This is a genomic window from Armatimonadota bacterium (genome assembly GCA_031432545.1).
In the GTDB taxonomy this organism is placed as follows: Bacteria; Sysuimicrobiota; Sysuimicrobiia; order Sysuimicrobiales; family Sysuimicrobiaceae; genus Caldifonticola; species Caldifonticola tengchongensis.
The window spans coordinates 1-56,007 of sequence record JAVKGX010000009.1 but is presented as its reverse complement, the minus strand read 5'-3'; the positions used below and the strand labels follow the sequence as shown (position 1 = coordinate 56,007).

Sequence of the window (56,007 nt, the reverse complement as noted above, 5' to 3'; positions counted from 1 at the left end):
TCGGACTGGTACTTCTTGGCGCTGTACCAGTACGTGAAGTACACCCCGCCGCTGTGGGCCGGACTGGGGCCGGGATTCCTCATCACCTACGGGATGCTCGTCCCGTTCCTCGACCGCAGCAAGGGCCGCCGACCGTCCGAACGCCCCTTCTTCACGGTGGTCGGCGTCATGGCCCTCACGTACTTCGTGGTGTTCACAACGCTGATCATGTTCAACATCGCAGTCATCGACCGGGATCCGCACATCGTCCTGGTGATGACCAGCGTGGTGCTCGTGATCGGATTGCTGCTCGAGTTGCGGTACCGGCGCCGCCGGCGGGCGGCAGAAGCGGCGGCGCCGAAGCCGCCGCCCCGCGTGGTGGGGGCGCGGCCGGCGCCGACGGCAGGGTAGGGCGGTGCGCGGCGTGATGTTCGTCATGGCGTTTGCAGCCGCGGTCGTGGCGTTCAAGCAGGTGTTCGGCGCCTACAGTGAGGCGGTGGCGGTGCAGACCGCGGTCGCGTGGGCCGCGGCAGTCGGGTGGACCGCGCTGCTCGTCGGGGCGTTCCTGTACGCGGGCTTCTTGATCTACGCAACGGATCGGGCTGCTGGGAAGTTGCGCCGCCGCCTGCGACTGTACGAGAGATTCCTGGGTAGAGGGTCATAGGCCGTGGAACGCTCACGCGCGGTCGTGTACATGGCGCTCATCGTCCTGCTGGCGATGGCGGCGCTGCTGTGCGTGGCACTGATCGTCTACGGCGAGTGGTTCGACCACCGCCGGGTCGGCGCCGGCGCGCTGGGCGTGCTGCTCATCATCTACTCGTTCGTCGTGCTGCTGTTCCGGAAGGCACACATCACGGCCGAGGAGTGACGGTGTACCGGCCGCTGCTGCAGAGGATCCAGAGCGCCACGCTCAAAGTGGACGTGGCGATCAACCGCGTATACCCGCAGGACTTCAACCCCCTGTACTATACGGGCGGGCTGAGCAACCTGTTCCTGACCGTCCTGGTCGTCTCCGGGATCCTGATTTGGCTGTACTACGAGCCCAGCCTGGAAGGCGCGTACGCCTCGGTGCAGTTCCTCTCGGACCAGGTGCCCTACGGGGTAATTTTCCGCGGCATCCACCGGTACGCAGCCGACGCGTACATCGTGGCCGTGTTGTTGCACCTGTTCCGGAACTGGTTTACGGACCGCTACCGCGAAGCGCGCGACAGCCAGTGGTTGTCGGGGATGGTGCTGCTGGTGTTCTCGGGCATCGCGGGCGTTACCGGATATCTGCTGGTGTGGGATCAGCGCTCCCAGTTGCTGACGAGCATGACGGTGCAGGCACTGCAGAGCGTACCGCTGATCGGCGGCTGGCTGGCGCACGCGTTTTTGGGTGGACCGGGGCTGAGCGATGCGACGATCGTGCGGTTCCTCTTCCTGCACATCGCGCCGGCGATGACGCTGTACATCCTCCTGTGGTGGCACTACGTGCGGCTGCGCCACCCGAAGGTCTGGCCGCCGGCGCTGTGGGTCTTGTTCGGGATCGGGTTGATCTTCGTGCTGGCCGCAGCGATTCCCGCGGCGAGCGGGCCGCCGGCGCAGCCGGGGGCGACGCCCGAAGGCTTCGAGGTCGACTGGTTCTACCTGTGGCCCTACGTGCTGGCGCGATGGATCGCGCCGGGGTGGGCGCTCGCGCTGGTCGCCGCGCTCGTGGCGTACGGAATGTACATCCCGTATTCCCTGCGCGAGACGCCCCAAGAGCGCGGGCTGCGCGGGTTGGGACAGGCGGTGGTCGTCGACGAGAACTGCACCGGCTGCGAGCTGTGCTACTTCGACTGTCCGTACAACGCGATCTACATGGTGCCCAGCCCGTACCCGGGCAAGAGCAAGGCCGCGGCGAACCGCAAGCTGCTGGCCGTGGTCGTGGATCCGCGCTGCGTGGAGTGCGGGATCTGCATCGGCGCTTGTCCCTTCGAGGCGCTGGAGCTGCCGCGCCTGCTCGAACGGGACGTGCAGGCACAGATCCGTGCCGGCGCCGGGGCGGCGGTCACGGCGTGAGGTGAGGATGGACAGCGTCGAGCCTGTGGTGCAGGACAAGTCCAAGAGCCAACCGGCCGGCCGCGTGGTCGGGTTCCTGTGCGACTGGGCGGTCAGCAGCGAAGGCCTGCTGAACCCGGACGGCACCATGGTCACCCTCCCGGACGTCGTGCTCATCCGCGTGCCTTGCTCGGGCTTCGTCAAGCCGGCGTGGCTGGAGCTGGCACTTCGCAGCGGCGCTGCCGGTACGTTCGTGTGCGGGTGCCCGATGGGCGACTGTCTGAACCGCGAGGGCAACTGGATCATCGAGGATCGCATCGAGGCGCTGCGCAAGCGGTTGCAGCGGCAGAAGGTGAACCCCGCGCGCATCGGGTTCTTGGCCTACGGACTGCACGACCGCAGGGAGTTCATCGACGCGGTGCGGTCGTTCCGGGAGGAGGTCCTGCGGATCTGGGCGGAGGAGAAGAAGTGATCGGGCGGTTCGGGCCCCGGAAGCTGAAGTCCTATATCTGGTACGCAGTCTTCTACCTGCTGTTCTTCGCGCTGCTGCTGTTCGTGGCCGCCTTCGGTCTGGTCGCGGAGGCATGAGCGACGGCGGCGCGCGGTCGTAGGGGCGGTGCAGGCTGGCCGTCCCGCGGAGGGGTCGCTTGCTCGCGTGGATGTTGAGCGACGAACAGTGGAGCGCCGCCCGCCGGTTCGCCTACCTCGGCACGGCCTGGGCGTTGGTGGGCGCAATCTACGAACTGTTGATCGCCGCGCAGCTGGCCTGGCCGGGCTTTTTGGCGGGCAGTGCCTGGTCGTCCCACGGTCGGCTGGTCGCGGTCAGCCGCGACGTGTGGATCTTCGGTGCCTGCTCGCACCTGCTGATCGCCGCGGTCCTGAGGCTGGCGCCCCAGTCCGCGCGCGGACACCTGTGGGGGGAGAGGACCGCCAACCTCGCTTTCTGGCTGTGGACCGTCGCGCAGGTGCTCGCGTGGTGGTACCTGACCGTGGGCTGGACCCGCGGGCGCGCGTTCGGCGAGGCGCCGTGGCCGGCCGACCTGCTGCGGGTGGTGGCCGGGTTGCTGCTGCTGTGGGTGGTGTGGCGGACGGTGAGCGCGGCGGCCGTGGAGCCGCCGGCCTGGTACTTCGCCAGCGCACTGGTGGCCTTCCCGCTGGTGCTGTTGCTCGGAAAGGGTCTGTTCTCGCCGTTTGCCAATCCGTACGCCGGTGTGCCGGACGCGCTGGCGCAGGCGTTCTTGCAGTCGGGTCTGAACTGGCTGTGGCTGGGCATATTGTCCGGCGGTGTCCTGGTGGCCTTGGTCCCCGTGGCCGCGGGCCGCGCGGTCTTCGCGGCCGCGCTGCCGGCCGCGGCGCTGCTGGGCATCCTCGCGTTCGCCCCGCTCGCCGGGCCCGCCGCGTTCGTGTGGGGGCCGGTTCCGTTCTGGACGCAGACCGTCGGGGCTGTCGCGTCGCTGCTGCTGGTCCTGCCCGCCGCGACGTTGCTCGTGGTGGTGTGGACGACGGTGGGGGGCAGGTGGACGGCCGCCTGCGCCAGCCCGACGCTGATGCTGTTCACCGTGGGGGCGTTCGCGCTGGCCGGCTCAGCGTCGGTCGGTGCGGTCCACGGCCTCTTGGGCCCCAGTCGGGTGGTGAACCTGACGCTGTGGGTCGAGGGTCAACGGTTGTTGTGGCTCGGCGGGATTCTCTCGATCGCCGTGGGGGCGGCGTACGCGATGCTGCCCTCCCTCGTCGGCCGGGCGCTGGCGAGTCGCACCCTGGCGTGGTGGCAGGTGGGATCGACGGTGGCGGGGTGGGCGGTCGGCGGGTTGACGCTGCTTTTCGCCGGACTGAGTCAGGGAGCGGTGTGGGCGACGGGCACCGTACCCTTCGCCCACGGAGCCGCGGCGGTCTCGCCGTTTCTCGTCGTGTACGCGGTCTCGGCCGGTCTGCTCCTCACCGGGCAGGCACTGTTCGCCTGGAACGTCTTTTTGACCGTGGATTCCGGCGAACCGGCGTCGGCTGCCGAGCGCGACCTGTCCCCGCCGGCGCAGGCGAGGCTGGTGGGGGAGGCGGGTACATGACGGTGCGCGCGGGGGAGCGCCTGTGCAGCTGAGCGTCCGCCCGATCGTGCTGTTCGCCGTGGTGGCCACGGTCAGCGGGTTTGTGGCCACGGTCGCCCTGCCCTCCGTCGGACCGGCCGCTCCGGGGCCCGCCCTGACTCGGGAGCAGGAAGCCGGCAGGGCCGTCTACGTGCGGGAGAACTGCATGGTCTGCCACACCCAGCAGGTGCGCACGATCGAGTCGAGGTTCGGGATGATCGCCGAACCCGGCGACATCGGACAGGCGGCGGACTTCGCCGCCTACGCCGGACAGACCCCCGCCCTGCTGGGCGGGCGGCGCGTGGGGCCGGACCTGCTGCGGGTGGGCGCGCGCATCGAGGGGGCCCAGGAGATCATCGCGCTGCTGCGCGCTCCCTCCGAGCGAACGCCTGGGTCGCGAATGCCGTCCTACGCGCACCTCTCGGACGAAGAACTGCGCGTGCTGGCGGCCTACCTGTTGAGTCTGAAGTGAACTGACATGGCAGAACCCACGCCTCCTACGCAACCTTCCGGCCACCGCCCACCGCGCGGTCTGCTGGTGCTGTACGTCCTGCTGCCGGTGTGGGCGGCGGCGTACCTGTTCGTGGCCGGCGGACTCGTGGCGCCGGAGGTCAGCCCCGTTGCCCGCCAGATTCCGGGCGTCTCGAGGGCGCCGGGTGTGGCGGAGGATCCGCACGCGGATCAGATGCGCGCGATCGTCGAGGTGGTGCCGGCGGACGCGCGCGACGATGAGCCGCCCACAGAGATCACCGAGGCGATGCTCGCAGACGCGGAGAGTCAGTACCGGGCGCTGTGCGCCGTCTGCCACGGTCCGACCGGACGCGGCGACGGCCCGGCCGGCGCGACGCTCAACCCGCCGCCGATGAGCTTCCACAGCCCCGCGTTCCTGGAAACCCCCCGCGGGGTCAGCCACTGGGTCATCCGGCACGGTCTGGGCACCACACCCCGCCGGAGCGGGATGCCGGCGTTCGCGGCACTTTCCGACGAGCAGGTGTGGGCGCTGGTCGAGTACCTGAAGCGCCTGGGCAGACAGAGTCCCTAGATGAGACGGGATGGATCCCCTGGTCGCCGCCTACGCGCCCATCCGCCGTGACCTAGACGATCTGCACGGACTGCTCCGGGACGAGTTGACGGCGGGCGAGCCCTTCCTGGCGGAGCTTGTGGCCCACGTGTTGCAGACGCGCGGCAAGATGGTGCGGCCGGCCCTGGTGTTTTTGTGCGCGCAGATCGTGGGTGGGGCCGGCGACGACCGCCGCCTGGTCGCCGGTGCGGTTGAGCTGATCCACGTCGCCTCACTGATCCACGACGACGTCATCGACGAAGCCGACCGTCGCCGCGGGCAGTCGACGCCCAACGCGCGGTGGGGCAACCACGTCGCGGTGCTGCTGGGCGACTACCTGTTCAGCAAGGCCTTCCACATGCTGGCCCGCGTGAGGCGCGCCGACGTCGCCCCGCGCATGGCGCTGGCTACGGTGCGCATGAGCCAGGCGGAACTGTTGCAGATCCGCTACGGCAACACGCCGCACACCGACGAGCAGGTCTACTTCACGATCGTCGAGGGCAAGACGGCGCAGCTGATCGCCTCCGCCTGCGCCGGCGGAGCGGCGGTCGCCGGTGCCGACGCGCACACGGCCGCCTGCCTGGAGACATTCGGGAGGCACTGGGGCGTGGCGTTCCAGATCACCGACGACACACTGGATCTCACCAGTAACCCCGAGGTGTTGGGCAAGCCGATCGGCAGCGACGTCCGGGGCGGAAAGGTCACCCTTCCGCTGATCCACGCCCTGCGCAGCGGGACGCCCGACGATCGGGCGCGCCTGGAGGCCCTGATCCGGGACGGTGCAGCCGCAGACGCTGTGCGCGAGATCCTGGGCCGCCACGGCTCGATCGCCTACGCCCTGGACGTCGCCCGCCAGCACGCCGAGCGCGCCCTCGACGTGCTGGCTCGCTTTCCGCCCAGCGCCGCCCGCGACAGCCTGGCCGCCCTCACCGAGTTCGTCGTCGCGCGCCGCCACTGACGGCGGGGGGCTGCCGTGGCCGTGCGCCGGGGGAAACCGGTACACTTGTGGACGTGGTGCGGCAACGGCGTTCGCGGGCATCCGTACCGGACGGGGTGGGTGTGTTCCGGCGCTTGCGGGCCGCGATGGTCGACTTCGCGGTCGCGACGACCTCCCGGCACCTGGCCGCGCACCGCGACGACATCCTGCGTCGGTGGCAGCAGAGCCTGCACCGCCGCGTCGCGCGGTACGCCGGGCAGCCCGACTGGGTCCGGGAGTGGGGGCGGCAGACGGTAGATCTCCTCGTCCAGGTGATGCGGGCAGACCAACCCCAGGAGAAGGCGGCGTCGCGCGATCGGGTGTTCGAGCACGCCCATCGGGTCGCGTCCCGCCAGTTGGATCTGGGGTTCACGCTCGAGGAGATCCTGCAGGCACTCAGTCTGTTGCGCGGGAGCGTGGGCGCCCAGGTGCAGGCGATGCTCAACCGGCGCCTGTGGGTGGCCTTCCCCCCCGACGTCATGCTCGCCACCGAGCGCGTACATGAGGCCATCGATCTACAGATGCTGGCGATCGGCCAGGCGTACCTGGAAGCCCGCGACCGCGTGATCCGAAAGAGCCAGCAGGACCTCGAGCAGAGCAACCGACAGCTGAGGACGCTGCTCCAGGAGATGCACCACCGCATCAAGAACAACCTGCAGACCCTGGCCGACCTGCTGTACCTGGAGACCATCGACGCCCCCGGGCCGGCGCAGAAGAGCCTGCGCGACAGCATCGGACGCGTCAAGAGCATCGCGGCGGTGCACCAGATGCTGTCGGCCGATCAGATCGAGGAGGTCGACGTCCGGCGGCTCGCAGAACGGATCGGCGAGACGATCGCCAAGGACCTGGCCGGCGCGGGCCGCAGTGTGCGCGTCGGAGTCGTGGGCGAGCCGCTGCGGTTGCCCAGCAAGCAGGCGACCTCGCTGGCGTTGGTGCTGAGCGAGCTGGTCACCAACGCGCTGGAGCACGCCTTCGTCGACGGCCGAGGGAACGTCGTCATCTCGCTGGGGGCGTCGGATCGGGACGTCGTCGTCTCCGTGCGCGACGACGGGCGCGGGTTGCCGACGGGGTTCGCCCTGGAGCGGGACGCGCACCTGGGCCTGCGGATCGTCGGCGACCTGGTGTCCCGCGACCTGCGGGGGACGTTTGCGCTGCGCAGCGAGAACGGAACCGTGGCCGAGATGCGGTTTCCGAGAAGCGGAGGGTAGGCGAACTGCCCATGGGCGAGCGGCTACGCATCCTCATCGCCGACGACGAGGCCATCCGCGTGATGACTCTGCGGACGCAGCTGCGCTCGCTGGGATTCGATGTCGTGGCCGAGGCGAGCACGGGTGCGGAGGCCGTTCGCCTGGCCGAACAACACGAGCCGGATCTTGCGATCCTCGACATCAAGATGCCCGAGATGGACGGGATTGCGGCGGCCCACGAGATCGTCCGGAGGCGGCCGATCCCCATCATCCTGCTCACGGCCTACAGCGAGCTGGACCTGGTGGAGCGGGCCAGCGAGGCGGGGGTCTTCGCCTACCTGGTGAAGCCGGTCAGCGAGGAGGAGTTGCTGCCGGCGATCTTGTTGGCGCGCGCGCGGTTCGAAGAGTTCCGCGTGCTGGAAGGGGAAGTGCGCGACCTGCGCGAGGCACTGGAGGCACGCAAGGTCATCGAGAGGGCGAAGGGCATCCTGATGAAGCGCCTGGGACTCAGCGAAGCCGAAGCCTTCCGCCGGATGCAGGTGCAGAGCCAGAAGGAGAACCGCAAACTCGTGGAGATCGCGCGGGCGATCGTGACCGCGCACGGTGTGATGTGACCGATGGCCGAAGAGATCTCCGTGTCCGAGGAATGGCGTGCCCTGGTGGCGGACCTGAGGGCGCTCGCGAGCAAGCACGCGGCGCTGGTGCGGGAGGAGGTACAGGAGGCGGCGGGTGACATCGTTCGGGCCGGCGCGTGGATCGCCGTGGGAGCGGTCGCAGCGCTGGCGGTGGTCTTGTTCGTGCCGGTCGTGGTCACGATCGTGCTGTCCGTGTGGTTGCCGACCTGGGCAGCAGCCCTGCTCGCCACGGCGGCGGCGGTGTCGGCGGCGGGCGCGTCTCTGGCCGTCGGGGTGCGGAGGCTGCGGCGGCCGAAGATGCGGCGAACGCGACTGGCGCTGCGCGAGGACCGGGTGTGGATACGGGACCTGATCGACTCGCTGCGGAGATTCCGCAGATCCGGGCGCGGATAGAGCGCCGCGTGCTGCGCATCCAGGAAGCGGTGCGGACCGCGATCCCGCGCGATCCGATCTTGCGCGGCCGGTGGGCGGCTGTCCTGGGGTTGCTGGTCTCCTGGGGTGTGGTGTCGCTGAGCACGCGGCGGCGCCCCTGAACCGGCCGGCGGTGGTACAATCACCGCGGAGGTAGCAGATGCCGTTCGGAATCGGCACGACCGAACTGATCATCATCCTGATCATCGCGCTGCTGATCTTCGGCCCCTCACGTTTGGCTGGCATCGGCAGTTCGTTGGGCAGGGCGATCCGCGACTTCCGCAAGTCCGTCAAGGACGAGGACAACGACGAAACGGGCAAGACCTGAACGCTCCTGATATCCCGTCGAAGGAGCGAGGGCTGTCCCTGCATCTGTCCACCCGCTGCCCGCACGGATGACGCGCCGTTCCCACCGGCCGTGGCTCGCGCTCGTCTTCGTCGTGCTGACGGGGGGACTGGTCGGCCATGTCCTCGCGCAGGCCGTGGGCACGCTGCCGGGGCTGGCGTTTCTGTCGCGTACGGTCGAGCCCGGTCTGGACCCGTCCCTTCACATCGACGCCGGCCTGGTGACCCTCACGTTCGGATTCACCGTCCGCCTGAACCTGGCGGTCCTGATCGGCGTGCTGATCGCCCTGTGGGTATGGCGCGCCGTACTGTAGGCCGCGCTCGGGCCGGTCTGCGGGCAGTGCTCCCTCCACGAATTCCCGCTCCGACCGCGTTGTCCAGGGAGGAGAAGCCCCATGGTGTACGACGAACGCGGTGGACCGGTCATCCGTGAGCTGCCGCCGGAGGCCCGGCCACGGGAGCGGCTCCTCGCCGACGGTCCGGAGAGCCTGAGCGCGCGCGATCTGCTTGCGCTCCTGCTGCGCAGCGGCGCGCGGGGACAGTCCGCCCTCCACCTAGCCGACCGCCTGCTCGTCCGCTTCGGTGGGCTGAGGGGTCTGAGCCGGGCCCGGCCGGAGGAACTGGCCTCTGCGCCTGGCGTCGGCGTCGCCAAGGCCGCCGTGGTGCAGGCCGCCTTCGAGCTGGGGCGCCGCGCGCACGGCCTCGATGCGGCCGAACGCCCGGTGATCCGCAACGCCCAGGACGCCGCTGCGGCCGTCCGGCCGCGTCTTGCCGACCGCGACCAAGAGCACTTCTGCGTGATCCTCCTCAACGCCCGCCACGAAGTGATCGGCATCGTCGAGACCTCGCGCGGAGGGCTCAACGCCGCATCGGTCGCCGCCCGGGAGGTCTTCCGGGAGGCTGTGCGGCGCAGCGCACACGCCGTCGTCCTGGCCCACAACCACCCTTCCGGGAACCCGGAGCCCAGCCCGGAGGACGGGCGGCTGACGGCGGCGCTGCGCGAGGCGGGCTCGATCTTGGGGATCGCGGTGCTCGACCACATCGTGGTCGGAGACGGCCGGTTTGTCAGCTTGCGCGAGCGCGGGGTAGGATTTTAGGAGCGCTTGGGGTACGGTGGGCGGCGCGGGAGGACGAGATGACGCGAAACGGGTTCTTGGGCCGGCTGTCCCGGGACATGGGCATCGATCTGGGAACCGCGAACACCTTGGTGTACGTGCGGCGCGAGGGCATCGTGCTCCGCGAGCCTTCGGTCGTGGCCAAGCGCAACGACGGGCACATCCTGGCGGTGGGCGATGAGGCCAAGAGGATGATCGGCCGTACGCCGGCCGACATCCAGGCGACCCGCCCGCTGCGGGACGGGGTCATCGCCGACTTCGACACGACGTCGACGATGCTCGGCTACTTCATCCGGCGGGGCCTGCGCGGCCGGTCGTTGTTCAAGCCTCGGGTCATCGTTGGCATCCCGTCCGGTGTCACCGAGGTCGAAAAGCGGGCGGTGATCGACGCGACGCTCCAGGCGGGTGCGCGGGAAGCCTACCTGATCGAGGAGCCCATGGCCGCGGCGATCGGCGCCGGACTGCCTGTGTCGGAGCCGGTTGGCAGCATGGTCGTGGACATCGGCGGCGGGACGACCGAGGTGGCTGTGATCGCGCTGGGCGGGATCGTGACCAGCAAGTCGGTCCGCATCGGCGGCGACGAGATGGACGAGGCGATCATCCAGTACGCGCGGAAGGTGTACAACCTGCTGATCGGCGAGCGGACCGCAGAAGAGATCAAGATCGCGATCGGTTCAGCCTACCCGCTGCGCGAAGAGCAGTCGGTGGACGTCCGCGGGCGGGACCTGGTCTCCGGACTGCCGCGGACGGTGCGCATGACCAGCGCGGAGATCCGCGAGGCGATGGCCGAACCGATCGCGACGATCGTGGATGCGGTCAAGCAGACGCTGGAGCGCACGCCGCCGGAACTGTCTGCCGACATCGTCGACCGCGGCATCGTGCTGGCCGGCGGGGGCGCCCTGCTGCGCGGGATCGACCGGTTGCTGGCCGAGGAGACCGGGATGCCTGTGACCCTCACCGACGACCCGCTGTCGGCAGTCGTACTCGGAACGGGGCGTGCGCTGGAGGAGATCGACGTCCTAAAGAAGGTGCTGGTGACAGCCAAGAAGCTGTAGGAAGCCCGCAGACGAGGGCGCTTCCATGATCGCGACCGGATCGCGCCGCACCGTCGGCGTACTGCTCGTCCTGCTGCTGGCGGTCATCGTCACCCTCACGGGGCAGGTGCGGTCCACCGACCGTCGGCAGGTCGGCCCCCTGGGACACCTCCTCCTGTCGTGGCTGACGCCGGTGCAGCTCGGCATGAATCACGCGGCCGACACCGTCATCGGCTGGTGGCGGGGGCTCAATGAGATCGGGCAGCTGCGGCTGGAGAACGCCCGGCTAAGGGCCGAGGTCGAGAGACTGACGCGCGACGTGGCGACGCTGCAGGAGGCCGCGGCGGAGAACGCCCGGCTTCGCCGCCTCGTGGAGTTCCGGGCGCAGACCGCGGTGAGCACCGTCGCTGCCCGCGTGGCGATGCGGGATCCCAGCCGCTGGTTCACGACGATGACCATCGATCGCGGGGCACGCGATGGCGTGCGCACGCGCGACGCCGTCGTGACGGCGGACGGGCTGGTCGGGCGCGTCATGGAAGTCTACCCGACGGCGGCGCGGGTGCTGCTGATCAGCGACCCGCGCAGCGCGGTCGGCGTCCTCGTCCAGAGCACCCGGGACGCCGGGGTGGTGGAAGGACAGGGCCGGGACGTGCTGCGGCTTCGGTACGTCTCGCGCGAGTCCTCCCTCCGTCCGGGCGATGTGCTGATCACGTCCGGGCTGGGCGGGGTGTTCCCTCGCGGGATTCGCGTGGGAACCGTCCGCGCCGTGCTGCGACCCCCCGGCGCCCTCTTCCAGGAAGCCGAGGTCGTGCCCGCGGCGACGGTGGGGCGGCTGGAAGAGGTGCTCGTGATCGTGGGGCGCCGCTGACGGCGCCCTCCCCGCAGATGGGGTCGTTTCGCCTGGGCCTGCTGCGGGTCGCCCTCTACGCGGCCGCCCTCGTGGTGGCGACACTGATCGAGAGCACCTGGACCGCGCGGCTGGCGCTGCTGGGTGGAAGGCCGGATCTGGTGCTGGTCCTGGTCGTCGCCCTCGCGCTGCACCGTGGCCCGGAGTTGGGTGCCGCAGTGGGGTTGGCCGGCGGTCTGCTCCAGGATCTGGTCGGCGGCCAGTCGCTGGGTCTGATGGCAGGTCCCAAACTCGTCGTCGGGTTCTTGTTAGGCCTGATGACACGGACCCTCTACGTGGAGAACGTCCTCACGCCGGTCGCCCTGCTCGCCGCGGCAACGTTCGCCAACGGCTTTCTGGAACTCGGCCTGGGCGCCCTCACGGGCTATGCACCGCCGCCGTGGGAGGACGCGGCGCCCACCGTCGCGGTCGCTGCGTGCTATAATGGCGTGGTCGCGCCGCTCGTGTTCGCTTGGGTCCGCCGCGCCGAACGATGGTTTCAGCGGGCGGCCGGCACCGGCTGACTCCCGTCCCCATGGATCGCGACAAGCCGTCCCACCTTCCGATGCGTCTGGCGTCCCTCGGCGTGGTGGTCTCGGTGATGTTGGGTCTGCTCGCTCTGCGACTGTGGCAGCTGCAGGTTCTCCAGGGCGAACACTACGCACAGCTCGCAGAGGGCAACCGGCTGCGCATTTACCGCACCGCCGCACCCCGGGGCCTCATCCTGGACCGGCGCGGCGTCCCGCTCGTCGCAAACCGCCCGTCGTTCTCGGTGTCGATCCTTCCGCTGGAACTGGGCGAGCCCGACCGGGTCCTGCCACACCTGGCGGCGCTGCTGGGGGTCCCCGAAGGCGAGATCCGCAGGCGGCTGGCCGGGTCGCGCACGCCGCCCTTCGAGCCCGTCCGGATCCGGCGCGACGTCGGCCTACGTGTGGTCACTGCGATCGAGGAGCGGCGGACCGAGATGCGCGGGGTGGTGGTCGAGGCCGAGCCGGTGCGCGTGTATCGGTACCGGCAGCTGGCGGCGCACGTGTTGGGCTATTTGGGCGAGATCAGCGCGCAGGAACTCGCCGTGCTGCGGCCGCGCGGATACCGGGCCGGCGACCTGATCGGCAAGGCAGGGATCGAGCGCCACTACGATGCCTTCCTGCGCGGCGACGACGGCGAGCAGGTCGTGGAAGTCGACGCTTCCGGACGGCCGCTGCGTGTGCTGCGCGAGCAGACGGCGCGGCCCGGCCGCAGCGTCGTCACGACGCTGGATCGCGAACTGCAGGCGCTGGCCGAGGCCGAGCTGGCCGGGCGGGCCGGCGCGATCGTCGCGATGGATCCCCGCAACGGCGAGATCCTCGCGATGGCCAGCAATCCGACCTACGACCCCAACCTGTTCGCAGCCGGGATCTCCGAGGCGACGTGGGCACGATTGAGCGAAGACCCCCGACACCCGCTCCTCAACCGGGCCGTCGCCAGCGCGTACGAGCCGGGATCCGTCTTCAAGGTCGTGACGGGCCTCGCGGCACTGGCCGATGGCAAGGCCACGGCCGGATCCCGCTTCTACTGCAGCGGGTCGCTGACGCTGGGGCGGTGGGTGTTCCGCGACCTGGCCGCGCACGGGAACATCGACTTCCTGACGGGAGTGGCGCAGTCGTGCAACGTCATGTTCTGGCAACTGGGCCGCGCCCTGGGCCCGGACCGCCTCCGCGCCCACGCGACGATGCTCGGGCTGGGCGAGCGGACCGGCGTGGACCTGCCGTCGGAGGCGGAGGGCATCATCCCGTCGCGCGAGTACAAACAGACGCGCTGGCGTGAGCCGTGGTATCCGGGGGACACGCTCAACATGGCGATTGGTCAGGGGTTCGTCCTGGCGACGCCGCTGCAGATCGCACGCATGGCCGCCGCGATCGCCAACGGCGGACAACTAGTCCAGCCGCGCCTGGTGCGCGCGGTCGTCGACGGCGAAGGGCGGGTCGTCCGGCGCATTGAAGCGCGCGTGCAGCGGAGGGTGGATCTGCCGCCGGCCGCGCTGCAGGCCATGCGCCGCGGTCTCGAGGCGGTCGTCGTGCGGGGCACGGGCCGTGCGGCGGCGGTTCCAGGCGTGGCCGTGGCGGGCAAGACCGGCAGCGCCGAGACGCCGCGCGGCCGGCCGCATGCGTGGTTCGTCGGGTACGCGCCCGCCGACCGGCCACAGATCGCCGTGGCCGTGCTGATCGAGCACGGCTACCGCGGAGGGCTCAGCGCGGCACCCATCGCGCGCCGGATCGTCGAGGCGTGGTACAGCGCGTCGGCCCAGCATAGGCGACCCGCCGCCGGCAGGCCATGACCCACGCCGCCATCCCCCTGCCCACCGCGGAGGAGAAGCCCCGGCGCCTGCGGTACGTCGACGGATGGCTGCTCGTCGTCACGCTGCTGCTGGTGGCCATCGGCACCGTCATGGTGTGGAGCGCGACGAGGACGCCCGAGGCACCCTGGGGTTTGGTGCGCGCGCGCACCGCCCACCTCCTCGTCGGTCTGGTCGCCATGGCGGTGTGTGCGGCCGTACCCTACCGGTCGTTGGGTGAGATCTGGAAGGTCGTGTACGCGGCGAACCTCGTTCTGCTGGCGCTGGTGGCCGTGGCGGGTCGCGCGGCCCTGGGTGCACAACGCTGGCTGGTCGCCGGACCCGTGAGCCTGCAGCCCTCGGAGTTCGCCAAGCTGGGGATCGTCGTCACGCTGGCCTGGGTGCTCAGCCAGCGCCGGGAACCGTTCCGGCGGCCGACCGACGTCGTGGCCTACCTGCTGCACGTAGCACCGGCGTTCGTGCTCGTCTTCGTCCAACCCGACCTGGGCACGTCGATGGTGTTCTTGGCCATCGTGTTCGCGATGCTGTTCGCCGCAGGCGTGCCGGCGCGCCACCTCGCGGGGCTCGCGGGGGTTGGGCTGGCCGCCCTTCCTCTGCTGTGGCAGATGCTCAAGCCCTACCAGCGTCTGCGCCTGATGGTCTTCGTGGATCCCCAACTCGACCCGCTGGGCGCCGGCTACAACCTGATCCAGTCGAAGATCGCAATCGGGTCGGGCCAGATGTGGGGCAAGGGGCTGTTTGAAGGAACGCAGAACGCGCTGCGGTTTCTGCCGATGCAGCACACCGACTTCCTGTTCTCGGTGATCGGAGAGGAACTCGGCTTCGTCGGCGCCGTTGCGGTCCTTTTGCTCTTGTGGGTGTGGCTGATGCGAGCGCTGCGCATCGCGCTCGTGGCCCGCGATCCCTTCGGCGCCTACCTCGCTGTGGGCATCGCCTCGATGGTCGGTTTTCACGTCTTCGTGAACGTGGGGATGACTGTGGGGATCATGCCCGCCACCGGAATCCCCCTGCCGTTCCTGTCGTACGGAGGGAGCTCCCTCGTGACGAACCTGGCGGCGGTGGGCCTGCTGCTCAGCGTCGCCATCCGCCGCCGGAAGATCGAGTTCTGAAAGCCGCTGCGCACAGAGGGCTGGGCATGAACAAGCAGATCGTCGCCAACGTCGAGCCGTTCGAGACCCGCGTTGCGCTGTTCGAGGAGGGCCGGGTGCAGAACATCCTCATCGAACGCGGGGACCCGCTGGCCGGAAACATCTACAAGGGCAAGGTCACCAACGTCCTGCGCGGCATGGATGCGGCGTTCGTGGACATCGGCCTGCCTCGCAACGCCTTTTTACACGTGGCCGACATCCGCTCCCACCGCATCGGGGGCGAGGACCTGGAGGACGCCATCGGCGAGGGGTCGATCCAGCAGCGGCTGCGGCCGGGTCAGGAGATCCTGGTGCAGGTGACCAGGGAGCCGATGCGGACGAAGGGGGCGCGGGTCACGACGTACGTGGCTCTGCCGGCCTACTACATGGTGCTGATGCCGACCGTCTCTTACGTGGGGGTGTCGCGGCGCATCGAAGGGGAGAGCGAGCGGCGGCGGCTGCGCGAGATCGCCGAGCGGATCCGGCCCCAGGGCATGGGTCTGATCGTCCGCACCGCGGCCGAGGGGGTCACCGAGAAGGACCTGCAGGACGATCTGCGCTACCTGCTCAGCGTGTGGGCGCGGGTGCTGGACCGGGCACGGGCGGCCCGCGCCCCGGCGCTGCTGTATCAGGACCTGCGCCTGATCCGCCGGGTGGTGCGGGACCTGTTCACCGCTGAGGTAGAGCGCTTCGTGGTCGACTCTCCCCGCGAGTACGAGCGCATCGTCGATCTCGTCGGGTCGTACGCGCCGCACCTGCGTACCCGGGTCGAGCTGTACAAAGACGCCGAACCGATCTTCGAGCGGTTCGGCGTCGAACGGGAGCTTCACAACGCGCTGCGCCGCAAGGTGTGGCTGCCCTCGGGCGGCTACATCGTCGTGGACCGCACCGAGGCGCTGACCGTGATCGACGTCAACACGGGCAGGTACGTGGGCAAGAGCGATCTGGCGGCGACGATTCTGCACACAAATCTCGAGGCGGTGGGGGAGGTGGTGCGACAGATCCGCCTGCGGGACATCGGTGGGATCATCCTGGTGGATTTCATCGACATGGAATCGGAGGCACACCGCAGGCAGGTGCTGGCGGCGCTGCACGAAGCGGTCAAGCGCGACCGATCCAAGATGCACATCATCGACCTGACGCAGCTGGGTCTGGTCGAGATCACGCGCAAGCGTGTCTACCAGGACCTCGAGGAGGTCATGCGGATGCCTTGCCCTTATTGCGACGGCAAGGGTCGCGTGCTGTCTGCGGAGACGATGGCCCACCGGGTCCGGCGGGAGCTTCGCCGGATGCTGGTCGCCCAAAAACCGGCGGCGCTTGCGGTCCACGTGCACCCGCTCGTGTACGCGGAGCTCACCGAGGACGGTGGAGCGTGGCTGCGCCAGCTGGAGACGCAGACCGGCGCGACCGTTCGGATCGCCGCGCGCGAAGGCATGCACCTGGAACAGATGGACGTCACGCCGGCGGCGACCGCCGCGGCGTTGGAGGTCGGCGCAACGGGGCGGCGCGGCGGGCGCATCCACTGGCTGGACACCGACGAGGACGTGGTGGACGTCGCGCTGGACAGCGACGAGGAGCAGGAACGCGCCCTGGCCATGCTGCGCCGCCAGGGGACATGGTGGGACCGCATGCGCCGCCTGCTCGCGCGGCGTCCGTAGGGCCGGGGATCGCACGCCGCGGGCGCTGAGTGGGCTGACGCCGCACCGCCCACCACGGTATCCTGAAGAGTGGTGCGATGATGCGATCGAACGAGATCCGTGAGACGTTCTTGCGTTTTTTTGAGCAGCGCGGGCACCTGCGCGTGCCGAGCATGTCGTTGGTGCCGCCCGATCCGACGCTGCTGTTCACCAACTCCGGCATGGTGCAGTTCAAGGACGTGTTCCTGGGCCGGGCACGCCCCGCGCACCCCCGTGTCGTAGACGTGCAGAAGTGTATGCGGGTGGCCGGCAAGCACAACGACCTGGACGACGTGGGCCGGGACGGGTACCACCACACCTTCTTCGAGATGCTCGGCAACTGGTCGTTTGGCGACTACTACAAGGAAGAGGCGATCGCGTGGGCGTGGGAACTGATGACGGAGGTCTGGGGTCTGCCCCGCGACCGTCTGTGGGCGACCTGTTTCGAGGACGAGCGCGGTGAGATCCCCCGCGACGACGAAGCCGCCGACATCTGGCGGGCACAGCCGGGATTCGACCCCTCCCACGTGTTGTTTTTCGGGCGCAAGGAGAACTTCTGGGAGATGGCCGATGTGGGACCGTGTGGGCCAGACAGCGAGATCCACATCGACCTGGGCCCGGATGCCTGCGACAAGCGGGGCGTGAGCGGACACGTCTGCCGCGTGAACGGCGACTGCGAGCGCTTTCTGGAACTGTGGAACCTGGTGTTCATCCAGTACAACCGCACCGGTCCCACGACGCTGGAGACGTTGCCCGCCAAGCACGTCGACACCGGCATGGGCTTCGAGCGGATCGTCCGCGTGCTGCAGGGCGTGCCGACGAACTACGACACCGACCTGTTCCAGCCGCTGATGCGGCGCGTCCAAGAGCTGAGCGGGCAGACCGAAGCCCAGCGGCGGGCTGACCCCGTGCCCTACCGGGTCATCGCGGACCACGCCCGTGCCGCCGCGTTTCTGGTGGCCGACGGGGTGGTGCCCGGCAACGAGGGACGCAACTATGTGTTGCGGATGGTCGTCCGGCGCGCGGCCCGGTTCGGGCGGCGCCTGGGACTGGACCATCCGTTCCTGGCCGACGTCGCCGACCAGGTCGTGCTCGTCATGGGGGACGCCTACCCGGAGCTGCGCCGTCACCAGGCGTTCATCCGTGAGGTGCTGACCGGCGAGGAGGAGCGCTTCGCCCAGACGCTGCACAGCGGGCTGGGCCGGCTGGATGTGGCGATCGCGTCCGCCCGGGCGCGTGGACAGACGCGCCTGTCGGGCGAGGAGGCCTTCCGCCTGTACGACACCTACGGCTTTCCGCGTGAGATGACCCAGGACATCGCGCGGGAAGCGGGGCTGGAGGTCGACTGGGAGGGCTTCGAGCGCGAGATGGAGCGGCAGCGGGAGCGCGCGCGGGCGCAGTCGGCCTTCCGATCGGAACACGCTCCGGCGGCGCTGCGGGCCCTGGTCGAATCCCATCGGACCGAGTTCGTAGGCTACCGCAGGCACGCCGCCCGAGCGACGGTCGTGGCGATCCTGCGCGGCACGGAGATGGCGGACGCCGCGCAGGACGGGGACGAAGTCGGCGTCGTGCTCGACCGCACGCCGTTCTACGCCGAGGCGGGTGGCCAAGTCGGGGACACCGGCACGCTCCGGTTCCCCAAGGGCAGGGTCGAGGTCCGGGACACGCAGAAGCCCGCCGGGGAGGTGGTGATCCACTTCGGCGTCGTGCGGGGCGGGATCCTGCGTGTGGGGGACCGTGTGACCGCTCGCGTGGACTCGGCGCGCCGGCGCGAGATCATGCGCCACCACACCGCGACGCACCTGCTTCACCGGGCCCTGCGGGAGGTGCTCGGAGAGCACGCCCGGCAGGCGGGGTCTCTGGTGGCGCCCGACCGGCTGCGTTTCGACTTCATTCACCTGAAGCCGCTGACGGCCGACGAGAAAAGGCGCATCGAACGCCGGGTGAACGAGAAAGTGTTAGAGGCGATTCCGGTGCGCGCTCAGATCCTGCCCTACCAGCAGGCGATCGAACGGGGCGCGATGGCTCTGTTTGGCGAGAAGTACGGCGAGCGGGTCCGGGTGGTCTCCATCGGGGAGTACAGCCGCGAGCTGTGCGGCGGCACCCACCTGCGGAACACCGCCGAGGTCGGCCTGTTTCGGATCACCCAGGACAGCGGGGTGGCTGCGGGGATCCGGCGCGTGGAAGCGGTCGCGGGGTGGGCGGCCTACGAGTGGGCGGCGCGGCAGGCGGTGTTGGTGGAGGAGGTCGCCGACCGGCTCAGGTCTTCTCCGGAGGAAGTGCCTGCGCGGTTGGAGCGGTTGCAGCGGCGCCTGCACGCGCTGGAGCGCGAACTCCAGACGCTGCAGCGGTCAGCTGCGGCGGCCGACATCGACCGCACGCTGTCAGGGGCCGCCGAGGTGGAGGGCGTCCGGGTTGTCACGGCACGGTTCGACGGTCTCAGCCGCGAGGCGTTGCGCGGTCTGGGCGACCGCTTGCGGTCGCGCCTGGGCAGCGGTGCCCTGGTGCTGGGGGGCGCACAGGATGGAAAGGTCGCTTTGGTCGCAATGGTGACGCGCGACCTGTGCGACCGCATCCGCGCCGGCGATCTGATCCGTCCGGTGGCGGAGATCGTCGGGGGCAGCGGAGGCGGCAGGGCGGAGGTGGCCGAAGCCGGAGGCCGCAACCCGGACAGACTCGACGAAGCGCTGGCCCGCGTCCCCCACGTCCTGCGCGAGATGCTGGCGCGCCCGGCCAACCGGTGACGGCGCATGGCCGAACGCGCGGACCCCAGATCGCCGACCACCTCCGGTGGCCTATGCATCCTGGGCGTCGACTGGGGCAGCAAGCGCATCGGGCTGGCGTTGAGTGACCCGACCGGTACGATCGCCCGGCCACTTCCGAACGTAGAGCGACGAAGCGACGCGCAGGCCGCCAAGGCCGTGGCACAGATTGCGCGCGCGCATGGGGTCGTGCGCATCGTCGTCGGACTGCCGAGGAACATGGACGGCTCGGAAGGCCCGGCTGCCGCAGCCGCGCGGCGTTTCGGGAGTCACTTGGCCGCCGCGACGGACCTGACGATCGAGTTCTGGGACGAGCGGTTGACCACCGCCGCGGCCGAGCGGGCGCTCGTCGGTGCGGACGTCTCCCGGTCGCGACGCCGGCGTGTCCGGGACGGTGTTGCGGCCGCGTGGATGTTGCAGGGATACCTGGCGGCCCGCACACCCGGCGGGCGGCCCAGCCCGGGGTCAGGACCGGTGAGCGAGGACGCATGAAGGAGAGCGGGAGGCTGCCGTGGGCAAGGAAAACGGCGACGGGCAGGACGTGATCACGGTCAGCGACGAGGAAGGCAACGAGCATCAGTTCACCGTACTCGGCTACGTGGAGGTGAACGAACGCCGGTACGTGGTGGTCATGCCCAGCGGCGCTTCCGAGGACGAGCCGGCCAGCGTATTGCGCCTGGAGGACGAGGACACCCTGGTCGGCGTGGACGACGACGACGAGTTCCAGCGGGTGGTCGACGAGTTCGTGCGACAGGGCGATGACTTCGAGATCGAGCTGGTCGATCCGGATAGGGCTCCCCCGTAGGTTCCGGTACGCCCGGCCGTCCGATGAGACGGCACCGGTCCGCCCGCGGGTCGGGAGGGCGAGGATCTGAGGCGGGCCCTGGGGGCGCTGCTGCTGGCGTTGGCGGCCGTGGGCGGCGGCGCCTGGACGTATGTGGGTTGGGCGCTCGGCCCGGTGGGGACCGGACCGGCTGTCCAGGTCACGATCCCCCAGGGGGCGTCGACTCCCCAGATCGCCCAGACCCTGCGGGAGCGGGGTCTGATTCGGGACGCGTGGGCGTTCCGGATGCTCGCGCGGTGGCAAGGGCTGGAAGCCAGGCTCCAGGCCGGGGAGTACCGGTTCGCGCCCGACGAGGGCGCCCGGCGCATCCTGTCGCGGCTCGCGGCGGGGGACGTGGTCCGCTACCCGGTCACCATTCCGGAAGGCTACACGGTCGCGCAGATCGGTGAGGCGCTCGCGCGCGCGGGTCTGGCGGACCGGGAGCGCTTCTTGCGCTTTGCCCACGAGGCCGACCGCTTCTGGATCCCGCAGATGCGCGGCAACGCCACGGGGTCGCTGGAGGGTTACCTGTTCCCCGATACCTACCTGTTGCCGCGGGGCCTGCCCGAGGAGAGGATTGTGCAGATGATGGTGAACCGCTTTCGCGAGGCCGCCGGCGCCCTACTCGCTGGCCCGCTGCCCTTGGGTCTTACCGCCCACGAGGTGGTCACGGTCGCTTCCCTCGTGGAGCGCGAAGCACGCCTGGCCCCCGAGCGCGCGCGGATCGCCGGTGTCATCTACAACCGTCTGCAGCGCGGCATGCGCCTGGAGGTGGACGCCACGGTTCTGTACGCGCTGGGTCGGCACAAGGATGTGGTGCTGTACCGCGACCTGGAGGTGGACTCGCCGTACAACACCTACCGGTTTGCGGGGTTGCCGCCCGGGCCGATCGCAAATCCCGGGCTCGCCGCGATCGAGGCCGCGGTGCGCCCGGAAGCCCACGACTTCCTGTACTACGTAGCACGAACCGACGGCTCCCACGTCTTCAGCCGGACCTTGGAGGAACACAACCGTGCGATCCGCGCCATCCACGGCGACCGTTGACGCGGACCGCGCGCCCGCAACTGGACAATGAAGCGGGGCAGGGGGCTCGTCCCCGACGCGGCAGTCGGCCGCATCAGCGAGATACCGCTTGAGGCTCTGCGGGCCCGTGGGATTGCGGGGGTCATCTTTGATCTAGACAACACGCTCGTGCCGTACCGCACGGACGAAGTCCCCTCCGACGTCCAAGCGTGGGTGGCGGCGTTTCGCCGGTCCGGCCTGCGCGGTGCGGTGGTCTCGAACGCGAACTTTCGGCGCGCCGCGACGCTGGCGCGGCACTTCGGATGGCCGGCGATCGGGGGACTGCCCAAACCCAACCCGTGCCGTCTGGTGCGTGCGATGCGGGCGATGCACACAACCCCGGCGACGACCGCCTTGGTGGGAGACCAGCTGTTCACCGACGTCCTTCCCGGAAACTGGTTGGGGCTGTACACGATCCTCGTGGAGCCGATGGATCGTCGTGAGTTCGTCACGACCCGACTGATGCGGTGGCTCGAGCGCGTCGTCGGGCGCGATCGGTTGGTGCGGTGCACCCGCGCCCCGGACTAGGACGGCAGGAGTATTGCTCTTGTAAGTGGAAGCCAGTCCGAGACGGTTGCGGCGCGCCGGGGGGCCGCGCGCGAGACGTCGCCACGGGAGCGCGATGGCCTTGAAAGAGGTGCTGCAGGAGATCGTGACCGGCGTTGAGGGGGCGCTGTGCGCAGCCGTGGTGCGCCTGGACGGTGCCCCGCTGGAGACGCACGTCGTGGACGGCGCGCTGAAGCTGGACAAGGTGGCCGCCGACTTGGGTGTACTGACCAAGGTGGCGGCGTACGCCGCGCGCAAGATGAACGGTGGCCCGCTCGAGTACTGCGTACTCGCTGCTGAGAAGTTCGTCGTGGTGCTGTCGTCCGTGGAGGTCGACTACGCGCTGGTGATCGGCCTGCGCCAGGGTGGGAATCTCGGTCGGGCGCGCCTGCAGATGAAAAAACACCTCGACCGGGTGGCCTCTCACCTCCGTCAATTCGTTCCATGATCGCAGGGGCCGGGCAGTGGCCTGCCCGCTGCGCATTCGCCCTCCGGGCCCTGGCGGCGTGGGTTCTGGGGGTTGTGCTGTCCTTGGCTTCGGCTGCGCCGTCTGAGGCCAGGCCGCGACCGGAGCAACTGGGCTTCGCTCACTACCACAACGGAGAGTACCGCCAGGCAGCTGCGGCCTTCCGGCGGGCGCTGGCGGGCGGGTTCGCGCATGGCGCGCTGTGGCTGTGGCTGGGTGCCGCCGAGTTCCGGGCGGGCAACGCCCTGGCTGCCGTGGGCGCCCTGGAGCGTGCGCGTGCGCGCCTGCCCCAGCAGCCGGACGTGTTGCTGTGGCTCGGATACGCCTACGAGGCCGTGGGGATGTCGCACGGGGCGACCTCGGTGTTCGACGGCCTCCTCGCCGTGGCCCCACGCAGCGCCGCGGCGGAACTCGTCCGGCGCCGACGGCGCGCGTCGGTGCCCGTGGGCGCCATCGGGATGGTGGCCACCGACCCGTGGACGTACGCGGCGCTGGCGCGGCGCTACAACCGCAGGCTCACGATCGCGGAAGCCGACCGTATCGGGCGATCGGTCGTCCACTTCGGCCGGCACCACAACCTCGATCCGCGCCTGGTGGCCGCGGTCATCGCGGTCGAGTCCGGCTTCGAGCCGCGCGCGGTCTCGGTGGCCGGTGCCCAGGGTTTGGGACAGCTGATGCCGGCGACCGCCAGGGCGGTCGGCGTGCACGACCCGTTCTCCATCGAGCAGAACGTCTACGGGACGGTGCGTGTGCTGCGGGGTCACCTGGACCGCTACGGCTACCACAACGTCGCCCTCGCACTGGCCGCTTACAACGCCGGGTCCGGCGCGGTGCGGGCATACGGCGGCGTGCCCCCCTACCCGGAGACCTCCTGGTACGTCTACAATGTGATGTCCCTGTACCGCCGGTTGGTGGACGGGCGCTGAAGCTTCCGGCGCAGCCCCGGGGGTGTACCGCTTCTCCGTGGTGGGTGCTCCCGTGGCCTGAAACTTGCTCTTCGCTATGCGCGCCCGGTGGAACGGCGCGGTTTGTCCGCGCTTTTGCCGGAGGATCGGGCGCGATTCCCCCGACGAGAGCAGGAGTTTGATGCGTACCCGCGAACGTTCAGAATCCGCCGGGCGAACGGTTGCAGGAGGACGTGGCGGGTTGACGCGGACGGCGCGCACGGTGGTGTTGCTGCTCGCGACGGTGCTCGCGGCCGCGTGCGGCGGGGGGCAGCGCACTCCGATGGAGGTCACGGTCGGAGTGATCCTGCCGCTGCAAAGCGGTGTGGGGGCGGCGGCGGCCAGCGCCCTGCGAGGTGCCGAGCTCGCCGCGGAGGAGGTCGGGGCCGAGGGGGCGGTCCGGCTCAACCTCCGGACCGCCGACGACGGGGGGTCTTTCGAGCGCGCAGCACAGATCTTCACACGCATCGCGGGCGAGACGGATGCGGTGGCGGTGATCGGCGCCTTCACGGATTCGGTCGCCGTGTCGCTGTCGCCGCTGGCGTCGCGCACGAAGTTGCTGCTCATCAGCCCCGGGGCGACGGGCGAGGTGCCGTATGCGGGGGACTTCTTCTTCCGCACTGCGCTGCCGGCCACGCTGCAGGGCCGCGCGCTGGCCGAGTACGCACTGGGGGCGGGGCTGCGGCGCGTCAGCGTGATGTACGACAGCAACGAGTACGGAACCGCGGTCGCTTTGGCCTTCGTGGAGGAGTTCGTCGCGGGCGGGGGGGAGGTCGTCGCGCAGCGCCTGTTCCGGGACGGCACGCGCGACTTCGAACGGTTCGTCCGGGCGGTGCGCTCGGAGCGTCCCCAGGCGCTCGTCTTCGCGGGTTACCCGGACGAGGGTGCTGCGTTCTTCGAACAGGCGGCCGAAGCGGAACTGGTGAACCTGCGCGTGCTGGCGCCCGATTCGTTCGCCAACGAGGAGGCGGTGCGCGAGATGGCCGGGCGGGCGCACGGGATGATCGTGGCGGCGGCGTTCTTCCGCGACAACCCCGTCCCCGCGGTCCGCGCGTTCGTGCGCGCGTACCGGGGGAAGTTCGGCCACGACCCGGATCCGTTCGCCGCGCAGGCCTACGACGCTGTCCGCGTGGTGGCGTTGGCGCTCAGGAAGGTCGGGGCGGCTGACCGGACGCGGCTGCGGGAGGCGGTAGCGACGATCCGGGACTATCCCGGTGTGACCGGCACCCTCACGTTCGACCGTTTCGGGAATCCGGCGCGGGAGGTACTGCTGTTGCGCGTCGACGGCTCGCGCCTGGTCGTGTTGCCGTAGGCGTCGCGCAGGGGACGGAACCAGAGTAAGCAGCACTGAGCAGGCGGGATGTCGGCAACACAAATTACAGGGGAGGGATGCAGGTGAGGATCACGCGATGGATGGCGGTTGTGCTGGTGGCCGCGCTCGCGCTGGGGGCGACCGGAGCCCTGGCGCAGCAACGGCGTTTTGTGAACGTGGCAACGGGCGGTACGGCGGGGGTGTACTTCCCGCTGGGTAGCGCGCTGGCCCGCATGTGGACGGAGCGGGTGCCGGGCGTGCAGGCCAGCGCGCAGTCCACCGGCGCGTCGGTCGCGAACATCCGACTCATCCAGCGCGGCGACGTCGACGTGGCGTTCGTGCAGAACGACATCGCGTACTATGCGTTCAACGGCATCGAGATGTTCCGGGGCGACCGGCAGGAGCGGCTGCGCGGAATGGCGATGCTGTATCCGGAGACGATCCAGATCGTCACGCTGCGTCAGAAGAACATCAACTCGGTCGCCGATCTGCGCGGCAAGCGCGTGGCCGTCGGTGCGCCGGGCAGCGGAACGGAAGTGAACGCACGGCAGATCCTGCAGGTCTACGACATCGGCTACTACGGGGGAGTCAACCCCGCCGTGCGTGCGCAGCGCGTCCAGCCGGATTTCTTGAACTTCGCCGAGGCTGCAGACCAGCTCAAGGACGGCGTGATCGACGCGGCGTTCATCACCGCGGGGACCCCGACCGCGGCGGTGCAGGACATCGCCGCGACGCGCGACCTCAAGATCGTACCGGTGCCGGCGGACGTGGTCGCGCGCCTGCGCGAGCGCTACCCCTACTACACGCCTGTCACCATCCCGGCGAACACGTACCGCGGCCAGACCGAGGCCGTGCCGACGGTGGCGGTGATGGCGATGCTGGTCACGCGGCAGGACTTGCCGGAAGACCTGATCTACGATCTGACGAAGGCGCTTTGGGAGAACGTCGCGGTGCTGCACGCGGCGCACGCCCGCGGCAGGGACATCCGGCCCGAGACCGCGCGGGCCGGAATGCCCATCACGATGCACGCCGGCGCGCTGCGCTACTATCGCGAACGGGGCATCCAGTAGCCGGGGGTGCGGGGGACGCGGCGGGTCCTGCGATGGCGAAGAGTCCCCAGCGTACGACGCCCATCTACCCGATGCGCACCGTCGCGCAGATGACCGAGCTGTCCCCTCAACGGATTCGGGCGTGGGAGGTGGATTACGGGCTGATCCGGCCGCACCGTACCAACGGGGGGCACCGTCTGTTTTCTCAGGCAGACGTCGAGCGCTTGCTGTGGATCAAGCACATGGTCCAAACGCGGGGGCTGAGTTTGCAGGGCGTCAAGCGGCTGCTGGAGGGCGGAGCCGCCCCCACGGCCGGAAGGGGGCTGTGAGCCTCTCCGGTGCGGCCCATGGGAGCGGCCGGGGGGTTTGTTGGACGACGTGAACATCTCCGACCGAGTCGACCATCTGGGCCCCGAGGCAGTCAGCTTGGTGTCGGAGGGTCTGGAAGCACCTCCGGTCTACCGCGGGCTGTCCACGGAGTATGCCGATCCGGTGAGGCTGCTGGGGTTCCTGGAGGGCCGGGCGTTCTCCGGGCTTGTGCGGATCGCCTTCGAAGGGGGCGAGGCCCGTGTGCTCCTGTTCCGTGGGCGACCGCACGCCGCAGAGTATCGAGTGGCCGGCGCCGAGCTGATCGGCGCCGAGGCGATCCGGCGGGCTCTGGCCGACAGCACCGCGGTCGAGGGGAGGATCTGGGTGCACGAGCTGCCCCACGAACTCTTCCCCGAGTCCTGGTGGGAAGGCGAGCCGATCGCCCTCGGTCTGGGCGGTGCGGCTGCCGCCGTGGAAGCGCCGGCAGGGGAGGTTGCAGCGCAGCCCCCGTCCGAACCGCCACCCCTCGATGCCCGGACGGAAGCGCCCGCGGGTCCCCTCGAGTCTGCGGGCGAACCCGAACTCCGGGCTGCCGCACCGACAGGGCCTTCCGGCACCGCAGCATTCCCTGTCGAGCCCCATGCCGTCGACTCCACGACGACCCCCGCCGAGGCGCCCGTCTCCGGTCCACGGGGAGATGCGCGGGTCTGGGCAGGCCTCATCGAGCACATGCACGTGCGCTTCAAGAAGTTCAGGGGTCCCGCGCTCGCCGCCCGACTCGAGGGCGAGGTGAACGCGGCGGTGGGCGACTATGGAATCCGACTCACGAACGGAAAGCTGACCGGACGGGCTGACCGGTCGCAGCGGGCGCTACAGGCCGCGGCCGTCGCCTGCGCGGCGTACATCCGCGTGGTGGCCGGCCAGACGTTCCTCGAGAAGAGCCTGGCGGGGGCGTTGCGCGATCTGGGCGTCGACGACGCGGATCCCTACCGGCAGGCCCTGGGTCTGTAGGTGTCCTGACCCGCGTGGTAGGGAGGTGGAGGTGGCGAGATTCGGCTTGCTGGCGATCCTCGTGGTCGCGCTGGCGGCCGCGAGCAGCTGGTTCGTACTGCAGCGACCAGTCCGCACCGCGGAAGTCTACCGTCAGATCGTGACCGTACATGCCGCGCTCAGCACGTTTCCGCTGCTGGCCGCGCTGGGTGCCCTCGGGGCCAGCCGGTCGTATCGAACCGGCGACCGGGAACGCGGGGTGTGGAGGACGATCGCGCTGGCCTGCGTGCTGTGGGCCGCCGGGCGCGGGCTGTTCGGGTACACGCAGATCGTGGGGGGCAATCCGCTTCCGTTCCCTTCGGCGGCGGACGCCTTCACAGCGGCGTTCTTCGTGCTGTTCCTGGCTGCCGTGTATGCTGAGTATGCCATCGTGCGGGAGTTGGTGACCTGGCGGCAGACCTCGGTCGTCGCAGCCGTGGCGTTGGGGGCGCTGGCCCTCGGGTACTGGTCGTTCCTGCGGCCGGTGCTCGGGGGCGGCTTGGCAGGTGGTGCGGAAGCCGTCAGCGTGGCGTTCTCGTTGATGGGCATCGTGCTCATCCCGCTGGCCCTGATCCCGGCGACGGTCTTCTTGGGCGGGCTGGAGGGCTACGTCTGGCTGCTGATCGCGGCCGCCATCGTCTGCCTGGCCCTGGCGGTCATGTGGTTCAGCCACGCGGTCTTCTTCGGTGAGTGGTTCGTCGGCCACCGCAGCAACATCCTCCAGATCGGTGGGTTCGCCCTGTTGACGGTCGGCGCGCTGTGGCACCGCTCGATCATGAGGGAGGCATGATTCGCAGACTGCCGAGCGGCACGCTTCGCGAGCAGCACCGCAGCACGTCGGCGACGAAGCTTCACGGCATCGTCGAGCGCCTGCAGGACCAGGGCTTCTGCGGTTGGGTCGAGCTGCGGTGGCCCGACTGTGAGGGCGTGCTGATCCTGCCGGGCGACATGCGGGTGTTGGCGGTGTTCCAAGGCGGCGGGACCGACGTGCGTGGGCAGGACGCCATGCGCCAGATCATCGGGCGGCTCGAGCAGCGCCGTGCGGACGTGCAGATCATCGAGCTGCCGCTGCCCCTGGGTCCCCTGCTGGGGGCGCTGTCGGGTCTGGAGCCGCTGCACACCGGGCTACACACCGCGTTCGTGGACCTGCGCCGGCTGGTGCGCCGGCTGGAGCGCGAGCGTTTTCGCGGGATGGTGGTTGTCGAGGGTCCGGGGTGGTGGGCGTTCTTGCCCTGCAACGGTGGGGGTTCGGCCGGCGTCTACTACGATGGACACGCCGCCGTCCACCGGCCGCGGGGCGAGCTGATCGACAGCGTGGCGGACGCCGCGGCCGAGATCGAGGTTTGGGCGGCCCCCTATCATGAGCCCACACCGGCGCAAGCCCCAACGGAGGCCGCCGCGGACGAGGCGACACCGCAGGCGCCGACACCCGAGGAGGGCACGGCGGCGGATGGGCCTCCGGCTACACCCCCCGCCGCTGCGGGCACCTGGCACACGTTCAGGGGCGCCGACACGTTCATCGTCGCGCCCGCACTCCGCCCCGACGACCCGTCGAATCCGGCCGCGGCGGAACTCGTCGGCGCGTGTGGACCCCTGGCCCTAGAGCTGGCGCGGGTGCTGGACGGGACCCACACGCTGGACCAGGCCGTCGAGGCGGTCGGCGGCGCGCCGGAGACCGTGGAACCGATCTTGCTCTACATGCGCGAGCGGAAGTGGATTTATCGCTACGTGAGCCGGCGGAGGCCCGGGACGTGACCCGCTCCAACGACGATCTGCCGTCCGACGAGCAGACGGTGGCGCAGTTGCAGGCGTACCGCGCCTCCGGCGACCCGGCGCTGTACCAAGCCATATGCGCCGCGTACGCGCCTCTGGTCGAGCGGATCGCCCGCCGCCAGGGCGGTGGATCCGAACCCCTCGCCGACCTGATCCAAGTCGGCCAGATCGGCCTGCTGCACGCCCTCAACCGTTTCGACCCGGCGCGCGGGGTCAAGTTCCGGACGTACGCCAGCCACCTGATCACCGGCGAGATCCGGCACTACCTGCGCGACCATACCGGGTTGGTGCGTCGCCCCCGGTGGCTGGCCAAGCTCAGCCACGAGCTGGAGCGCACCGTCGAGGCGTTGCGTGCACGCAACGGCAGGCTGCCGACCCTCGAAGAGATCGCGCAGGCGATGAACATCCAGCCCGACGGCGTGCGCGAGATCCTCAGGGCCCGCGAGACGACGACGCACGTCTCCCTGGACGGTGGGGAAGGGAAAGCGGGCCGCGCGATCCGCCACCTCCGCTATGAGACCTTTCAGCTGCCGGTCGAGGACCGGATCGTCCTCACGGAGGCGATCGAGAAGCTCACGGAGCTGCAGCGCAAGGTGATCTACGCCCTCTTCTACCTCGATCTCACCGAGACGGAGGCCGCGCGAAGGCTGCGAATCTCCCAGAAGCACGTCTCGCGCGTGATGCACAAGGCACTGGCCCAGCTGGGTCGGCTGCTCGGCGGAGAGCCCCAGGTTCGGTGACGGTCGCCGCCGGGAGCGCGGTCCGGATTGCAGCTGGGGCACCGAACTTGCTACACGGAAGGCGTCGGGAACGGAATCCAGCGCAAAGGAGCGACACACATGGCGGACCTTCGTCAGACCCTGGGGGAGTTCACTCAGATCGACGGTGTGACCGCGGCGCTCGTGGTGGGCCGGGACGGATTCGTGATCGAGGGCGTAGCCTCCGACGACATCGACCTGGAGGCTTTGGGTGCGGTCACGGCCAGCAGCATGGGCGCATCGGAGGCGCTGTCGACCGACCTGAACCGCGGCGGCCTGTTCGGTCTGATGCTGGAATACGAGAACGGGCCGATCGTGGTCTCGCCGGTAGGCCGTGAGGCGATGCTGGTGATTGTGGGCAACGGCGCCGCCAACCTCGGCCGCATCCGTCTCGAAGTCAAGAAGCGCCAGCAGGCGATCGCCGATTCACTGTAGGCCTGCGTTCCCCGGCGGCGCGCGTCCGGACGCTGCTGGTCCGGGATGCGCGCCCCGGCGCGCCCGCGGCGTCCACCGACCTACTGATCCGTCACGTAGACGACCCGCAGGATCTCCTCGATGGTGCTCTGGCCGGAGAGGACCTTCTGGATCCCGTCTTCGCGCATCGTGCGGAAGCCTTCCTCGCGCGCTGCCTCCTTGATCACGTTCGAAGACGCGCGGGCGACGACGAGTTCCCGGATCCTGTCGTTCACGGTGAGCAGTTCGTAGACCCCGGTCCGCCCCTTGTAGCCGGTGCGGCGGCAGTTGTCGCATCCGGCTCCGCGGTACAGCATCAGTTCCTCGCCGACGCTGAGCTCCTCGGACAGGCGCCGGACGGCATCGCGCGGTGCGCGATAGGACTCTTTGCACCTCGGGCAGATCTGGCGTGCCAGGCGCTGGGCGAGCACGCCGATGACCGACGAGGAGATCAAAAACGGCTCGATCCCCATGTCGATCAGGCGGGTGAACGCGCTCGCGGCGTCGTTGGTGTGCAGCGTGCTCAGGACGAGATGGCCGGTCAATGCGGCCTGCACCGCGATCTCCGCGGTCTCGCGGTCGCGGATCTCGCCGACCATCACAACGTCGGGATCCTGGCGCAGGATCGCGCGCAGCCCGGTGGCGAACGTGAGCCCGGCCTTGGGGTTGACCTGCACCTGGTTGATCCGCGGCAGCTGGTACTCGACCGGATCTTCAACCGTGATGATGTTCTTGTCCAGCGTGTTGATCTTCGACAGCGTCGCGTACAGCGTTGTGGTCTTGCCGCTCCCGGTCGGACCGGTGACGAGGATCATGCCGTATGGCTTGCTGGCCAGCGTCTCCCACTGCTCCTGCACGTCGCTTGCCATGCCCAGGCGCCCCAGGCTGATCAGCGCGCTGGACTGATCGAGGATCCGCATCACGACCTTCTCGCCGAACATCGTCGGCAGGGTGGACACGCGCAGGTCGATCTCCTTGCCGTCTACGCGCAGGTGGATGCGGCCGTCCTGGGGACGGCGCCGCTCAGCGATGTCCAGGTTGGCCACGATCTTGATGCGGGACACCAGCGCCGCCTTGAGGTTCTTGGGCGGGGACATCACGTCGTGCAGCACTCCGTCGATCCGGTAGCGTACGTGGATGCCCTGGCGGTACGGCTCGATGTGGATGTCGGACGCGCCCTCCCGGATCGCCTGGTCGAGGATCACGTTGACCAGCTTGATGACCGGCGCCTCGTCCACCATCTGGCGGAGCTTGTCGAGGCTGATCTCCTCCTCGACCACCTCGTCGGTGACCTCGACTCCGGCCGCCGTCTGGTCCAGGATGTTGCCGACGTGGTAGTGCTTGTTGATCGCCTGCTGCAACTCGCTCTCGGTCGTCACCCGCGCGTCGACGTCCAACCCCGTGATCAGGCGGACGTCGTCCAGGGCCAGGAGGTTGAGCGGGTCGACCACCGCGACCAGTAGCCGGTTGCCGTTGCGGCCGAACGCCATCACCTTGTGGCGGATCGACAGGTGGTGGGGAACCATCCGGACCGCTTCGGGGTCCACCTGTGCGGTGGACAAGGCGACGTAGGGATATCCCCACTGCACGCCGACGGCCTTGGCCAGGTCCTCCTCGGTGACCGCGCCCTGCCGGAGTAGGATCTGGCCGATCTTCTCCCCGGTCTTGGCCTGGACGTCGATGGCGTGGGACAGCTGGTCTTCGGTGATCAGGCCCATCCGGACCAGGATCTCACCCAGCGGGTCCTTGCGGGTGGTGACCCCACCGGGCCGCAGCGGCGTCCGCGCGCGGTCCGGCTTTGCCAGCGTCGGGAGGTTGGACGCCTCCGTCCGCGGCGGGGTGCGGTCGGACGGCACTTCCGGGGCCTGGGCGGCAGGCCCATCGGTGGGTGAGGCGACCCCCGCAGCCGGGGGCGGAGGCTGGGGCACGGGCTCGACGGCGTCTTGTGCCGCAGCCGACGCGCGGTCGCCGACGGTTTCCACCGGCCCGGCGGAGTTCCGTCTGCCGGCTTGCTCGTCCGTTGGCAAAGACGCTTGCGGCGAGGGGTGTGCGGTCGGTTCCGATCGCACCGACGCCGTCTGCCCGTTCACGGACGCATCCAGCCGTACGGCCCGATCCTGGACTTCCAACGCCGCGGCCGGCATCCCCAGGCGTTCGTACAGGTCCGTCAGGGCCAGCAGGACGACGACGGCCTCCTTGACGGCATCCTTCTTGAGGTAGATCTCGGCCAGGTCGAGGTAGTGGACGGGTTCGTCGGGATCGAGCTCTAACAGGCGCTTGTACTCCGCGATCGCCTCGGGCAGCCGTCCGCGGTGGGCGTTTCGGATCGCTTCGTGGTAACGCCAGGCAGCCTCCAGCGTACCATTGGCGGCGGGGATCCCCAGGGTGTCTTTGTATTCGCGGACGGGCGCAAGCCCGGCTGAGGCCTGGGTGTCGCGAATGGGCGGTGCGCTCATCTTGCTCCTTATCTGCTCGGTTGGAGCGACGAATCCCTGGGTATGCCGGACAAAGAGCAACTCCCGTGCCAGTATCGGCACAGGAGCCCAGCGCGACATTCGGACGGTATCACACGCACCCTCAGATTTCAAGGAGGTTTCCTGCGATCTGACGGAGGGTTTCCCGTGGGGAGGCAGAACACTTCCTGGCTACCCCGGCACCTGTGGGGTTTGTGGAACGAAACTTGCTCTGTGTTTGCATGGACTGACCTAGGTACCCGCATCGGACGGTGGGGGAGATGGAGTCGAACGACGTCGAACTGTTGGTGCTCTCCGGGCTGGTCGCCGACCGGCACCTGGTCACGCTGGCGCTCAACGAGGGGCTTACCACCGAGATGTTCGAGAACCCCCTGGTGCAACGTCTGGCCCGCACGCTGCTGGAGCTGGCCATGACGCGGTTTGCGGTCGTCGACGGCGTCGCGTTGAAGCACGAGTTGCACGAACGCGGCCTGCTGACGCCCGAGATGGACAGGGTGGTGTCGCAGGTCCTCATGATCCGCCCGCCCACCGCAGCCCAGATGGTGACGTACGTGGAAGCCCTCAAGTCGCGCGAGACGCGCAGGCGGCTGGAGCGGGTGCATGAGCAGATCGGCCAGTTCCTGGCCGAGCAGACCCGCACCGGCACGCACGACCTCGTCCAGTTCACGGGCGAGGTGATCGGAAGCCTGTTCGAGATCCAACGACGCCGCCTGCGCAAGCGGCTCAGCCCCGTCGGCGACACGGTGGGAGACCTGGTCGAGCACCTGCAAAACCCGACGGCTGGCGGCCTGCTGGGGTACTCGATTTCGCCGTTCGACCGTCTGAACGCCGTGCTGTCAGGCCTACGGCCGGGCTTCTACTACGGTCTGGCCGGAGCACCCAGGCGTGGCAAGACCAACATGGCGCTGCAGATGGCCTCCTACGTCGCCCGCAACCATCGGATCCCGGTGCTGTTCTACTCGTGGGAGCAGACGGTCAAGGTACTGGCGGCGCGCCTGCTCGCGAAGGAGATGCTCGTCAGCCCGGCCGACATCCTCGCCGGCGCGCTGGAGCGGACACCAGCGATGCTCGCCAACCTGCGCGCGGCCGAAGAAGAGGTGTTTCGGTTCGCGCCGTACTTCTATTTGGTCGAAGCCGGGCGGAAGGACACCCTCGAGCGGATCAAGGCACACGCCTACAACGTGATGCAAGAGCACGGCACCGAAAACATCCTGATCTGCCTGGACTACCTTCAGAAGATCCCCCTGGAGAGGCACATCGAAGACGACAAGGCCCGCACCGACCTGATCTCCTCGGAGCTGGCCGAACTGAGCCTCGAACTGCGGGCGCCGATTCTGGCCATCTCGCCGCTGGACAAGGAGGGCTGCCGGCTGGACGAGCGCCCAGCCGAGGACGAGGAAGGAGTGGACGAAGGCCTGTACGAGCGGCCGACGATGCACCATAGCGTGGGCTCGGGGGACCTTGAGTACGACCTCGACGTCGCCATGGTCCTCGTGAAAGACTGGAAGGCGACGCGCGACCTGCGAGACTACCTGGCGTCCAAGGCCCGCCAGGAAGGCGTGGATCCCGACGAGCTGCCGAGGATCGACATCATCAACCTGTTCATCGACAAGAACCGGGACGCCCCCGAGGCCGAGTCGGACATCATCCAGTACGCGTTCTTCATCACGCTGAACAAGTACGTCGAGCTCGACTTCAAGCACGAGAAGGAGTACCGGGGCGAGTTCCGGGGCTTTTCGAAGGTGGTGGGCATCTACAACCACCTCAAGGAGCTCGGCATGCTCCACCCCGACTTCGCCCGCGCCTGACGAAGGGTCTGGACGCATCGGCACTGGGCAAGAGAGGACACGGGTGAGCGGAGTCGAAGATCGCGGAACAATCCAGGTGAACCGCACAGGGCGGGCCGGTGTCCTGGCTGATCTCCGGCCTTCGACCCCAGGTCCCTGATCAAGCCGGAGGGTGCGATGGAAATCGACGAACTGCTGCAGATCGTTGTGGACAACCAGGCCTCGGACCTGCACCTGACCGTAGGCATACATCCCACGATGCGCGTGTGGGGTAAGCTCACGCCGATGGAGCGCTACCCGGTGCTGACGCCGGAGGACACCTACCAGCTCGCCTACAGCATGATGAACGCGTTCCAGAAGCAGAAGTTCGAGAAGACGTGGGAGCTGGACCTGTCGTACTCCGTGGCGGGTTTGGGGCGCTTCCGCGTCAACGTCTACAAGCAGAGGGGCGCGGTCGGGGCCGCGCTGCGGGTGATCCCGCACGAGATCCCGACGATCGAGGACCTCAACCTGCCCAGCAGCCTGATCGACCTGACGCGCCGGCCGCGGGGATTGGTGTTGGTCACCGGGCCGACGGGGCACGGCAAGTCGACGACGCTGGCGGCGATGATCAACCAGATCAACGAGGAGCGCTCTGCCCACATCGTGACCGTCGAGGACCCGATCGAGTATCTGCACGAGCACAAGCGCAGCATCGTCAACCAGCGCGAACTGGGATTCGACACGCAATCGTTTCCCAACGCGCTAAGGGCCGTGCTGCGCGAAGATCCCAACGTCGTGCTAATCGGTGAGATGCGCGACCTGGAGACGATCGCCGCCGCACTGACGATCGCGGAGACCGGGCATTTGGTCTTCGCGACGCTGCACACCGCAAACGCTGCTCAGTCCATCGACCGCATCATCGACGTCTTCCCGCCCCACCAGCAGCAGCAGGTCAGAGTACAGCTGGCCTCGGTCATCGAGGCGGTGATCTCTCAGTTGCTGCTGCCCAACCAGCTGTTCTTGCGGCGCTTCGGCACGCAGGAGCGGCTGGCCGAGGTGCGCCGGGCCGCGGCAGTGGGCACGGTGCGGCGCACCTGGCCATCGCTGGAAGAAATCGGACGCGTGCCGGCGGTGGAGGTGATGATGGCCACGCCGGCGATCCGCAACCTGATCCGCGAGGCCAAGACCCACCAGATCGAGTCGGCGATCCAGACCGGCGTCCAGCACGGCATGCAGACGATGGACCAGTCGCTGCGCGACCTGTACGAGCGGGACCTCATCTCGTTCGAGGACGCGATCGGCAAGGCCATCCACCCCGACGAGCTGCGCAAGATGATCGCGGGGTTCCATTGAGGCGGTGGCGGTGGAGGTCGGGCGTGGCCGTCGGGGGACGGGGGGACGGATGGCGCAGGCACAGGTGGACGAATCGGCTGTGCCCCGTCGTTCCGTCTTTGGGGTGACGACGACCGGCGGGTGGGCTCCGGAGTTCGGGGCCCGGACGACAGCGGACCGGCGATAGCCAGAAGGAGGATTTGACCGTGGCCGTATTCCAGTACACCGCACGCGACCACATGGGCCGGGTGATCAGCGGCGTCCTCGAAGCCGAAAACGACACGCAGGTCGCCAACCGGCTCCGGGAGATGGGGCTGTACATCACCGGGATCGAGCGGGCCCGAGCGGGCCCGGGCGAATCGCGCAGCTTCCTCGAGACGTTCCGCGGCATCAGTCTGCGCGACCTGGCGCTGATGAGCCGGCAGTTCGCCACGATGGTCAACTCCGGGCTGTCGCTGGTCCGCAGCCTCTCGATCCTCGAGCAGCAGGTGTCCAACCAGAAGCTGCGTGAGATCCTTGGCAGGGTGCGGGCCGACGTCGAGGAGGGACACACGCTGGCCGACTCCCTCGCCAAGCACCCCCAGGCCTTCTCGTCCCTGTACGTGAACATGGTCCGCGCGGGCGAGACAGGCGGTGTTCTGGACGAAGTCCTCCAGCGGCTGTCGACTTTCCTGGAGAAGGAGTACGCGCTGCGCCAGAAGGTCAAGTCCGCAATGGTCTATCCGGTCATCCTCGCAGTCGTGGCGACGGCGGCTCTGCTGTTCATGACGATGGTCATCATCCCGCAGTTCGTGGTGTTCTTCGCGGAACTGAACATCCGCCAGCTGCCCCTGCCCACGCGGATTTTGATGGCGATCAGCTACGTGCTGCGGACCTACTGGTACGTGTGGATGCCGATCGTCGCCGGTGCGGTGTACGGCTTCCTGAGGTGGCTCAAGACCAAGCGCGGCAAGGAGTGGTTCGACCGCGTCAAGCTACAGATCCCGATCTTCGGACCGGTCATCCAGAAGACGATCATCGCGCGCTTTGCCCGCACGCTCGGCACGCTGCTCAGCTCGGGGGTTCCGCTGCTGCAGGCGTTCGAGGTCACCGGCAAGGCCACCGACAACGCCGTCGTCGAGGAGGGCATCGTGCGGGTGCGATCCAGCATCCGCGAGGGCGAGAGCATCGCCGTCCCGCTGGCCGCGATCGAGGTCTTTCCGCCGATGGTCGTCCAGATGGTCAAGGTCGGGGAGGAAGCGGGGAACCTGGACGAGATGCTGATCAAGGTCGCCGACTTCTATGACACCGAGGTCGAGACCGCTGTGGCGGCGCTGGCCAGTACCCTTGAGCCGGCCATGATTGTGTTCATGGGTGTAGTCGTAGGCGCGATGGTCATCTCGCTGTACCTGCCCATCTTCCAACTGGCCGCGGAGGCCGGGTAGGGCCACCCGTTTACCGTCCTGCCCCACCGGGACGGGCAGGGGGTCTTGACGCCCTCGCCCCGGGGTCTAGTCCGCCGCAACGGTGGGTAAATTGTCCCTCAGAGAGCCACTCAAGCGGGGGGACGCATGGAGACAAACTGTGGGTACGAGTCGTCTGGTGGCACGCCGTTCGGCCCGGCGGCGCGGCACGATGTGCGGTCTCCTTGCGCTTTTCCCCGGTCGGAAGAGAAGGTGGGAGTGAGGGGGAGACCCGGCGAACGCGGATTCACTCTGATCGAACTGATCATGGTGATTGTTATCCTGGCGATCCTGCTCGCCCTGGCCCTACCCGGATACCTTAGCACCCGCAAGAAGGCCTATCTGGCCGAGGCCCAGCAGACGCTCCAGGAGATGCGGCAGGCTGCCTGGCAGCACTACGTCGAGAAACTTACCTTCAGCGGAGTGGCGGTCAGCGTCGAGCCAACCGACAACTGGTCGTTTGGATACTCCGAGTGTGGAGACGACCAGTGCACGATGATCGCGTCCGGGCAACCTGGTAGTCCCGTGGCGGACGCCACCGTCATCGTGACGCTCTACTATACAGGCGCGGCCAGCGTGGTCTCTTCCGGCTTCTGACCCGTACCAGGAACCTGTACCAGGAACCCGTACCAGGTACCTTTCGAGCGGGGGCGCCAGTCCCTCAGCCGGACCGTCCGCCCGCTGCCGTCACCGTGGATGGCTCGAAGACTCCCTCGTACACGTCCTGGGCGTGGCTGGTGGGCAGCGGCTCGGCCTGCACCACCCGGTACGTCCGTCGGCCCAGGGCGTCGCGCTCTGCCCGCAGGTACAGCACATCGCCGTCCTGCCGGTCACGGAAGCGGTGCGCGAGCTCGAAGAAGTGGGTGACGAAGAACACGCGCACCCCGGCTTCCAGGAGGGCGGCTAGGACCTGAGAGGCGATCTCCGAACCCTCGCGCTCGTTCGTCGAGGAGAAGGACTCGTTGCACAGGAAGACCGAGCGCGGCGTGGCGAGGTCCACGAGGGAGCGCATGCGCTGTAGCTCTTCGGCGAACTTGCCGGTCTCCATGCGCGCGTCCTCCTCACGCTTGAAGTGGGTGAACAGCCCCTCGCACAGGCTGACGGAGCAGGAGTGGGCGGGCACGAACATCCCGGCGTGGGCCATCAGCCAGGCGGTGCCCACACTGCGCAGGAAGGTCGTCTTGCCCCCCGAGTTGGGCCCGGTCACGAACACCAACCGTTTGCCGTCTGCGTCCAAATCGCTGGGGACCACCGCCCCCTGTGCAGAGAGCACGAGGGCGGGGTCGTACAGGGCGACGGCGCGCAGGCGGGGCTCTCCCGCGGGGTGGACGGTCGGCAGGCAGGTGGGGTAGCCGCGTCCGCGGAGGCGATCGTGCAGGTTCAGGCAGCCCACGTAGAAGGCGAGTTCTACGCGCAGGGATGAGAAGAAGTCCCGGACGTGATCGGCGGCCTGCCCAACGGCGGTGGCCGCGGGTGCGAGGGCACGAGCGCGCAACCCCTCAAGGGCCCTCGCTCCGGCTTCGTCCCGGGGAGAAAGCTCGAAGGTATAGTCCTCCCCCCGGCGGTGGAACCACGCCCTCCACCGCTCCAGCCAGCCTTGGAGCCAGTTGTTCGGACCCTTGGGGGGAGGGTGCAGCAGGAAGTCGGTGGGCTTGCCGGAGGGCCCGGAGTGCGCGCTCCACAGGATGCCCTCGGGCAGTTTGAGGGCCTGCAGGTGACCTCGCACGTCGTCCAGGTAGGAGTCGTCGAGGTCGCGGCGTACAGCCGCGAAGAAATGCCCCCAGCCCTCGCTCCGGAACCTGGTGGCGTGCCTGTCCGCGGCCGCCCTCAGGCGTCGGAGTGAACCCAGCAGCGCCTCCAGCGCGGCGACCGACTCCCGCAGGACCCAGTCGGGGTAGCGTGAGAGCACCCCTAGGTAGTGGCCTTTCACCTGCTCGGCAGCTTGCACGCTGATCTCGTACAGTTCGCGCACGGCGTCCGGGTTGCCCAGACAGTCCTCAAGGACGGCCTGGCGGTACAACACGGTTCGGAGATCCCCGCCCGTACCCTCCAACAGCACCCTCCGGCCGACCTCGAACACCAAGGGGTCGTCTGCGGCCATGGCCTCCAGGATCCGCCTGAGCCCAAGGTCGCGCACCAGGTCGGCTGCCGTCGGGGGGAGTGCGGCGTTGGGATCGAAGTCCGCTGGAGGTGGGTAGCGGCGCGCGTCGCGCGGACCGGTGCGGGCGGCGGCTGCCCGCAGGGCCCAACGCCAGTCGAAGTCCCGATCGAGGTGCAGTAGGCGGGGCGTCATGGGGCGAACCGCTCGCGCACGTCCCGGTATGTCAGCCGGTACCTGCGGGCCAGGGCTTCGGCGTACGCCCGGCCATCCGCTGGTCGCCGGACCACGCGGAACGTCCGCCTTTCCGGATGATCGGGCGGCACCGTGGCCACCATGCTCACCGTCTTCGCGTTCAGAGAAGCCAACTCGTCCAGGAAGGTCACCCACACGCACAGGCAGTCGAGGTCCAACAGCTGCCCGAGCAGGCGTCGGCCCAAGGTCTGCGCGTCCTGGAGCGCGGTGGAAGAGAGGATCTCGTTCACGATCACCACACTCCTCGAGGTCGCCGCCAGCAGGACCTCGCGGATGCGGACCAGGTCGTCTTCGAGTTCGCCTCGCAGGTCGTAGACCGACTCGCCCCGGGGGAAGTGGGTGAAGACCCGGTCCGGCACCGGAAGCTGGGCGTGGCGGCCGGGTATGGGGCAGCCCAGGGAGGCGAGGTAGAAAGCCTGACCCACTGCGCGCGCGAACGTCGTCTTGCCTCCCTGGTTCGGACCGGTCACCACCAGTGCCCGCTCCGGCGGGCGGAAGGAGAAGTCGTTGAGAACCGGCTGGCGACCGTTTGCTGCCAGCTGCGCAGCCAGCTCCAGGTCGAAGCAACCCTCCACGAAGGCATCCGCGCCGTCGTCCGATGGCAGCGCCGGGAAGCAGAAGGGCAGGCCCGCGGTCGCGAGCGGAGCCAGGTAATCCAGGTAGCCGAGGTAGAAGTGCGCCTCGCGGTCGAAGGTCGCCACCAAAGGTGGGGGGAACGGTTCGCAGGCCCGCCGGAACTCCGCCACCCGGGCGAACAGATCCGGGGACAGACGCGAAACGCCTTCGAGGATTCTCGCCTCGACGCCTTCGAGTTGCGGGGACTCCCGGAACTCGAAGGCGTAAGAGCCGCTGTCGACTTGGCGGAACCGCTCGAACGTCGACCGCACCACCTCCGTGTAGTCCGGCTCTCCCCGGTAAGGCCGGACGCTGACCCGCAGTCCCCGGACGAGCACCGCAAAGCGCAAAGCCGACAGCTCCGCGTGCAGGCGCGCCGAGGTCTGCGCGAGGTCTCGGAAGCCGAAAGAGGCGGCGTAGGCGGCCAGACGGTCGCGGAAGCGTGCGAGGCCGCGGCTCTGCAGGCGAAGGGCAGCCAGGCCGTCTAGGAGTCCGGCGACCGCATGGGCGTAGCGGTGTGCTGCGTCGAGGAACCAGCGGTCTGTCTCGATGGCGTAGTGCGCCTGATCCGCACGAGCGAGGTTGGCCCGCACGCTGCGCATGGCAGAGGCAAAGGCACGCACCGTCTCCGACACTCCGCGGTGCTGTAAGTCGCGGAAGACCTCCTGGCGGAAGGCGACGGCGTCGGGTTCCGCCAGAGGTGTGTAGAAGACAGCCTCGACACCGTACTCCTCCCGGCCCGCCGCGACGGATTCCACGACGCGGTCCAACCCCAGATCGCGCAGGCACGCGGGGGGGCGCTCGCAAAGCGGGGCAGGTCGCGGTGTGGGGAACAGGATGGATGCCTCTTGCATCAGTGGACCACCATCACTGGACAGTGAGCGTATCGGAGCACGCGTTCTGACACCGAACCGAGCATCCACCGCTGCACCGGTGTGAGGCCGCGGCGGCCCAGGACGATGAGGTCGAACCCCTCCTCTCGTGCGACACGCACGAGGACCTCCGCGGGGTGTCCCACCTCGGTGCGCAGGGTCAACGGGACGCCGACCTTGCGAGCCTGTTCCCGGGCCCACCGGAAGGACTCGGCGAGTGGGCCGCGAGCCTGAGCGAGCGCCGCATCCACCTCGCCCTGTAGCTCCGCGAACTCGGGCGGCCGCACCACCGCCACCGCCACCAGGTCTGCGCGGTATCGTCCTGCCAGGTCGAGGGCCGCCAGCAGCGCCTTGCCGGCAGCCTCAGAGCCGTCGTAGCCGACCAGCACGCGCCGGAACATCACTCGCCTCCCGCAGCCGGGACCAGGTCCGCAGGTGCCGGGCGGGTGTGGTGGGCCGGCAAAAAGAAACGGTCGGCCACCCAGGTCGGCACCACCGCACTTGCCACCACGGTCGTCACGAGGAACGAGTACTGACTCTGGTCAATGATCCCGTGGCTGAGGCCGTACAGCGCCGAGATGGTGCCGAAAGTAAGCCCCGTGGACATCAGCAGGGTGGTGTACATCGCCTCGCCCGTGGCGTACCGATATGCCAAGGTCAGGGGGAACACACCCGCGAACTTGCTGAAGGTCTTGGCGCCGAACAGGACGATGAACGTGCTCAGGCCGCCTGCCACGGAGGATGGCTGCACCAGCAGTCCGGCGCGGATGAAGTAGAAGGGGGTCAGAAGCCCGAAGGTCAGTGTGCGAAGACGCCGGACCAACTCGTCGTGGCGCCCCACTGTCCCGGCCAAGGCCATGCCCAACACGTAGGCCGGGAGGACGGCCTCGGACCCCGACCAGGCGGCCACCGCACCCAGGGCGAACAGCACCGCCAAGATGAACTTCGCCTCCACTTCCGAGGTCCGTCCTCCGTAGCGGCCCAACAGGGGACGGGCGATCCGAACGGCTGCCCACAGTCCGAGCAGGAGAGCAGCCACGAACACCGCGGTGCGCAAGCCAAAGGGCGAGAACAACAGCCCGAGGGCGACCACCGTCCCCAGATCGTTGATGAAGCAGGCGGTCAGGACGACCTTGCCGTATTCGGTGCGGTTGATCCCCAGTTCCAGCAGCACCGCGTACACAACCGCCACAGAGGTCGTCGAGAGGGCCATCCCGGCAAGCCAGCTGGCCTGCGGAGACCATCCGAGCAGCTGGCGGGCGGCCCACGCGGCGCCTAGGAAGGGAGCGAGGAATCCGGCCAGCCCCATCACGGTCGCCTCTTTCCAGCGCCGTCGGAAGGCATCGGGGTCCAGTTCGGTGCCTGCGAGGAAGGTGAGGAGCACCGAACCCGCGCTCGCCAGGAAGATCACCCAGCCGTCTCGGGCGCCGGGAAACGAAGCGTGGCCGAAAGCACCCAGCACCCACTTGGCTGCGATCGCCACCAGGATCTCGGTGAGGGCCACGGATACCCGCAGCCAGATTCCGAGGAGGGCTGCGAGCAGGGCGAGGACAATCCACAGCGCCGCCGTCGACCAGACCGCCTCCATGCTGTTGACCTCCACCACCGGGGCAGAGGCCAAAACGAAATGGCCCCCACCCGACCTGGGTAGGAGCCATCAGCCCCTCTCGGAGGCGGTTTAGGCGGGCTCCATCGCCAGTGCCCATTATCCGGCGCGGCCGACACTCAAGTCAACGTGCTTGTCGGGTTTGACCGGACTCCCGCGGGGTGCCATCAGGTCGATCGTCCGACGATGCGGGTGCGGTGTGGCTCGGTTGCCGGTGGCGCTCACCTCCGATGAGCCGCCACTGCGGCGAACAGGGCGGCTGCGGGAGTCTGCGTGATCGCCGCAAACCACGCCAGGTAGGCCGGGCGTGCGTCGTAGAGGACGCCCATCAGGGCGCTACCTGCGAACCATGCCACGCCGTACACCGTCTGGAACAACCCGAACGCGGACCCGCGCCGGTCCGGGGGCACCATGCCGACCACTGCGGCACGCAGCACCGACTCCTGCAGGCCCACTCCCATACCCCACAGGGCTGCACCCACGACCGCCCCTGTGGGTCCGCCGAAGATGGCCAGGGGCGCAAAGGCAGCGGTCGCTGCGGTCCCCAGGGCCAGCACCGGTGTTCCGTATCGGTCGAACCAGCGGCCTACGACCAGGGCCGCAACCGCGTCGGTGGCCATGGCGAACGCGTATAGAACGGGGACGGCAGCCTGCGGGACGACGGCCGTCCGGGTGAAGTGGTACGCGAGCAGCGGGAAGTCCGCAAACCCTGCCGCCACCAGCCCTGCCGCGAGGAGGTACAGGCCCAGGGCACGACGCGGGCGCAGGTCCAACGGGAAGGAAGCATCCTCCATTCGAGAGGGCTGCGGGAACTGGACACGGGCCCTGGCCAACGACAACAAGGAGAGTACGGCCGGTACCGCCAGGGCCGCAAAGCCGCCTCGCAGGCCGCCGCCTGCTGCCAGGACTGCGGCCGCAATGAGGGGACCGGCCACCGCTCCGATCTGATCCAGGGCCTCGTGCAGCCCGAACGCCCATCCCGGGCCCACCCGGCTTGCGGCATACGACAGCATGGCATCGCGGGGCGGCGTCCGTATCGCCTTGCCCGCGCGCTCCACCACCACGAGCAGCGCCGCGACCTCCCACCGGCCGACCAACGCCAGCAGCGGCACGGACAACAAGTTCAGCGCGTAGCCCCCGACGGTGAAGTCCCAGAAACGGCGGGTTCGATCCGCGAGCCGACCCGACACGAGGCGCAGACCGTAGCCCACGAGTTCCCCGAACCCCGATACGAATCCCACGCCGGTGGCGGAAGCGCCCAGGGCGAGCAGGTAGGGCCCGAGGATGCTGCGTGCGCCCTCGTATGTGGCATCCGCAAACAGGCTCACCACGCCCATCAGGATCACGAACCGCGTCGCGGCGCGGGTGCCGTTGTGGGGTGGGAGCAGATTCGATCTCGTCATGGCCGGACGGATCGATTCACCGACTGTACCAGGGTCGGGGTGAAGCCGCCGGACGGATGCCACAGCACCTGTCGGACCTTGCTTATGGCGTCAGCGCGCACGCCGCAGACCTTCCAGAAGTCGCCCGATCCAGCCTTGGATCCGGGACGAGCCGGCGCCGCCGGGTGTTGGCGCCGGGAAAAGGTGGCCGTCGGCGGCCTGGGGGTTCGGCTCTACCCGTCGGTGTTCCCAATAGGCAAGCGATCGGCGTGCCTGCGCGACGGAAGCCTCCAGCCCCACCAGGTTCATGCGCAGACCGCGGACGGCCTCGTCCGCCAGGTACGCGCGGTGGCGCAGAGTCGCCAGCTCCGCCCGAGCGGCTCCAAGCGCCCGGAGGGGATCGTCAGGAGGTGGCGTGAGGCGCACCGCTGCCCCGTAGCCCAGGAGGATGCGCAGGCCCTCTTCCTCGTTCCAGCCCTCGGCTTCCAGGACCGAGCGGACCTCCTGCACCGCCGCTTCGGTCAGGGGAATGTGTACGGTGGTCAGCACGTCGCGCTCGTCCATGGTCGCCTAGCCTCCATGCACCCGTTGCACCCGCAGCGCAAACAGCGCCTGCCGCAGCCGCCTGTACTCGGCGCCCAGCGCGTCCACCCGGTCGGCCAATGCGTCGCGCTCCTGCTCCCGTCCGAGTGTGCGAGCCCGCATGGACAACAGGTGGGCCAGCACCTCGCGGCGCTGGAGTTCCAGACGGAGGGGATCCTGATCCGGCACTTCTCGGGCGACCAGTTCCCGCCACGCCCCTTGGTCGGCGGCGTAATAACGGGCGCCCTCGCGGATCAACCACGCCAGGCCGGACTCGACGGGCCAGAAGCCCAGAGTCGTCAGGGCCTCCGCCAGCTGTGCCAGATCCTCGCCGGTGAGGGTAACCGTCACTATCGGCATCCCAATAAAAAAGCCCCTACTGGTCGACCAGTAGGAGCTATCAACCCGGCATCTCGGGTATATGAGGGCGAGCTCCATCGCCCCTTTGGTGCCGGGTTCAACATACTCCCGCGCAGGGCGGACGTCAATCCGTTCGACGTGCGCCACCAGTATCGGTACCAGGTACCGGTACCACGTACGGGTTCCAGGTACGGGTTCCTGGTACCGGTTCCAGGTACGGGTTCTAGGAGCTCCTTCGAGCCGGCTTGAGCAAGTCGAGGATTCGGAGCAGCTTGGGGAGTATCTCAGCGACCAAGGCTGCCGCCCCGACGATGATCAGGGCATCGCCTGGAAGCCGTAACTTGTTGAGGAGCAGTGCCTCGGGCCGCTGGTAGAACTGCAGGCTGCGGGCCGCCGCATAGTCGACACGTACCGCCTCGGAGAGTTGCATGACCCCTAGCGGCGTCACGCTAAGAAAGACCATGAGGAACAGCCCCACATTGAGAGCCCAGAACGCCGCGGCCACCCTGCGGTCACTCCAGCCGTCGGGACATGCGTGCCGCACCGCATAGAGTCCCATGCCCACGGCCACGAAGCCGAACGCGCCGAGGAATGAGGCGTGGCCGTGCGCGACGGTCAGGAAGGTGCCGTGCTCATAGCAGTTCACCACGGGGAGGTTGATCAGCAGCCCGAGGATCCCCGAACCCAAAAACTGCCAGATGGCACTGGCCACGAAGAACCACAACGGCCAACGAAGCGAGGGACGTACGTGTACGCCACGGCGACCCGCCCGCAGGGCAGTGCTCAGCAGGAGGAACAGCGGGAGCACCTCCAGGGTGCTGAAGACGCTACCCACCCCCAGCCGCAGCGGCGGCTGGCTGACCCACCAGAAGTGGTGGCCGATGGCCAAAAAGCCCGCGAGGAGGACCAGGCCGCCTTCCAGGTACAGGCTCTTTGTCACGTCCTCGCGGCTTACCAGTCCCAGTCCCGCGAAGAACCACCCGAACACGAGGATCTGGAAAAGGCGAAAATCCCTTCGACCCAGTGGTGGACCACCCACCACCGCCAGAAGTCCACCACCACCCAGTGGCTATCGGGCCGTAGGCGAAGCTGGCATAGAGCGCCGCGGTGATGCCGGCTCCGTTCCACAGCAGGACCTGCAACAGTGGCCGCCAGCGCACCTCAGCGCCCCTCAGGGTAGAGGCGAGGACCACCACCCACAAGGTGAAGCCCGCCGCGATGCCCGCCCGCCACAGCCGCCCCATCTTCAGGTACTCCGTCCCCTCGCTGCCCACCAGCGGCGAGTCCACCCACCCGCGGACGCTGGCGTACACACCCAGCAGCGTGCCGACCACGCTCACAGCGAGGATCGCGATGGACACGTAGGCGGCCGGCTTGTGCCACGGGCGCTCCCGTCCGCCCAACAGGAGAGCCGCGTACAGGGCTGCGGACATCCACAGACCCACCACCCAGACCACGGCCATCGCGGTGTGCGCTGACCGGACGGCTTGGAAGGGAAGGACTGCCATGCGCTCGAGGCCCAACCCCGAGAACACCCCGTAGAAGTCCTCACGCGAGGCGTAGGCGTTCGCAAGATAACCGCCTGCCAACGTCTGGAGGAGCAAAGATGAAAAAACAGCCGCCCATCAGCAGCAGCGTCACCCGGGCCAGAAAACCGGGCGAACCCTCCGCCCGCTCCTCGACGGACGGAAGTACGGGGATGGGTTCCAGATCCACCGCTCCGAAGGCCAGGACCACCAAGAATGCCAGGAGCAGGAACCATCCCACGGACCACGCAGTCCACAGGATGGTCTGCCCGGTGGGGACCAGACCGAGATCCGGCATGGGCGGGAAGTTGTTGGTGTACGAGCCGTCAGATCCCGGGCGGGCGGTGAAGGATACCCACGCCGTCCATGCCACAAACGCAGCGAGAGGCCGGACCTCGTCGGGTTGGAGGGTCCCCGGGGCAATCCCCAGCGCCCGATCGCCCGCCACGAAGCGCCGATGATAGAACTCCGCGAAGGCCTGGTGCGCCTCGCTCCACTCGTCGGGCAGGGAGACCTGGTTGGTGCCCACTCGTGCTATGTGGAGGATCGCCCGGCGAAAGGTCGCGGAACGGTCATCCCACTTGTTCTCGGGCGAACTGATCCGCGACGTGATCCCGCAAGAATGCTAAGTACTCTGCCCCGAAATCCGGCCTGAAGTAGCTGCCGTTGCCGAACAGCGTCCCGAAACCCATTAGGTTGCGGCGCTGGAAGACCCGCTGGCCGGCGCGGATGTCTTCGCGCCTGAACAGCACCGTTTCGTCACCGGTGGTGAAGAGTTCGGGCAGCGGCGGGAGGTGGCGATACGTCTCCACGGTGCCCCAGGTCAGGACCAGAGCACTTAGGACCACGACGCCGAGCAGAAGTAAGTTGACCTGGCGAAGGGTCAGACGCATGCGATGTTTGGCTTCTCCGGCCCATGTGGGAGGTCCTGCGGTACCAGGTACAGGGGGAGATGCCTCAAATACTACACTCGGTATGGTATAATGGGACAAGACGTGCGCGGAGGTGGGCGATGCGTGGGTGTACGGGGACGGCGGATCGGGTGGTGCGCGTGATGATCGGCCTGGTGGCGCTGTTCGCGGGGTTGCAGCAGGGCGGTTCGGCGCTGGCCTACGTGCTGTACCTGGTGGCCGGGTTGGGCCTGCTCACCGGGATCGTGGGTCGCTGCCCCCTGTACGCGCTGCTCGGGATCCACACCTGCGGTCAGGCCCGGCACTGAAGGGGGCGATCGGGGGACGCGATGTCAGAGGTCATGGGCACCCGTGTGGTTCTCAGACCCGAGGGCCGTTACCGGTTCCGGGTAGAGATGGACCGGCCGGAGTGGACCGTGGTGGTGGACGAGCCGCCGCCCTTGGGCGAGGGCGCGGGTCCCAACCCCACGCGGCTGCTGGCGGCAGCGGTGGGGCACTGCCTGGCGAGCAGCCTGCGGTACTGCCTGGACCGCTCGCGTGCCGTCGGGGAGGTGTCCGCGGCCGTGGAGGTGGAACTCCGGCGCAACGAGCGCGGGCGGTGGCGCGTGGAGAAGGTGGAGGTCCACCTGGATCTGTCGGGCACCGACTCCGACCAGCGGGCGGCGGTGGATCGCTGCCTGGAGCTGTTCGAAGACTTCTGCATCGTCACGGCCAGCGTGAGGAGGGGCATTCCGGTCGACGTCCGGGTACGGGTGGACGAAGAACCCCTCACGCGAGGGGGGAAGACAGGGGTGTAGGGCCGGCGGCGGACCTGCAGCGCCCGACTTCGGGAGACGCCCACAGCCCGCCAGGGTTCCGGAAGCCACCGGGGCAGCGATGTAACACCCCGGCGGTTCATCGCCGGCGCGCCGACCAGCCAGCCGCAGGGTGGTAGCCGGGCAGCCGCCCAGAGCCCCGACACGCATCAGGGCCCGGGAACGACCGAAGGCCGGTCTAGCGCAGCATCAGCATGGTATTGCGGAGTTTCCGGAGGGCGGCCTGGGCGTGGGGCTTGCCATCCAGTTCCAGCCGCACGCACTGCTCCAGACCCGCGACGACCAGGTCCATGGCCACGCGGTCCAAAGCGGAGCGGGTCGCGGCCAGCTGCTGGACCACTTCGGCGCAGTCCCTGCCCTCTTCCAGCATGCGCTGTAGGCCGCGCACCTGCCCTTCGACGCGGCGCAGGCGCGCCAGCAGGGATGCCGTCACCTCCTCGTCGACCCTAAGTGTCGCCACGTGGCCCTCCTCAAGCCTGGACAGGGGCCTGCACGGCGCCCGCCGCCTCGAGCGCGTGCTGCAACAGGACCTCCTCCGGCCTCGCACCCTCGAACCCGTAAGTCTCGTTGATCACCACCTTGGGGACGCCGACTACCGCGTAGCGGTCCGCCAGGGCGGGGAACTCCATGGCCTCCACCACGTCGGCCCGCACACGCTCGGACTCCTGGGCCATGGCGTGGGCCAGGCGGGCCAGTCGGGGGCAGTAGGGGCAGGTGGGGGTGACGAACACCCGGATGTGCACGTCGCGCTCCAGGTGCGCGAGAGCTTGGCGGGTCTGTGGCCTCAGCCCGCTGTCGCCGCGGGAGGCGGCCACGAGTCCCTCCACCAGCACCGCGAACTCCAGCCCCGCGGGGATCCCATAGTAACGTGCCCGCCCGTGCTCGCCGATGAGGATGGCCGGGATCCCTTCCACGCCCGCGGCGCGCGCCTGTTCGGCGTCGGTCACGATGCTGCGGACCTGCAGTCGGATTCGGGGATCCGCCGCTGCCACCTCCTCCAGCAGGCGCTGGGTCGCCTCGCAGGTCTGGCAGTCGGTCCCGGGCAAGGCCAGCCCCGCGTGGGACGTGGTGAACAGGGTGAGGGCAACGTCGCCCACGAGTTGCTGCTGGAAACGCTCGCGCAACGCCTGCACGTCTTGCGGCTTCAAGAAGGTCACGGTGCACCCTCCGATACATTACTCTGTAGGGTATTTTAGCCGATCCCTCGCCTCCTGTCAACCCCTTTGGGCAGGAGGCGCGGGCGCACACCCGGGCGGCCGGGAGGGGCGCTCACGACGCGTTTAGCGGGGCATGGTTTGAAAGTTGCGCCTACGGTTCTTGCCTGGTCCGATTCCGGCGCCAGGAGCGTTCACGGCCCCGTTACGCGAGCATGGTTTGAAAAGAGCCGAGTGTCGCGCGCTCCCGGCCCCCGATCGACTCGGCGACTAAACCACAGGAACCTACGGACGGTCATCAATGGCGATGGTGCGACGAGCAGCGCGTCGACGGATCACGCACCTGGCCTGGACGGTCGCGGCGTTCGTCCTGTTGGCCGCGGCACCCGCCCACGCCTACGTGGACCCCGGAAGCGGCACGATGCTGTGGCAGCTGATCCTGGCGACGGGTGCCGGGGCGCTGCTGGCCGGACGGCGGGCGCTGGCCAGGCTGTTCGGTCTGCTGCGGGCGGGCCTGCGCCGGGAGCGATGAGCGGATCCCGGGAGGCGACGGGCAAGCGGCTGTCCTTCCGCGACCCTGACGGATCACTGGTCGAACTCGACGGCGAAGTCCTCCGGATCGTCCGCGAAGGGGCGGCAGAACGTGTCCGCACGTTCCTGGAGAGTCCCCTGTTTCGCGGGCTGGTGGACGAGGGTCTGCTGGTTCCCACCTGGCCGGCACAGACGGAGCCACCGGGGCAGGAGCCAGCCTGCGGAGCGAACGCTGCTGGCGAGCGTCCCCTCGTCTTGCGGCACGAGACGGTCGAGTTCCCTTCGTATCCGCACGAGTGGCCGGCGGAGATGCTGTGGGAGGCGGGCCGGCTGACCCTGGAGCTCTGCGAGCGCAGCCTGGAGTTCGGTTTCGGTCTGAAGGACGCCACGCCATATAACGTGCTGTTCCGCGGTCCGAGGCCGGTGTTCGTGGATGTCCTTTCCTTCGAACCTCGCGAACCCGGGGACTTCGTGTGGACCGCCTACGGGCAGTTCGTGCGGACGTTTTTGCTGCCGTTGGCGTTGTGGCGCTGGGCCCGCGTTCCGCCCGCCGTGGTGTTCTCCGCCTACCGGGAGGGGCTTGCGCCGGAGCAGGCGGTCCGCTGGCTGGGGACGTGGGCGCGGCTCCGGCCGCCGGTGCTGACGCTTGCCACCTTGCCGCACTGGTTGGCCGGTTGGGCCGACCGGATGGGGGAACGGCTGCACCGCCGGCGCATCGGGGACGCGGAGGTAGCCGGCCACGTGCTGCGCAGGCTGTTCCGCGGCCTGCGGGACCAACTGGAGCGCCTCCAGCCGCCCGCGAGCCGGGACTCCGAGTGGGCCCGCTACGAGGAGGCGATTCCGCCCCAGGCGCGGCGAGCGAAGCACGACTGGGTGGTCGGCACCCTGCGCCGTCTGGCGCCCAAGACGGTGCTGGACCTCGGGTGCAACACAGGTTCGCTGGCGCAGGCAGCCGCCGGGACCGGAGCGCGGGTGGTCGCCGTGGACCGCGACCCGGTGGTTGTGGGCCTGGCCTGGCGGCGCGCGGCGAGCGTTGGCTGCGACGTCCTGCCCCTTGTGGTGGACGTGGCGCGCTCCACCCCCGCATTGGGCTGGCGGAACCTGGAATGCCGGAGTTTCTTGGACCGCGCACAGGGCCGCTTCGACTGCGTCCTCATGCTCGCCCTGATCCACCACCTGGCGGTCACCGAGCACATCCCCGTTGGGGAGGTGGCGGCCCTCACGCGCGACCTGACCAGGCGCTTTGCGCTGGTAGAGTTCGTGCCCCAAGACGATCCCATGTTTTGCAGGCTCGTGCGGGGACGGGACACGCTGTTCGCAAGTTGGACTCAGGAGACCTTCGAGGCTGCCTTCCGGCAGTGGTTCGACATCGTGGACGTCGCGGAGATCCCCGGCAGCGCAAGGCGGCTGTACTGCATGGTGCGGAGGGACTGACGTGGCGTGGAGACTGGCGCGGACGGCGTCTCTCGCCAACGTGCTGTGGCTTCCCGTGTGGGAGCGGGTGCTGTACAGCCGGGCGTGGGGCGTGCGGTCTTCTGAGGCGCCGGTGGCCTCCTTGGTGGGGGTCATCGCCCTAGCCTTGCTGCTGTGGACCCTGGAGGCAGTCCTCGGCCGCTTGGGTCGCCGTGGCGAGGTGGTGTGGACGCTGCTGGTGGCCTTGGCCCTGCTGGCGCCGTTGAACGTCGTCCGCCGGGCGGCGCTGCCGCTGGACATGGGAGGCGGGCCCTGGCCCTGGGAAGCGAAGGCACTCGTGCTGGCCGGTGCCGGCGCGCTGGCGGTCTGGGCTGTGGTCCGACACACGGAACGGGTACACCGGGTGCTGGGCGGTGTGCTGGTGGCGTGCTTGCCCTTCGCCGCGGTGACGGTGGGTCAGGCCCTCGTGCTCGCACTGCCGGCGCCCGCGCAGCACCCAAACGGTGTCGTCGTGCCATCGCCTGCGGACCTGCGCCGCACGGTCGTGCTGTTGTTCGACGAACTCGACCACGACCTGGCGTTCGACCGTCGCAGTCCCGACGTGAACTTGGAGGAGTTCGATCGCCTGGCCGCCCGCTCGTTCCGCGCCACGCAGATGCGGGCCGCGGCGGGCCGGACTCTGGAAGCCGTACCGGCCATGCTAACCGGCAGGGCGGTTGAGGCCGCCTTCCTCGATTCCAGGAACCGCCTGTGGGTCCGGTGGCGCGGCGAGGAGGAGTTCCACGATCTCGCCGCCGCGCGAACCGTCTTCCTGAATGGGTCGCGCGCCGGCGCGAGGGTAGCGGTGGTGGGCACCTGGCTGCCGTACTGCGACCTCGTCCCGCCGGGGTCCCGATGCTGGCAGGTGCCGGCGCTCAACGACGGTGGTGCCGGCTGGGACGGTCCGCGCCCCGAAGACCGCACGCGCCTGTCCGAAGCCGTCGGCCGCCAGTTCCTCTACGCCCTGCGCGCCCTGCCGGTCTTCGGCCAGGTGGTGCGGGAGGACCCACAAGCGTGGTACCTGCGATTGCTGGACGCAGCCCGGCAGGCCGTCACTGACCCAGCCTCGGAGTTGGTGTGGATCCACCTGCCCCTGCCACATCCGCCGTGGATCTTCGACCGCGCGCAGCAGCGGATAACCTACAGCGCGGGCGGCTACGACGACAACCTCGTGCTCGCCGACCGCACGCTGGGTGCCGTACGGCAGGCCATGGAGCGTGCGGGACTGTGGGAGGACAGCGCCGTGGTGGTGACCTCCGACCACTGGTACCGCGAGCGCGAAGCGGCGGATCTGCGCGTGCCGCTGCTCGTCCGGTTTCCGGATGAAGCGGGCTGGCAGCACTCCGCACCGGCGGACGCCACGGTACTGCACGGGGTCGTGCTCGCTGTGCTGGACGGGCGCGTCCGCTCCGCGCAGGACCTGGCCCGCTGGATCGCGTCGACAGACTCCTAGCCCACCAGACCGCGTCCGCGAACACCCGCCCGTCTCCCGCGCCGGCCGGCCCCGGCCAGGACTACGACCCGCCCCCATTGGGTATATCCCACGTGACGGAGAAAGTGTCGGGGTGGGGAGGTGATGGCACGGGAGTTGCTTACCCGCAAGTGAGTCGCAAGGGTATCGAAGGACCAGCCAAGGACACGGAAGGAGGGTGACATGCTGGACAGACTGATCAGGATGCGCAAAGACGAGCGAGGCTTCACCCTGATCGAACTGATCATGGTGATCGTCATTCTGGCGATCCTGCTGGCGCTGGCCCTGCCCGCCTACCTCGGCACGCGCAAGAAGGCGTACCTGGCAGAGGCGCAGGAGAACCTGCAGGAGATGCGCACCAGCGCGTGGCTGTACTACGTGGAGAGAAACACATTCCAGGGCTTCAATGGACAGCCGGCGGCGACCACGGCCAACTGGAGCTTTGAGTACGGCACGGGCGACGCTGAGTCGATCACCATGACGGCTACCGGTAAGGACGGAAGCCCGGTTGCGGATGCGACCGTCACGCTGACGCTGTACAATACGGGCGCGGCCACGCTTACATCGAGCGGCTTCTAGCGGCTTCGAGGTGCGTGGGTGCGGCCCCGCGGCCGGAGCTCCTACTGCTCCGGCCGCGGGCATTTCGGCCAGGTCGCCGTGAATGTCTTCTCGGAGACAGCCGACCCAAAGCAGGGCGTCGCCACAGCCGAGGGTGGGGGTGTGCGGGATGTCGCGGTGGTGATCACGGCCGCGGTCTTGCCGCTGGTCTTGCACCCTTCGCGCAGCCTCCACTTCGACGAGGCCTTCGCGGCCCATGTGGCAGGTCTGCCCTGGACCGGCTGGTTGGCGTTTTTGGTCCGCCACGACGCCCACCCGCCGCTGTTCTATGCCCTGCTGAAGGCGTGGACGGCCGTGTTGGGAGACTCGGCAGTCGCATTGCGGGGGTTGTCGGCTGTCTGCGGGGGTGGAGCGGTTGCGGCGACCATACGGCTGGGGCGGGCTGCACTCGGAGGCCAGGCCGGCATGGTGGCGGGCGCCATCCTCGCGGTCAGCCCCCTGTACCTGTACACGGCGGCCGAGGCCCGCATGTACCCGCTGCTTGTGGCCCTGTTCGCCCTGGCCGCAGCCGAGGTGTTGACCCTGTGGAATCGTAACGCCGGCTTTCCCTGGCTGCTGGCGTTGGCGCTGACGGGACTCCTCTACACCCACTACCTGGGCGTCGGCCTCGTTGCCGCTCTGGCGGCGGGCGCCCTGTGGTCCGGCGGCAGGGCGGCTCTGGCACGTTACGCTGCCGCGCTTGCGGTGGCCGGGGCGGCGTTCCTGCCGTGGGTCCCGATCCTGCTGGGTCACGTCGCGGACGGGCGCATGACCCCACCGTGGCGCGGTTCCCTTCCCCCCGATGCCATCTTGGGGGTGGTGCACCTGATCGGGTTCGGGGGCCGTACGTTGGGGGCGGGTGGCTACTACTTCCTGGCGTCCGCCTCTTTGCCGATGCAGGTGCTGCTCGCCGCGCCGGTCGTCGCGCTGCTCGCCTTGGGGGCGGCGACGTCTGCGAGGGCGAACGAGGTCTTTTTTCGGCTGGCGACCGCCGCCGTGGGCATCCCAGCGGCTGCTCTGTTCGCCGCGTCGCTGTGGACTGGATCGTTTGTCGCCTACCCGCGCTACTTCTCGTTCGCCATGCCGTTCGTGGCGGTGGCCCTGGCGTCGGTCGTCGCGAGCGGCGTGACTGCCCGCCGCCTGCCGGGTGCGGTGCTCGCTGGACTGTTCGGCGTCGTCCTGGCGCTGTCGCTGGGGTCGTTGGCTGACTTTTCGGCCCGTCCGACCCGGGGAGCCGGTGACTGGAAGGCAGCGGCGGCGTTCCTGGAGTCCAGGATCCGCCCCGGTGACGTCGTAGCCGTATATCCCAGACACACCGAAGTGCCGCTGGGCTACTACCTGCCGGGCGATCGGGCGGCCTGGGTGGTGCTCCCGACCGACCGGCAAGACCCCCGGGCGACGGAGGCGGCGGAGGCCACGGATCGCCTGGCGGTTGCCTTCGACCGGGTGTGGTTGGTGACGCGTTGGCCCATACCGCCGGGAGGCTTTGAAGCCACGCTGCGACGCGCGAGCCGCACGCACAGGGTGGCCGAGTTCGGCGACTTCGAAGACGTCCGCATCACGCTGTTTACCCGACGATGACGTCGGCCCGACGGCCGGTGGGCGCAGGCTCCCAATCGGGGGTGCGAATCTCCCGCAGGGTCGCTGCACACCTTCCGGAGCCGGCCCAGACGGTGCCCGACACGGGACGTCTGGGTGTCCTGGCGGAAGCCGCGGGGGTCGCCGTTGTACTCGGACTGGCTGCCACGCTGCGGCTGGAGCTGCTGGGAACCCGATCGCTCTGGTACGACGAGGGGTTCAGCCTCCATTTGGCGCGTCGCGCATTGCCCGAGATCCTGGCGGCGCTACGCTCGGGCGAACCCCACCCGGTGGGGTACTATGCCCTCCTCTCCGCGTGGCTGCGCGTGGTCGGGGACGATCTGGCGGCTGTGCGCGCGCTGTCGGCGGTCTTCGGGCTGGGCGCGGTCCTGCTGACGTGGTTGGCCGGCCGCGCCCTGTTCTCGCCCCTAACCGGCGTGCTCGGTGCCCTGCTGGTCGCGGTCAACCCGTTCCAGATCGTGGCGTCGAACGAATTGCGGATGTACGCTCCGCTCTCCGCGCTGGCGTTGTTGTCCACGTGGCTGCTGTGGCGTGCCTCACAGGGAGCCGGCTGGGCTGTGTGGATCGCCTACGGTGGGTGCGTGGCGGCGATGGCATACACGAGCTACTACTCATTCCTCCTGCTGCCCGCCCACGCGCTGTGGGTCGTATTCCGTGCGAGGGCGCATTTGCGGGGCGCCGTGCTGTCGGCTGCGGTGGCCGTGGTGACCTACCTGCCGTGGGTCTTCTTCGTGCTTGGGTCTCCACGGGTGCCCCCGTTTCCGTGGCGGGTGGGCCTATGGCCGACCTACCTTCTGGAGGTCGCCGGCTCGCATACGTTCGGAGGGTATCTGTTCGGCTTGATGACGTACGTCTCGCGCAACACCGGCCCGGCCGCGGCATACGTGCCGCTTTTGTTTCCGTTCGCACTCCTCGCGGGCATCGGTGCACGCCATCTGGCCCGTGCCCACAGGCCTGCACGCGACCTGGTCGCCGTTGCTTGGTTGATCCCCGTGATCCTGGTCGTCGTCGC

The 56,007-nt window shown here is 69.0% G+C and carries 63 protein-coding genes and 2 riboswitches (1 of these 65 only partly in view); of the genes, 50 read left to right on the top strand and 13 right to left on the bottom strand.

The window, feature by feature from the left end; translation table 11 throughout:
* The 37 genes from QN163_08875 to QN163_08695 form a co-directional block, all read left to right on the top strand.
* Window positions 1-390, top strand: the end of a protein-coding gene (locus QN163_08875) for a cytochrome b N-terminal domain-containing protein (GenBank protein MDR5684124.1). 765 nt of this gene lie to the left of the window's left edge; the window shows 390 of its 1,155 coding nt (coding positions 766-1,155); its start codon lies off the left edge, out of view; the stop codon is at window positions 388-390.
* 4 nt (window positions 391-394) lie between these two features.
* A complete protein-coding gene (locus QN163_08870) occupies window positions 395-643 on the top strand; it encodes a hypothetical protein (protein MDR5684123.1) in 249 nt (82 codons plus the stop codon).
* A gap of 3 nt (window positions 644-646) precedes the next feature.
* Entirely contained in the window at window positions 647-847 is a 201-nt protein-coding gene (locus QN163_08865; protein ID MDR5684122.1) for a hypothetical protein, read from the top strand.
* A 2-nt stretch (window positions 848-849) separates the two neighbouring features.
* Complete coding sequence (locus QN163_08860) at window positions 850-2,019, top strand: cytochrome b N-terminal domain-containing protein (protein ID MDR5684121.1); 1,170 nt, start codon at window positions 850-852, stop codon at window positions 2,017-2,019.
* 7 nt (window positions 2,020-2,026) lie between these two features.
* Window positions 2,027-2,470, top strand: coding sequence for a hydrogenase iron-sulfur subunit (locus QN163_08855; GenBank protein ID MDR5684120.1), 444 nt, complete (start codon window positions 2,027-2,029; stop codon window positions 2,468-2,470).
* Window positions 2,471-2,645: 175 nt separating this feature from the next.
* The gene (locus tag QN163_08850; GenBank protein ID MDR5684119.1) at window positions 2,646-4,061 is read left to right on the top strand and encodes a cbb3-type cytochrome c oxidase subunit I; all 1,416 of its coding nucleotides are present in this window, start codon (window positions 2,646-2,648) and stop codon (window positions 4,059-4,061) included.
* A gap of 22 nt (window positions 4,062-4,083) precedes the next feature.
* Window positions 4,084-4,551 (top strand): cbb3-type cytochrome c oxidase subunit II, encoded by a 468-nt coding sequence (locus tag QN163_08845; protein MDR5684118.1) that lies wholly within the window; start codon window positions 4,084-4,086, stop codon window positions 4,549-4,551.
* A gap of 6 nt (window positions 4,552-4,557) precedes the next feature.
* A complete protein-coding gene (locus tag QN163_08840) occupies window positions 4,558-5,121 on the top strand; it encodes a c-type cytochrome (GenBank protein ID MDR5684117.1) in 564 nt (187 codons plus the stop codon).
* Window positions 5,122-5,131: 10 nt separating this feature from the next.
* Entirely contained in the window at window positions 5,132-6,097 is a 966-nt protein-coding gene (locus QN163_08835) for a polyprenyl synthetase family protein (GenBank protein MDR5684116.1), read from the top strand.
* A 56-nt stretch (window positions 6,098-6,153) separates the two neighbouring features.
* Window positions 6,154-7,323: a sensor histidine kinase gene (locus tag QN163_08830; GenBank protein MDR5684115.1), complete on the top strand. Its 1,170-nt coding sequence runs from the start codon at window positions 6,154-6,156 to the stop codon at window positions 7,321-7,323.
* Between the two features lie 11 nt (window positions 7,324-7,334).
* Window positions 7,335-7,916, top strand: a complete 582-nt coding sequence (locus tag QN163_08825; GenBank protein ID MDR5684114.1) for a response regulator — start codon at window positions 7,335-7,337, stop codon at window positions 7,914-7,916.
* Window positions 7,917-7,919: 3 nt separating this feature from the next.
* Window positions 7,920-8,330 carry a phage holin family protein gene (locus QN163_08820; protein MDR5684113.1) on the top strand — a complete coding sequence of 137 codons (411 nt, stop codon included), beginning with the start codon at window positions 7,920-7,922 and terminating at the stop codon, window positions 8,328-8,330.
* The gene (locus tag QN163_08815) at window positions 8,273-8,470 is read left to right on the top strand and encodes a hypothetical protein (GenBank protein ID MDR5684112.1); all 198 of its coding nucleotides are present in this window, start codon (window positions 8,273-8,275) and stop codon (window positions 8,468-8,470) included. Before QN163_08820 ends, QN163_08815 begins: the two co-directional genes overlap by 58 nt.
* Window positions 8,471-8,508: 38 nt before the next feature.
* Window positions 8,509-8,676, top strand: a complete 168-nt coding sequence (tatA, locus tag QN163_08810; protein ID MDR5684111.1) for a twin-arginine translocase TatA/TatE family subunit — start codon at window positions 8,509-8,511, stop codon at window positions 8,674-8,676.
* Window positions 8,677-8,743: 67 nt separating this feature from the next.
* Window positions 8,744-9,007, top strand: coding sequence for a DUF4321 domain-containing protein (locus QN163_08805; GenBank protein ID MDR5684110.1), 264 nt, complete (start codon window positions 8,744-8,746; stop codon window positions 9,005-9,007).
* An 81-nt stretch (window positions 9,008-9,088) separates the two neighbouring features.
* On the top strand, window positions 9,089-9,790 hold the full coding sequence (radC, locus tag QN163_08800) for a DNA repair protein RadC (GenBank protein ID MDR5684109.1): 702 nt from the start codon (window positions 9,089-9,091) through the stop codon (window positions 9,788-9,790).
* 38 nt (window positions 9,791-9,828) lie between these two features.
* The gene (locus QN163_08795; GenBank protein MDR5684108.1) at window positions 9,829-10,863 is read left to right on the top strand and encodes a rod shape-determining protein; all 1,035 of its coding nucleotides are present in this window, start codon (window positions 9,829-9,831) and stop codon (window positions 10,861-10,863) included.
* Between the two features lie 25 nt (window positions 10,864-10,888).
* On the top strand, window positions 10,889-11,710 hold the full coding sequence (gene mreC / locus QN163_08790; protein MDR5684107.1) for a rod shape-determining protein MreC: 822 nt from the start codon (window positions 10,889-10,891) through the stop codon (window positions 11,708-11,710).
* Between the two features lie 17 nt (window positions 11,711-11,727).
* Window positions 11,728-12,252: a rod shape-determining protein MreD gene (gene mreD / locus QN163_08785; GenBank protein MDR5684106.1), complete on the top strand. Its 525-nt coding sequence runs from the start codon at window positions 11,728-11,730 to the stop codon at window positions 12,250-12,252.
* Window positions 12,253-12,263: 11 nt separating this feature from the next.
* Window positions 12,264-14,045 carry a penicillin-binding protein 2 gene (gene mrdA, locus QN163_08780; GenBank protein MDR5684105.1) on the top strand — a complete coding sequence of 594 codons (1,782 nt, stop codon included), beginning with the start codon at window positions 12,264-12,266 and terminating at the stop codon, window positions 14,043-14,045.
* On the top strand, window positions 14,042-15,172 hold the full coding sequence (rodA, locus tag QN163_08775) for a rod shape-determining protein RodA (GenBank protein ID MDR5684104.1): 1,131 nt from the start codon (window positions 14,042-14,044) through the stop codon (window positions 15,170-15,172). Before mrdA ends, rodA begins: the two co-directional genes overlap by 4 nt.
* A 26-nt stretch (window positions 15,173-15,198) precedes the next feature.
* Complete coding sequence (locus QN163_08770) at window positions 15,199-16,848, top strand: Rne/Rng family ribonuclease (protein ID MDR5684103.1); 1,650 nt, start codon at window positions 15,199-15,201, stop codon at window positions 16,846-16,848.
* A 77-nt stretch (window positions 16,849-16,925) separates the two neighbouring features.
* On the top strand, window positions 16,926-19,610 hold the full coding sequence (gene alaS, locus QN163_08765) for an alanine--tRNA ligase (GenBank protein MDR5684102.1): 2,685 nt from the start codon (window positions 16,926-16,928) through the stop codon (window positions 19,608-19,610).
* Window positions 19,611-19,616: 6 nt separating this feature from the next.
* A complete protein-coding gene (ruvX, locus tag QN163_08760; GenBank protein MDR5684101.1) occupies window positions 19,617-20,120 on the top strand; it encodes a Holliday junction resolvase RuvX in 504 nt (167 codons plus the stop codon).
* 19 nt (window positions 20,121-20,139) lie between these two features.
* Window positions 20,140-20,433, top strand: a complete 294-nt coding sequence (locus QN163_08755; GenBank protein MDR5684100.1) for a DUF1292 domain-containing protein — start codon at window positions 20,140-20,142, stop codon at window positions 20,431-20,433.
* Window positions 20,434-20,499: 66 nt separating this feature from the next.
* The gene (mltG, locus tag QN163_08750) at window positions 20,500-21,495 is read left to right on the top strand and encodes an endolytic transglycosylase MltG (GenBank protein MDR5684099.1); all 996 of its coding nucleotides are present in this window, start codon (window positions 20,500-20,502) and stop codon (window positions 21,493-21,495) included.
* Window positions 21,496-21,522: 27 nt separating this feature from the next.
* A complete protein-coding gene (locus QN163_08745; protein MDR5684098.1) occupies window positions 21,523-22,041 on the top strand; it encodes a YqeG family HAD IIIA-type phosphatase in 519 nt (172 codons plus the stop codon).
* Window positions 22,042-22,135: 94 nt separating this feature from the next.
* Window positions 22,136-22,507 (top strand): hypothetical protein, encoded by a 372-nt coding sequence (locus tag QN163_08740; protein ID MDR5684097.1) that lies wholly within the window; start codon window positions 22,136-22,138, stop codon window positions 22,505-22,507.
* Window positions 22,504-23,451: a lytic transglycosylase domain-containing protein gene (locus QN163_08735; GenBank protein MDR5684096.1), complete on the top strand. Its 948-nt coding sequence runs from the start codon at window positions 22,504-22,506 to the stop codon at window positions 23,449-23,451. The genes QN163_08740 and QN163_08735 overlap by 4 nt, the downstream gene beginning before the upstream one ends.
* Before the next feature lie 220 nt (window positions 23,452-23,671).
* Window positions 23,672-24,781, top strand: a complete 1,110-nt coding sequence (locus QN163_08730) for an ABC transporter substrate-binding protein (protein ID MDR5684095.1) — start codon at window positions 23,672-23,674, stop codon at window positions 24,779-24,781.
* 77 nt (window positions 24,782-24,858) lie between these two features.
* Window positions 24,859-25,851, top strand: a complete 993-nt coding sequence (locus tag QN163_08725; protein ID MDR5684094.1) for a TAXI family TRAP transporter solute-binding subunit — start codon at window positions 24,859-24,861, stop codon at window positions 25,849-25,851.
* Between the two features lie 32 nt (window positions 25,852-25,883).
* Window positions 25,884-26,159, top strand: coding sequence for a MerR family transcriptional regulator (locus QN163_08720; GenBank protein ID MDR5684093.1), 276 nt, complete (start codon window positions 25,884-25,886; stop codon window positions 26,157-26,159).
* A 40-nt stretch (window positions 26,160-26,199) separates the two neighbouring features.
* A complete protein-coding gene (locus QN163_08715) occupies window positions 26,200-27,150 on the top strand; it encodes a hypothetical protein (GenBank protein MDR5684092.1) in 951 nt (316 codons plus the stop codon).
* 31 nt (window positions 27,151-27,181) lie between these two features.
* Window positions 27,182-27,958 carry a hypothetical protein gene (locus tag QN163_08710; protein MDR5684091.1) on the top strand — a complete coding sequence of 259 codons (777 nt, stop codon included), beginning with the start codon at window positions 27,182-27,184 and terminating at the stop codon, window positions 27,956-27,958.
* On the top strand, window positions 27,955-28,923 hold the full coding sequence (locus QN163_08705; protein ID MDR5684090.1) for a hypothetical protein: 969 nt from the start codon (window positions 27,955-27,957) through the stop codon (window positions 28,921-28,923). The genes QN163_08710 and QN163_08705 overlap by 4 nt, the downstream gene beginning before the upstream one ends.
* Complete coding sequence (locus QN163_08700) at window positions 28,920-29,681, top strand: sigma-70 family RNA polymerase sigma factor (GenBank protein MDR5684089.1); 762 nt, start codon at window positions 28,920-28,922, stop codon at window positions 29,679-29,681. The genes QN163_08705 and QN163_08700 overlap by 4 nt, the downstream gene beginning before the upstream one ends.
* A 99-nt stretch (window positions 29,682-29,780) precedes the next feature.
* Window positions 29,781-30,134: a roadblock/LC7 domain-containing protein gene (locus QN163_08695; GenBank protein ID MDR5684088.1), complete on the top strand. Its 354-nt coding sequence runs from the start codon at window positions 29,781-29,783 to the stop codon at window positions 30,132-30,134.
* 80 nt (window positions 30,135-30,214) lie between these two features.
* Here the strand turns inward: QN163_08695 and gspE are convergent, their stop codons facing one another.
* Complete coding sequence (gene gspE / locus QN163_08690; protein ID MDR5684087.1) at window positions 30,215-32,608, bottom strand: type II secretion system ATPase GspE; 2,394 nt, start codon at window positions 32,606-32,608, stop codon at window positions 30,215-30,217.
* Window positions 32,609-32,886: 278 nt separating this feature from the next.
* On the opposite strand from gspE, the gene QN163_08685 reads away from it, so the two are divergent.
* The 4 genes from QN163_08685 to QN163_08670 all read left to right on the top strand — a co-directional run bounded on the left by QN163_08685 (window position 32,887) and on the right by QN163_08670 (window position 37,766).
* The gene (locus QN163_08685) at window positions 32,887-34,434 is read left to right on the top strand and encodes a DnaB-like helicase C-terminal domain-containing protein (GenBank protein MDR5684086.1); all 1,548 of its coding nucleotides are present in this window, start codon (window positions 32,887-32,889) and stop codon (window positions 34,432-34,434) included.
* Between the two features lie 156 nt (window positions 34,435-34,590).
* A complete protein-coding gene (locus QN163_08680) occupies window positions 34,591-35,748 on the top strand; it encodes a type IV pilus twitching motility protein PilT (GenBank protein MDR5684085.1) in 1,158 nt (385 codons plus the stop codon).
* A gap of 185 nt (window positions 35,749-35,933) precedes the next feature.
* On the top strand, window positions 35,934-37,151 hold the full coding sequence (locus QN163_08675; GenBank protein MDR5684084.1) for a type II secretion system F family protein: 1,218 nt from the start codon (window positions 35,934-35,936) through the stop codon (window positions 37,149-37,151).
* A gap of 237 nt (window positions 37,152-37,388) precedes the next feature.
* Window positions 37,389-37,766: a prepilin-type N-terminal cleavage/methylation domain-containing protein gene (locus QN163_08670; protein ID MDR5684083.1), complete on the top strand. Its 378-nt coding sequence runs from the start codon at window positions 37,389-37,391 to the stop codon at window positions 37,764-37,766.
* A gap of 64 nt (window positions 37,767-37,830) precedes the next feature.
* On the opposite strand, the gene QN163_08665 is transcribed toward QN163_08670, so the two are convergent.
* From QN163_08665 to QN163_08630, 8 genes are all read right to left on the bottom strand, one after another.
* Window positions 37,831-39,462 carry a DNA mismatch repair protein MutS gene (locus tag QN163_08665; GenBank protein MDR5684082.1) on the bottom strand — a complete coding sequence of 544 codons (1,632 nt, stop codon included), beginning with the start codon at window positions 39,460-39,462 and terminating at the stop codon, window positions 37,831-37,833.
* On the bottom strand, window positions 39,459-40,991 hold the full coding sequence (locus tag QN163_08660; protein ID MDR5684081.1) for a DNA mismatch repair protein MutS: 1,533 nt from the start codon (window positions 40,989-40,991) through the stop codon (window positions 39,459-39,461). Before QN163_08660 ends, QN163_08665 begins: the two co-directional genes overlap by 4 nt.
* Window positions 40,991-41,410, bottom strand: coding sequence for a universal stress protein (locus QN163_08655; GenBank protein ID MDR5684080.1), 420 nt, complete (start codon window positions 41,408-41,410; stop codon window positions 40,991-40,993). Before QN163_08655 ends, QN163_08660 begins: the two co-directional genes overlap by 1 nt.
* The gene (locus QN163_08650; protein MDR5684079.1) at window positions 41,410-42,597 is read right to left on the bottom strand and encodes a cation:proton antiporter; all 1,188 of its coding nucleotides are present in this window, start codon (window positions 42,595-42,597) and stop codon (window positions 41,410-41,412) included. The genes QN163_08655 and QN163_08650 overlap by 1 nt, the downstream gene beginning before the upstream one ends.
* Window positions 42,598-42,650: 53 nt before the next feature.
* Window positions 42,651-42,715, bottom strand: a riboswitch (Fluoride riboswitch).
* 121 nt (window positions 42,716-42,836) lie between these two features.
* A complete protein-coding gene (locus tag QN163_08645) occupies window positions 42,837-44,018 on the bottom strand; it encodes an MFS transporter (GenBank protein MDR5684078.1) in 1,182 nt (393 codons plus the stop codon).
* Window positions 44,019-44,108: 90 nt separating this feature from the next.
* Complete coding sequence (locus QN163_08640; protein ID MDR5684077.1) at window positions 44,109-44,561, bottom strand: hypothetical protein; 453 nt, start codon at window positions 44,559-44,561, stop codon at window positions 44,109-44,111.
* A gap of 6 nt (window positions 44,562-44,567) precedes the next feature.
* A complete protein-coding gene (locus QN163_08635) occupies window positions 44,568-44,930 on the bottom strand; it encodes a hypothetical protein (GenBank protein ID MDR5684076.1) in 363 nt (120 codons plus the stop codon).
* A 33-nt stretch (window positions 44,931-44,963) separates the two neighbouring features.
* Window positions 44,964-45,030, bottom strand: a riboswitch (Fluoride riboswitch).
* 132 nt (window positions 45,031-45,162) lie between these two features.
* On the bottom strand, window positions 45,163-45,978 hold the full coding sequence (locus QN163_08630) for a cbb3-type cytochrome c oxidase subunit I (GenBank protein MDR5684075.1): 816 nt from the start codon (window positions 45,976-45,978) through the stop codon (window positions 45,163-45,165).
* A gap of 164 nt (window positions 45,979-46,142) precedes the next feature.
* Here QN163_08630 and QN163_08625 point away from each other — a divergent pair, with 164 nt between their 5' ends.
* The gene (locus QN163_08625; GenBank protein ID MDR5684074.1) at window positions 46,143-46,304 is read left to right on the top strand and encodes a hypothetical protein; all 162 of its coding nucleotides are present in this window, start codon (window positions 46,143-46,145) and stop codon (window positions 46,302-46,304) included.
* A gap of 183 nt (window positions 46,305-46,487) precedes the next feature.
* Here the strand turns inward: QN163_08625 and QN163_08620 are convergent, their stop codons facing one another.
* Both QN163_08620 and QN163_08615 read right to left on the bottom strand, forming a co-directional pair.
* Window positions 46,488-46,994, bottom strand: coding sequence for a hypothetical protein (locus QN163_08620; protein ID MDR5684073.1), 507 nt, complete (start codon window positions 46,992-46,994; stop codon window positions 46,488-46,490).
* Between the two features lie 43 nt (window positions 46,995-47,037).
* On the bottom strand, window positions 47,038-47,358 hold the full coding sequence (locus QN163_08615) for a hypothetical protein (GenBank protein MDR5684072.1): 321 nt from the start codon (window positions 47,356-47,358) through the stop codon (window positions 47,038-47,040).
* A 119-nt stretch (window positions 47,359-47,477) separates the two neighbouring features.
* On the opposite strand from QN163_08615, the gene QN163_08610 reads away from it, so the two are divergent.
* Entirely contained in the window at window positions 47,478-47,684 is a 207-nt protein-coding gene (locus tag QN163_08610; protein MDR5684071.1) for a DUF2892 domain-containing protein, read from the top strand.
* Between the two features lie 33 nt (window positions 47,685-47,717).
* Window positions 47,718-48,173 carry an OsmC family protein gene (locus QN163_08605; GenBank protein MDR5684070.1) on the top strand — a complete coding sequence of 152 codons (456 nt, stop codon included), beginning with the start codon at window positions 47,718-47,720 and terminating at the stop codon, window positions 48,171-48,173.
* A 196-nt stretch (window positions 48,174-48,369) separates the two neighbouring features.
* Here the strand turns inward: QN163_08605 and QN163_08600 are convergent, their stop codons facing one another.
* Both QN163_08600 and QN163_08595 read right to left on the bottom strand, forming a co-directional pair.
* The gene (locus QN163_08600; protein MDR5684069.1) at window positions 48,370-48,651 is read right to left on the bottom strand and encodes a metal-sensitive transcriptional regulator; all 282 of its coding nucleotides are present in this window, start codon (window positions 48,649-48,651) and stop codon (window positions 48,370-48,372) included.
* A 10-nt stretch (window positions 48,652-48,661) separates the two neighbouring features.
* Entirely contained in the window at window positions 48,662-49,348 is a 687-nt protein-coding gene (locus QN163_08595; protein MDR5684068.1) for a thioredoxin family protein, read from the bottom strand.
* Between the two features lie 298 nt (window positions 49,349-49,646).
* On the opposite strand from QN163_08595, the gene QN163_08590 reads away from it, so the two are divergent.
* From QN163_08590 to QN163_08565, 6 genes are all read left to right on the top strand, one after another.
* A complete protein-coding gene (locus tag QN163_08590) occupies window positions 49,647-49,877 on the top strand; it encodes a hypothetical protein (protein MDR5684067.1) in 231 nt (76 codons plus the stop codon).
* Window positions 49,874-51,310: a class I SAM-dependent methyltransferase gene (locus tag QN163_08585; GenBank protein MDR5684066.1), complete on the top strand. Its 1,437-nt coding sequence runs from the start codon at window positions 49,874-49,876 to the stop codon at window positions 51,308-51,310. The genes QN163_08590 and QN163_08585 overlap by 4 nt, the downstream gene beginning before the upstream one ends.
* 1 nt (window position 51,311) lies before the next feature.
* Entirely contained in the window at window positions 51,312-52,781 is a 1,470-nt protein-coding gene (locus tag QN163_08580; protein ID MDR5684065.1) for a sulfatase-like hydrolase/transferase, read from the top strand.
* A gap of 201 nt (window positions 52,782-52,982) precedes the next feature.
* Entirely contained in the window at window positions 52,983-53,378 is a 396-nt protein-coding gene (locus tag QN163_08575) for a prepilin-type N-terminal cleavage/methylation domain-containing protein (protein MDR5684064.1), read from the top strand.
* A gap of 18 nt (window positions 53,379-53,396) precedes the next feature.
* Complete coding sequence (locus tag QN163_08570) at window positions 53,397-54,977, top strand: glycosyltransferase family 39 protein (GenBank protein MDR5684063.1); 1,581 nt, start codon at window positions 53,397-53,399, stop codon at window positions 54,975-54,977.
* A 92-nt stretch (window positions 54,978-55,069) separates the two neighbouring features.
* Window positions 55,070-56,007: glycosyltransferase family 39 protein (locus QN163_08565; GenBank protein MDR5684062.1), on the top strand; the 938-nt coding region annotated here is incomplete at its 3' end.

Excerpts from the sequence above, each read along its gene's own strand:
- QN163_08855 (MDR5684120.1), top strand. The coding sequence starts at position 2,027 with ATGGACAGCGTCGAGCCTGTGGTGCAGGACAAGTCCAAGAGCCAACCG.
- QN163_08840 (MDR5684117.1), top strand. The coding sequence starts at position 4,558 with ATGGCAGAACCCACGCCTCCTACGCAACCTTCCGGCCACCGCCCACCG.
- QN163_08835 (MDR5684116.1), top strand. The coding sequence starts at position 5,132 with ATGGATCCCCTGGTCGCCGCCTACGCGCCCATCCGCCGTGACCTAGAC.
- QN163_08825 (MDR5684114.1), top strand. The coding sequence starts at position 7,335 with ATGGGCGAGCGGCTACGCATCCTCATCGCCGACGACGAGGCCATCCGC.
- QN163_08820 (MDR5684113.1), top strand. The coding sequence starts at position 7,920 with ATGGCCGAAGAGATCTCCGTGTCCGAGGAATGGCGTGCCCTGGTGGCG.
- tatA (MDR5684111.1), top strand. The coding sequence starts at position 8,509 with ATGCCGTTCGGAATCGGCACGACCGAACTGATCATCATCCTGATCATC.
- QN163_08805 (MDR5684110.1), top strand. The coding sequence starts at position 8,744 with ATGACGCGCCGTTCCCACCGGCCGTGGCTCGCGCTCGTCTTCGTCGTG.
- radC (MDR5684109.1), top strand. The coding sequence starts at position 9,089 with ATGGTGTACGACGAACGCGGTGGACCGGTCATCCGTGAGCTGCCGCCG.
- QN163_08795 (MDR5684108.1), top strand. The coding sequence starts at position 9,829 with ATGACGCGAAACGGGTTCTTGGGCCGGCTGTCCCGGGACATGGGCATC.
- mreC (MDR5684107.1), top strand. The coding sequence starts at position 10,889 with ATGATCGCGACCGGATCGCGCCGCACCGTCGGCGTACTGCTCGTCCTG.
- mreD (MDR5684106.1), top strand. The coding sequence starts at position 11,728 with ATGGGGTCGTTTCGCCTGGGCCTGCTGCGGGTCGCCCTCTACGCGGCC.
- mrdA (MDR5684105.1), top strand. The coding sequence starts at position 12,264 with ATGGATCGCGACAAGCCGTCCCACCTTCCGATGCGTCTGGCGTCCCTC.
- rodA (MDR5684104.1), top strand. The coding sequence starts at position 14,042 with ATGACCCACGCCGCCATCCCCCTGCCCACCGCGGAGGAGAAGCCCCGG.
- QN163_08770 (MDR5684103.1), top strand. The coding sequence starts at position 15,199 with ATGAACAAGCAGATCGTCGCCAACGTCGAGCCGTTCGAGACCCGCGTT.
- alaS (MDR5684102.1), top strand. The coding sequence starts at position 16,926 with ATGATGCGATCGAACGAGATCCGTGAGACGTTCTTGCGTTTTTTTGAG.
- ruvX (MDR5684101.1), top strand. The coding sequence starts at position 19,617 with ATGGCCGAACGCGCGGACCCCAGATCGCCGACCACCTCCGGTGGCCTA.
- QN163_08745 (MDR5684098.1), top strand. The coding sequence starts at position 21,523 with ATGAAGCGGGGCAGGGGGCTCGTCCCCGACGCGGCAGTCGGCCGCATC.
- QN163_08740 (MDR5684097.1), top strand. The coding sequence starts at position 22,136 with ATGGCCTTGAAAGAGGTGCTGCAGGAGATCGTGACCGGCGTTGAGGGG.
- QN163_08735 (MDR5684096.1), top strand. The coding sequence starts at position 22,504 with ATGATCGCAGGGGCCGGGCAGTGGCCTGCCCGCTGCGCATTCGCCCTC.
- QN163_08725 (MDR5684094.1), top strand. The coding sequence starts at position 24,859 with ATGCAGGTGAGGATCACGCGATGGATGGCGGTTGTGCTGGTGGCCGCG.
- QN163_08720 (MDR5684093.1), top strand. The coding sequence starts at position 25,884 with ATGGCGAAGAGTCCCCAGCGTACGACGCCCATCTACCCGATGCGCACC.
- QN163_08705 (MDR5684090.1), top strand. The coding sequence starts at position 27,955 with ATGATTCGCAGACTGCCGAGCGGCACGCTTCGCGAGCAGCACCGCAGC.
- QN163_08695 (MDR5684088.1), top strand. The coding sequence starts at position 29,781 with ATGGCGGACCTTCGTCAGACCCTGGGGGAGTTCACTCAGATCGACGGT.
- gspE (MDR5684087.1), bottom strand. The coding sequence starts at position 32,608 with ATGAGCGCACCGCCCATTCGCGACACCCAGGCCTCAGCCGGGCTTGCG.
- QN163_08685 (MDR5684086.1), top strand. The coding sequence starts at position 32,887 with ATGGAGTCGAACGACGTCGAACTGTTGGTGCTCTCCGGGCTGGTCGCC.
- QN163_08680 (MDR5684085.1), top strand. The coding sequence starts at position 34,591 with ATGGAAATCGACGAACTGCTGCAGATCGTTGTGGACAACCAGGCCTCG.
- QN163_08665 (MDR5684082.1), bottom strand. The coding sequence starts at position 39,462 with ATGACGCCCCGCCTACTGCACCTCGATCGGGACTTCGACTGGCGTTGG.
- QN163_08660 (MDR5684081.1), bottom strand. The coding sequence starts at position 40,991 with ATGCAAGAGGCATCCATCCTGTTCCCCACACCGCGACCTGCCCCGCTT.
- QN163_08655 (MDR5684080.1), bottom strand. The coding sequence starts at position 41,410 with ATGTTCCGGCGCGTGCTGGTCGGCTACGACGGCTCTGAGGCTGCCGGC.
- QN163_08650 (MDR5684079.1), bottom strand. The coding sequence starts at position 42,597 with ATGGAGGCGGTCTGGTCGACGGCGGCGCTGTGGATTGTCCTCGCCCTG.
- QN163_08645 (MDR5684078.1), bottom strand. The coding sequence starts at position 44,018 with ATGACGAGATCGAATCTGCTCCCACCCCACAACGGCACCCGCGCCGCG.
- QN163_08640 (MDR5684077.1), bottom strand. The coding sequence starts at position 44,561 with ATGGACGAGCGCGACGTGCTGACCACCGTACACATTCCCCTGACCGAA.
- QN163_08615 (MDR5684072.1), bottom strand. The coding sequence starts at position 47,358 with ATGCGTCTGACCCTTCGCCAGGTCAACTTACTTCTGCTCGGCGTCGTG.
- QN163_08610 (MDR5684071.1), top strand. The coding sequence starts at position 47,478 with ATGCGTGGGTGTACGGGGACGGCGGATCGGGTGGTGCGCGTGATGATC.
- QN163_08605 (MDR5684070.1), top strand. The coding sequence starts at position 47,718 with ATGGGCACCCGTGTGGTTCTCAGACCCGAGGGCCGTTACCGGTTCCGG.
- QN163_08590 (MDR5684067.1), top strand. The coding sequence starts at position 49,647 with ATGGCGATGGTGCGACGAGCAGCGCGTCGACGGATCACGCACCTGGCC.
- QN163_08585 (MDR5684066.1), top strand. The coding sequence starts at position 49,874 with ATGAGCGGATCCCGGGAGGCGACGGGCAAGCGGCTGTCCTTCCGCGAC.
- QN163_08575 (MDR5684064.1), top strand. The coding sequence starts at position 52,983 with ATGCTGGACAGACTGATCAGGATGCGCAAAGACGAGCGAGGCTTCACC.